The organism is Nocardioides sp. AN3, assembly GCF_054653495.1.
Genome location: NZ_BAAIGC010000013.1, coordinates 115,343 through 156,629, shown reverse-complemented (window position 1 = coordinate 156,629; position 41,287 = coordinate 115,343). Strand labels below are relative to the sequence as shown.

At 64.8% G+C, this 41,287-nt stretch carries 35 protein-coding genes and 1 pseudogene; 34 read left to right on the top strand and 2 right to left on the bottom strand.

Annotation, left to right across the window (positions count from 1 at the left end; translation table 11 throughout):
• The 4 genes from ACYQ1K_RS15990 to ACYQ1K_RS15975 all read left to right on the top strand — a co-directional run.
• Positions 1–1,393, top strand: a 1,393-nt coding sequence (locus ACYQ1K_RS15990) for an MFS transporter (protein WP_459984106.1), incomplete at its 5' end; no start/stop codon positions are given.
• A 145-nt stretch (positions 1,394–1,538) separates the two neighbouring features.
• The gene (locus ACYQ1K_RS15985) at positions 1,539–2,558 is read left to right on the top strand and encodes an acetylxylan esterase (protein WP_459984105.1); all 1,020 of its coding nucleotides are present in this window, start codon (positions 1,539–1,541) and stop codon (positions 2,556–2,558) included.
• 77 nt (positions 2,559–2,635) lie between these two features.
• Positions 2,636–3,157, top strand: coding sequence for a nuclear transport factor 2 family protein (locus ACYQ1K_RS15980; RefSeq protein ID WP_459984104.1), 522 nt, complete (start codon positions 2,636–2,638; stop codon positions 3,155–3,157).
• Between the two features lie 64 nt (positions 3,158–3,221).
• Positions 3,222–4,028 carry a hypothetical protein gene (locus ACYQ1K_RS15975; RefSeq protein ID WP_459984103.1) on the top strand — a complete coding sequence of 269 codons (807 nt, stop codon included), beginning with the start codon at positions 3,222–3,224 and terminating at the stop codon, positions 4,026–4,028.
• A gap of 987 nt (positions 4,029–5,015) precedes the next feature.
• Here the strand turns inward: ACYQ1K_RS15975 and ACYQ1K_RS15970 are convergent.
• Positions 5,016–6,410 (bottom strand): MFS transporter, encoded by a 1,395-nt coding sequence (locus ACYQ1K_RS15970; protein WP_459984102.1) that lies wholly within the window; start codon positions 6,408–6,410, stop codon positions 5,016–5,018.
• 410 nt (positions 6,411–6,820) lie between these two features.
• Here ACYQ1K_RS15970 and ACYQ1K_RS15965 point away from each other — a divergent pair, with 410 nt between their 5' ends.
• The 17 genes from ACYQ1K_RS15965 (at position 6,821) to ACYQ1K_RS15885 (ending at position 25,553) form a co-directional block, all read left to right on the top strand.
• Positions 6,821–7,288 carry a YbhB/YbcL family Raf kinase inhibitor-like protein gene (locus ACYQ1K_RS15965; protein ID WP_459984101.1) on the top strand — a complete coding sequence of 156 codons (468 nt, stop codon included), beginning with the start codon at positions 6,821–6,823 and terminating at the stop codon, positions 7,286–7,288.
• Between the two features lie 337 nt (positions 7,289–7,625).
• Positions 7,626–7,847, top strand: coding sequence for a ferredoxin (locus ACYQ1K_RS15960; protein ID WP_459984100.1), 222 nt, complete (start codon positions 7,626–7,628; stop codon positions 7,845–7,847).
• Positions 7,847–9,337 (top strand): aldehyde dehydrogenase family protein, encoded by a 1,491-nt coding sequence (locus ACYQ1K_RS15955; RefSeq protein ID WP_459984099.1) that lies wholly within the window; start codon positions 7,847–7,849, stop codon positions 9,335–9,337. The genes ACYQ1K_RS15960 and ACYQ1K_RS15955 overlap by 1 nt, the downstream gene beginning before the upstream one ends.
• An 89-nt stretch (positions 9,338–9,426) precedes the next feature.
• Positions 9,427–10,623 carry a cytochrome P450 gene (locus ACYQ1K_RS15950; RefSeq protein ID WP_459984098.1) on the top strand — a complete coding sequence of 399 codons (1,197 nt, stop codon included), beginning with the start codon at positions 9,427–9,429 and terminating at the stop codon, positions 10,621–10,623.
• Positions 10,624–10,680: 57 nt separating this feature from the next.
• A complete protein-coding gene (locus tag ACYQ1K_RS15945) occupies positions 10,681–11,850 on the top strand; it encodes an NAD(P)/FAD-dependent oxidoreductase (RefSeq protein WP_459984097.1) in 1,170 nt (389 codons plus the stop codon).
• A gap of 27 nt (positions 11,851–11,877) precedes the next feature.
• A complete protein-coding gene (locus ACYQ1K_RS15940; protein WP_459984096.1) occupies positions 11,878–12,918 on the top strand; it encodes an NHL repeat-containing protein in 1,041 nt (346 codons plus the stop codon).
• A gap of 225 nt (positions 12,919–13,143) precedes the next feature.
• Positions 13,144–14,406, top strand: coding sequence for a cytochrome P450 (locus ACYQ1K_RS15935; RefSeq protein ID WP_459984095.1), 1,263 nt, complete (start codon positions 13,144–13,146; stop codon positions 14,404–14,406).
• 322 nt (positions 14,407–14,728) lie between these two features.
• A complete protein-coding gene (locus tag ACYQ1K_RS15930; protein ID WP_459984094.1) occupies positions 14,729–14,959 on the top strand; it encodes a ferredoxin in 231 nt (76 codons plus the stop codon).
• 107 nt (positions 14,960–15,066) lie between these two features.
• A complete protein-coding gene (locus tag ACYQ1K_RS15925) occupies positions 15,067–16,992 on the top strand; it encodes a flavin-containing monooxygenase (protein WP_459984093.1) in 1,926 nt (641 codons plus the stop codon).
• A 161-nt stretch (positions 16,993–17,153) separates the two neighbouring features.
• Complete coding sequence (locus tag ACYQ1K_RS15920; RefSeq protein WP_459984092.1) at positions 17,154–18,818, top strand: FAD-dependent oxidoreductase; 1,665 nt, start codon at positions 17,154–17,156, stop codon at positions 18,816–18,818.
• A gap of 390 nt (positions 18,819–19,208) precedes the next feature.
• A complete protein-coding gene (locus ACYQ1K_RS15915) occupies positions 19,209–20,597 on the top strand; it encodes an NAD-dependent succinate-semialdehyde dehydrogenase (RefSeq protein WP_459984091.1) in 1,389 nt (462 codons plus the stop codon).
• Positions 20,594–20,968 (top strand): hypothetical protein, encoded by a 375-nt coding sequence (locus ACYQ1K_RS15910; RefSeq protein WP_459984090.1) that lies wholly within the window; start codon positions 20,594–20,596, stop codon positions 20,966–20,968. The genes ACYQ1K_RS15915 and ACYQ1K_RS15910 overlap by 4 nt, the downstream gene beginning before the upstream one ends.
• A gap of 621 nt (positions 20,969–21,589) precedes the next feature.
• Positions 21,590–22,183, top strand: coding sequence for a VOC family protein (locus tag ACYQ1K_RS15905; protein WP_459984089.1), 594 nt, complete (start codon positions 21,590–21,592; stop codon positions 22,181–22,183).
• Entirely contained in the window at positions 22,180–23,139 is a 960-nt protein-coding gene (locus ACYQ1K_RS15900) for a fumarylacetoacetate hydrolase family protein (RefSeq protein ID WP_459984088.1), read from the top strand. The genes ACYQ1K_RS15905 and ACYQ1K_RS15900 overlap by 4 nt, the downstream gene beginning before the upstream one ends.
• Position 23,140: 1 nt before the next feature.
• Complete coding sequence (locus ACYQ1K_RS15895) at positions 23,141–23,530, top strand: carboxymuconolactone decarboxylase family protein (protein ID WP_459984087.1); 390 nt, start codon at positions 23,141–23,143, stop codon at positions 23,528–23,530.
• A gap of 33 nt (positions 23,531–23,563) precedes the next feature.
• Positions 23,564–25,057, top strand: coding sequence for an aldehyde dehydrogenase family protein (locus ACYQ1K_RS15890; RefSeq protein ID WP_459984086.1), 1,494 nt, complete (start codon positions 23,564–23,566; stop codon positions 25,055–25,057).
• Entirely contained in the window at positions 24,987–25,553 is a 567-nt protein-coding gene (locus ACYQ1K_RS15885) for a flavin reductase family protein (RefSeq protein ID WP_459984085.1), read from the top strand. The genes ACYQ1K_RS15890 and ACYQ1K_RS15885 overlap by 71 nt, the downstream gene beginning before the upstream one ends.
• A gap of 104 nt (positions 25,554–25,657) precedes the next feature.
• Here the strand turns inward: ACYQ1K_RS15885 and ACYQ1K_RS15880 are convergent, their stop codons facing one another.
• The gene (locus tag ACYQ1K_RS15880; protein ID WP_459984084.1) at positions 25,658–25,942 is read right to left on the bottom strand and encodes a hypothetical protein; all 285 of its coding nucleotides are present in this window, start codon (positions 25,940–25,942) and stop codon (positions 25,658–25,660) included.
• A gap of 552 nt (positions 25,943–26,494) precedes the next feature.
• Here ACYQ1K_RS15880 and ACYQ1K_RS15875 point away from each other — a divergent pair.
• From ACYQ1K_RS15875 to ACYQ1K_RS15815, 13 genes and pseudogenes are all read left to right on the top strand, one after another.
• On the top strand, positions 26,495–27,832 hold the full coding sequence (locus ACYQ1K_RS15875) for an NAD(P)/FAD-dependent oxidoreductase (protein WP_459984083.1): 1,338 nt from the start codon (positions 26,495–26,497) through the stop codon (positions 27,830–27,832).
• 43 nt (positions 27,833–27,875) lie between these two features.
• Positions 27,876–29,750: a hydantoinase B/oxoprolinase family protein gene (locus ACYQ1K_RS15870; protein WP_459984082.1), complete on the top strand. Its 1,875-nt coding sequence runs from the start codon at positions 27,876–27,878 to the stop codon at positions 29,748–29,750.
• 34 nt (positions 29,751–29,784) lie between these two features.
• The gene (locus ACYQ1K_RS15865) at positions 29,785–31,902 is read left to right on the top strand and encodes a hydantoinase/oxoprolinase family protein (protein WP_459984081.1); all 2,118 of its coding nucleotides are present in this window, start codon (positions 29,785–29,787) and stop codon (positions 31,900–31,902) included.
• Complete coding sequence (locus tag ACYQ1K_RS15860) at positions 31,902–32,360, top strand: ester cyclase (RefSeq protein ID WP_459984080.1); 459 nt, start codon at positions 31,902–31,904, stop codon at positions 32,358–32,360. Before ACYQ1K_RS15865 ends, ACYQ1K_RS15860 begins: the two co-directional genes overlap by 1 nt.
• Before the next feature lie 71 nt (positions 32,361–32,431).
• Positions 32,432–33,277: an alpha/beta fold hydrolase gene (locus ACYQ1K_RS15855; RefSeq protein ID WP_459984079.1), complete on the top strand. Its 846-nt coding sequence runs from the start codon at positions 32,432–32,434 to the stop codon at positions 33,275–33,277.
• Positions 33,274–34,548, top strand: coding sequence for an LLM class flavin-dependent oxidoreductase (locus ACYQ1K_RS15850; RefSeq protein ID WP_459984078.1), 1,275 nt, complete (start codon positions 33,274–33,276; stop codon positions 34,546–34,548). The genes ACYQ1K_RS15855 and ACYQ1K_RS15850 overlap by 4 nt, the downstream gene beginning before the upstream one ends.
• 99 nt (positions 34,549–34,647) lie before the next feature.
• The gene (locus tag ACYQ1K_RS15845) at positions 34,648–34,899 is read left to right on the top strand and encodes a hypothetical protein (protein WP_459984077.1); all 252 of its coding nucleotides are present in this window, start codon (positions 34,648–34,650) and stop codon (positions 34,897–34,899) included.
• 224 nt (positions 34,900–35,123) lie between these two features.
• Positions 35,124–35,879, top strand: coding sequence for an IclR family transcriptional regulator (locus ACYQ1K_RS15840; RefSeq protein WP_459984076.1), 756 nt, complete (start codon positions 35,124–35,126; stop codon positions 35,877–35,879).
• Positions 35,872–36,573: an IclR family transcriptional regulator gene (locus ACYQ1K_RS15835; protein ID WP_459984075.1), complete on the top strand. Its 702-nt coding sequence runs from the start codon at positions 35,872–35,874 to the stop codon at positions 36,571–36,573. Before ACYQ1K_RS15840 ends, ACYQ1K_RS15835 begins: the two co-directional genes overlap by 8 nt.
• 142 nt (positions 36,574–36,715) lie before the next feature.
• The gene (locus ACYQ1K_RS15830) at positions 36,716–36,940 is read left to right on the top strand and encodes a hypothetical protein (protein ID WP_459984074.1); all 225 of its coding nucleotides are present in this window, start codon (positions 36,716–36,718) and stop codon (positions 36,938–36,940) included.
• Between the two features lie 770 nt (positions 36,941–37,710).
• Positions 37,711–37,860, top strand: coding sequence for a DUF1059 domain-containing protein (locus ACYQ1K_RS15825; RefSeq protein WP_459984073.1), 150 nt, complete (start codon positions 37,711–37,713; stop codon positions 37,858–37,860).
• Positions 37,861–37,952: 92 nt separating this feature from the next.
• Positions 37,953–38,621: pseudogene (locus ACYQ1K_RS15820) on the top strand (NAD(P)(+) transhydrogenase (Re/Si-specific) subunit beta); the annotation flags it as partial.
• A 184-nt stretch (positions 38,622–38,805) separates the two neighbouring features.
• Positions 38,806–41,118, top strand: coding sequence for an ATP-binding protein (locus ACYQ1K_RS15815; RefSeq protein ID WP_459984072.1), 2,313 nt, complete (start codon positions 38,806–38,808; stop codon positions 41,116–41,118).
• Positions 41,119–41,287: the final 169 nt, after the last annotated feature.

Below are 41,287 nucleotides of genomic sequence, written 5' to 3'. Positions count from 1 at the left end.
AACGTCCGCCCACCGCCGCCAAGGGTTGGGACGTCGCTTCACACTCCCACTCCTCTTGGCGTGCTCTCTGAACCCAATCAACAGTTCGCTCATCGCCACAGCGTTGGTCCCAGCTTCTGCTGCGGTGGGTGTGACTCCGGGCAGTGGTGCGATCCTGATCTCCTCGTTGTACGTGACAACGGCCATCGCTCTGCCTGCCGCCGGCAGGGTCGCTGAGATCATCGGTCCGCGCCGTGTCTTCCTGTCGGGCTTTCCGCTGGTCATCTGCGGGGGCATCGTCGGCGCAACTGCGAGTTCATTGGCGGCCCTGATCGTGGCGCGGGTGATCATTGGCCTCGGTACGTCGACCGCGTTTCCGAGCGCGATGATGCTCGTGGCACGTCGCGCGGAGGCGCTGAGCTTGACCGGACCTCCCTCGCGGACGGTGGGCGCGCTGCAGGTGGCAGCCTTTGCGACGGCTGCTCTCGGACTTCCCCTGGGTGGCGTCTTGACTCACTACGCAGGTTGGCGGTCGGTGTTCGTGATCAACGTGCCCCTTGGAACGCTGGCGTTGCTCGCGGCGATCCGTTGGATCCCGCAATACGATCGATGCACGCCATTGCTCCGCGTACCCAAGATCGCCTCCAAGATCGGCGGGAGCGGACTGGCACTGTTCGCTGGCGCCTTGGCGTCGATGCTCATCTTCGCCCAGTCGCTTCCCGAGCCAGACTGGCGGTGGTTGGCCGCGGGTTCTTTGCTTGCCGTGCTGCACGTCCGTCGCGAACTGCGGTCGTCACGTCCTTTCATCGACATCAGGCTCCTCGTGGCCAACGCCGCGCTCACGCGAACCTACCTGCGCTTTGGGCTAGTGACTCTCGGAGGCTCACTCCTGACGATTGGACTCCCGATGTGGCTCCAAGCGGGGCACGGGTACACCGCATCAACGGCTGGGATCTTGTTGCTGCCGGTGATGGTCCTCTCGGGGATGGCAATAATGGGCGTTTCGGCAGGTGGGGCGGTCCGCGGGTCTGCCGTGATCGCGGGGTTGGCGATGTTGGCATCGGGCGCCCTGATGTGGGTCTTGCCGGCTCACCCCACCGCTGCGGTGGTGCTCGGAGCGACGGTCCTCGGGGGCCTATCGCTGGGAGCGGGTATCGGTGGGAACCAGATTGCGCTCTATGCCCAGGCCAGCAGCGACGCGCTCGGGTCTGCCTCGGGCCTCTTCAGATCGTTCGGTGCCGTCGCCTCCATCACTGCTGCGGCGGTCGTGGGCGTGGTGAACCGGCATGAAGTGACGGACAAGGGACTGCGTGCCACGTCCGTCTTGGTGACCGTCCTGAGCCTCTGTTTGGCCGCCCTGACGGTCCTGGACTGGGCAAAGCTCGGACAGGTGAGTCGCTCTAGGACCGCTTGAGCATCCCCAAGTTGCTTACGGAAGCTCGTTCGAGCCGGCATGCACTCGGGTTTGACAGTGAGTCGGGCACGGAGGCCCGAATTTCAACTACCACATTGAGATTGGAGATGGGCTGGCCGCGCGGCCGCCTGCGATCACTATGACCATGTTTGACCTTCCGCTCGAGGAACTACAGACCTATCGCGGGCGGGCTCCAGAGCCGCAGGACTTCCTGCAGTTCTGGAAGGACGAGATCGCAGCCTCGCGTGCGTTCGTCGATGCACCAGAGTTCGTCCCGACTACCAACGGGTTGAGCCTCGTCGACACTTACGACGTGACCTTCTCGGGAGCAGACGGGACTGCGGTCAAGGGTTGGCTCAACGTTCCGGCGGGCGCCGCTGCCCCCCTGCCTGTCGTTATCCAGTACCGCGGGTACACAAGCGGACGCGGGTTCCCCTTGGACAACACCCTGTGGGCTCAGGCCGGCTACGCCCATTTCATCATGGATACGCGGAGCCAAGGACATGCATCTGGTGGTCCCGATGGGACCGTGGATGACAGTCCCCACACAGCGTTGAACCGTCTCCCCGGACTGATGACGTCCGGTATCGGTGACCCAGAGACCTACTACTTCCGCCGCCTCTACATCGACGCGTTCCGTGCGGTAGAGGCGATGCGGTCGTCGCCGTTGGTCGACCCGGCGCGGGTGATCGTGACGGGCATCAGCCAGGGGGGCGGCCTGGCGATTGCTGCGAGTGCGCTTTCTGCGCTTGCCGGCGCGGGTGTGCTCGGTTGTGCGCCGGACGTGCCATTGCTGTCGGACTTCGGCCGCGCACTCGCCATCACCGACACCGGGCCGTACGGAGAGATCGTGAAGTTCCTCAACGGGTACCGCGACATGGTGGAGCAGGTGCATCGCACACTCTCCTACTTCGACGTGGTCAACCTGGGCCGATTCGCTCAGGCTCCTAGCCTCTTCTCGGTCGGGCTTATGGACCGGACCTGCCCGCCGTCGACTGTCTTCGCTGCTTACAACAACTACGGGGCTCGATCCGGTCTTCAAGACCAGACAGAGAAGGACATCAACGTCTACGCCTACAACGCCCACGAAGGTGGACAGTCGTACCAGGTCATGGCACAGCTGAAGTGGGCGGCGGAAATCCTTCAGGGCGACCCCGCGAAATGACACATTCCAAACAGGCCACTTGTACCGAAAGGCGAACCGCGAGGTCCGTTAGTTGACCATCTTGGTAGACTGTTCTGGTGCTGCGGAGCGCCGTAGGCATCTGGTACTCGATCGTAGGATTACGGCAGGAGGATCTTGTGGGACAGGCACTAGACGCAGTCGAACGGATGTTCAGCGCGTTCACCTCGGGTGACGAGCAGGCAACCTTGGCGAGCTTTACCGATGACACGCTGCTGAATGCTCCTGGTGTTCTTCTCAGGGGCCCCGCGGCAGTCACCGAGTACATGATCGGCTGGGCTGCGGCGTTTCCGGGCCGGACAATCGAGAAGCACCTGACGCTGGAGAACGACACGCTTGTTGCCCAGCGGATCACGTTTTCGGGGATTCAGTCCAAGGACCTGGTGTACGCGGGTGTCTCGATCCCTGCCACGAACCGGCTCTACGTGGGTGGCGCAGCCGAGGTGTTCAGAGTCGAGGACGGCAAGGTCGCCGAGCAGCACCTGTACTTCGACCAGGTGGAGCTTCTTGGTCACCTGGGGTTGCTTGGCGACGTGGAGGGCGTGCTCGGCGCGCCACAGCTTCCGACGCGAGGCAATTGATCAGGTCGGTATCAGCCGTCCGCCGATGACGTCCGGGTGGCTCTGCGTCTGAAAGGGACGAACAATGCACACAGCTCGTCAGCTCGCTGCGGACCAGTTCACGGTCGAGATCGCCGGAGCGCCGGCAACGCGCGAGGAACTCTTCGTCGAGATGGGTCCCCTTCACCGGCTCGGCGTCGTGATCCACGATCCGTTCGGTATCGTCGGCGCCTCCTACATCCTGCAACTGGCCATCAGCGCGTATTACGATGCACGCCCGACTCGACGATCGCGCGAGCACCCGACCTATCCTGATGTCTACGCTTTCCATGTTGGTGGCCGCCATGGGGACCTGTCTGCCTACGACGTCTTCCCGTCGCGGAAAGAGGTTTTCGTCGAGAACGACCCGGTCCAGATACTGGGGGCGCTCAATGATCGCGGGATCACCCACCTCGTGGTCCCAGATCGGCCCGTGGGCGAGGTTCAGCACCTCTTCAAGGAGCCTGAGCAAGCAAGGGACCGCATGGTCGCTGCTTGGGCCTACTCGCCGGACGGGCGGACCGCCGACGCTGACGTCGCCATCACGGGCCTTGACCGGCTGGTCGAGGTCAACACCAAGATGTGCCTTCAGCACGACGACGCCGGGGCTGAGCGGCTCGAGGCGCAGGCGATGCGCGGCGAGCTCTACGTGCCGGAAGGTGAGGTCGCGCATTTTCCTCCGCTCCGGCTTGAGGAGGTCCCTGAGGCCGATCGCAACCGCATCTGGAAGGGCCGAGAGAACCTTCGTACGGCAACAGGATGGACGGAGACGTATCGCCGAATCGACGTCAGCGACGCGATCAGAATGCTGCACCGTGGCAACGCGCCCGCATTGGCGGAGTCATCCGTCTGACGGCGCGCCTTTGTGATGTGCCCGGATCAGACGGCGTCCATATGACCGATAGGGGGTCGTAGGCCCACCTCCCGATGACCCCGGGCGGTGCACCGACGATCACGCGGTGACCCTCCCTCTCGCCGGACAGTCAGCCTGTCCCGGTTGCGGCGCTCATCCCGCTCAAGACGTGGGCGGAGCGACAACCGCTGAAGTCGGCTAGTGCCCGCGACAGTGCCAGCATGACCCTTGGCATCGGTAGAATCGCAGCTATCCGGGGCGAGCCGAAGGCCTGAGCCGGGACGACTGCCACGCGGGCCGGGTCGAGGATGTGCTCGGCCAGCTCAGGAGACGTTGCGATGAGTCGGCGCCGTGCTCGCGGCCGAGAGGTCGCTTGACGAACGGATGGGCGTTGACGTGTCCGCCCTGCGTCGCGCACGCACTCGATCCGTCCATCATCGAGCATCGGCCCGATGCGGCGTCGCCGCCTCCGAAGGGCGGTCTGCATCTGCGTCGCCGCGGTGAGTTCCCTCGTCAGCCCGGCCAGTGGCGCACGCTGAGGGACATGGGCGACATTCGACGTGGTGTGTGACTGGAGGTTCGTGGCGGAGCGATGAGATCCGCCGGGCCGATCGTCCAGCCCAACGGCCATCCTGGCAAAGGGCTTCGCGACGCCGCTGACAACCACTGTTGGATGGGTGAACTCAGGGCAGACTTCCGGCAGGGAACGAGTGTCGAGGCCGCTGTAGACCAGGGGCTTGTAGGTCTCGTCGGTGACCACCTGGGAGCCCTTCGCGTGGATCCACTCGTCGAGCTGGCGGGTTCGTCAGTCGCTTAGACAGCGCCCGTGACGTTGGAGGACGACAGGAAGAGCACGACCTTCGTGCGGGGCCCACGCCGCATGGCGCTGATCGACCGCGACCTTGAAGCCGTTGGTCTCGTACGTGTGGACGACCGTCGGCTCCGAAGCCGATCACCGCTCGCACCAGTGCGAGGCACGTCGCCCTGTCAGGGGCGGGGAAGGGTGCGGTCCAACAGTGAGAGGACGAGGACAGCGCCAGCGACCACAACCATCGCCGCGGCGATCGTCATCATTCCCGCGTTCGTCACGTCGTCGGTGTAAGCGATGCTGGCGACCGCCGAGGACGAGATCGCACCCAGGGCAGCAAACGACCGCAGAAGGCCTGAAGCCGTTCCGAAATTCGCGGTGGCCGCTTGGTGGTAGAGAGCCAGTTGGTTACCGGTGCCGCCCGCACCCAGCGCCAGTCCGGTCAGAACCGCGATGATCGGCGTGAGCCACGGCCATGCGGAGCTGGGAAGCGCCAGTGCCAGGGCCCCGGCCGCCAGGCTCGAGTACGCCGCCCAGACGAGTGGCCCGCGAACCATGTTGGCCCGAGATAGTGGGACAGTGGCGACGATGGACACCAGCATGGTGGGCATGAGGAACATACTCGCCTCCAGCGCACTCAGGTCACGAACTACTTGGAGCCATTGAGGCAGGCCGAGGAACACCACATAGCCGCTGAAGTTGATGAGCGCATACCTGACGTATGTCCTGGTGAGTGCGAGTTCGCGGATCATCAGACGTAGGTCCAGAAACGGTCTGCGGGCGCGCAACTCCCACCAAGCCTCAACAACCCACAGGGTGAGACTGAGCCAGAGCAGTGGCCATCGGGGCGAGGGAAAGGTGTCGACGAAGATCATTAGTGCTGTCATCGCGCCGGCAAAGCCAATCAGACCCGGCAAGTCCAGGTCCGACATGAACTCGCGGACTCCCCGGCGATCGGCTTCGGAGGCCGCATCGCGGGGCAGCCATCGCAGCGCGGCCAGAAGCGAGATGAGACCCAGTGGCATGTTGACGAGGAACACCCATCGCCATCCGCCCCACTCGACAAGCAGCCCGCCGAGCGGGAGGCCGATGGATGCGCTGGCGAAGCCAGCGACCTGGAGCATTCCCAGGACCCCTCCAGGCGGGCGCTCCAGCCCGGCGACCCTCGCTCGACGTCTGACGATGAGCATCGCCGAGGGAAAGGCGCAGGAGGTGCCGATCCCGATCAGCACGCGACTGAGCATCAGTCCCACCAAAGTTGCCGAGAATCCTCCGAGCAGTCCGCCGGTGATCACGAGGGCTGTGCCGGAGGTGAACACCCGCCGCGGCCCGAGGAGCTCTGCAACCTTGCCAGCCGCGGGCTGGGCGATGGAGGTGGTGATGTAGAGGGCTGACACCAGTACGGCGGTTCGCCCCACAGAAACCTGCATGTCGACTGAGATTGGCACCAACGCGACGGCGATCATCGAGTTGTTGATCGGATTGAGCGTTGAGGCGAGGAACAGCGGAAGCTGAAACCGCCATCCGAATTGTTGGTCGATCAGGGGCTCGGACTTCGCGGGGATCTGCTGCATGGCTCCTTCCATTGGGCGGGCAGCGTCGTGTACGCGGCAATCCACGTACGCGCAATCCACGTACCCGGGTGGTGCGAGGGCGATCGAGCGCTCTGACCGAAGTGGGACGAAGGTGCTCAATAGCGGTCCGAGGTTCGCTGCGACCGGCGACGCGCGGGTGCGGTGTCGGTAATCGAGTCCAATCATTCGCAATACGGAACCCTAGTGCATTGACCCCCGCCTGGGAAGGATCGTGGACTCGCGGCTGGCGCACTGCCGCATAGTGCGCCGCGGCGCCGGGTGACGGCGCGTCCCGTGGTGGTAGACGATGAACGATGTAAGACGCCATCGATTCGATAACGGGTAACCTGGGACGATAATCGGCCATCTCGGCTGCCCGTGTGGGCCGCCCCGAACAGGAAGGCATCGACATGAAGGTCAACCTCGGAGAACTGTCCCTGGAGAGTCCCGACTTCCTGCATGGCGGCCGGCTGCCGGCGACCACCTCGGGCGAGGCCGGCGTCCTGCCGACGCTGAGGTGGAGCGGCGTTCCGGGCGACATCACGTCGTTCGCGGTCATCGTCGAAGACAGAGATGCGCCACTGATTGACGGCTTCGTGCACTGGGTTGCGTACGGCGTGCCGGCCTCGGCTCGGGGATTGGGCGCGACAGAGCAGGACGCCTATGGCCTGGGTGTCACTGACATGGGAACCCGTGCGTTCGTTCCTGTAGGTCCGCCGCCGGGACACGGCGACCACTACTACCACTTCCACCTGTATGCCATCGCCGGCGAACCGCCCGTGCGACCGGGTATGAGCGCGGCCGAGCTCCGAGCTGTCATCTCCGAATACGTGGTGGCGCAGGCCCGCATCGTCGGCGTCTTCGGTGGCGAGGCCTGAGTGCATCGGGTCCGAGCACCTGGCGCTGGCTGGCGCAGGGGCCTCCGCCCTCGGCGGCCGTTCTGACAGTTCGGCGACGCCGGGCTGACGTATTCTGAAACCTTTGACTACCTATTGACGCACCGTGGACCTCGGCCTAATCTCGTCTCACCAACTTTCGCACCCACTAGGTCGATTATCGGACCTGGGATGGGAATGGGGGAGTAGTCTCGATCACAACACCGCTCGCTGTGAGGCGGTGGCTGTTGGCCGAATCCCTACCGGCAAGCCGACTAGTGGAGCTTCGGCCAGAGTGGCCGCACCGGTGGGGCACCCAGGACATATCAGGATGGATTCAATGGCAATGCACATCAGCGTGGATCTGGGCTCATGCCAGGGGCACGGACTCTGCTACTTCGAATCAGAGGAACTCTTCGCCCTCCGTGACCCCGACGGCAAGTCGATCGTCCAGGTCGACCCGGTGCCCGAGCGGCTGGCGCCGGTTGCTCGTCGCTCGGTGGATGTGTGCCCCGAACGAGCCATCCGGTTGCTCGACGATGCAGAAGGAAGCCGATCCTGATGACGGAGAAGAACACCAACCTGCGACAGGCCGCGATGGACATGCTCCAGGCTACGAAGTTCCGCCTGACCATCCACGGCGACCAAGTCGACGCGGCCGACGGCGCGACGTACGACCTCATCGACCCCGCGACCGAGGCCTATCTCGCCTCAGCGCCAGCTGCCAGCGTCGCCGATGTCGACCGCGCGGTCGAGTCCGCAGCGAAGGCCTTCGAGCCGTGGCGACACCTGCCCCTGCAGACCAGGGTCAAATACGTCCGCGACGCCATCGATGCCATCCAGGAGCACAGCGAGGAGCTGGCACTCTTGGACGCTCTCGACTCAGGCAACCCCATCGCCTCGATGCGCATCGACGCCGCGATCGTGCGGGAGAAGATCGTCGCGGCCCTCGACTGGGCAACGGCCCTCCGCGGCGAGGTCGTTCCCGGCATTCCGGACCACCTCCACTACACCGAATACGAGCCCTACGGCGTCGTCGCCCGAATCACCCCCTTCAACCACCCCCTCCTGGTCACCGCCCATTCGCTGATCCCGCTGATCGTCGGGAACACCGTGGTGGTGAAGACGCCGGACCAGGCTCCGCTGTCGGGCCTGCGCATCGGAGAGATTCTCTCGGACATCCTGCCCCCGGGCGTCTTCAATGTGCTGAGCGGGATCGGCCCCGTCGCGGGAGATGCTTTGGTGAGGCACAGGAAGGTCCGCCGCATCGCCTTCACTGGCAGCGTGGCGATCGGCCAGACCATCCTGCGCTCGGCGGCGGAGACCGGTGTCAAGCGGGTCTCGCTCGAACTGGGTGGAAAGAACGCCCTCATTATTTTCCCCGACGCAGACATCCCGGCTGCGGCTGCGGCCGCCGTGCGCGGCATGAGCTTCCGCACCGCCGGTCAGTCCTGTGCGTCGACCTCCCGCCTCCTCGTGCACGAGTCCGTGGTCGAGGAGGTCATTGCGCGGGTCAAGGCGGACGCAGAGTCCTATCAGATCGGTGATCCCCTGGATGAGGAGACCCAGATGGGCACCGTGATCTCGCAGGCGCAGTACGAGAAGGTGCTCCGCTACATCGAGCTCGGGCAGTCGCAAGGTGGGCAGCTCGTCACGGGTGGCGGCCGGCCCAACGACGCGCCTGAGAAGGGTTACTACGTCTCGCCGACCGTCCTTCGGAACATCGAGCCGGACAACCAGCTCGCTCGTGAAGAGGTGTTCGGACCGGTGCTGTCGGTGATGACCTTCCGCGACGAGGAAGAAGCGATCAAGATCGCCAACGACTCCGACCTCGGGCTCACTTCGAGCCTGTGGAGCGGCGATCTGGCGCGGGCGCAGCGTATGGCCCGCAAGATCGAGGCGGGCTACGTCTGGATCAACACCGGACCGGCCCTGTACGCGGGCATGCCATTCGGCGGCTTCAAGAACTCGGGCCTTGAGCGCGCTGAGGATATCGAGGAGCTGTATTCCTACATGCAGGTCAAGTCGATCAACGTCCGCCTGGGTTCGTGACCGGCTGCAGACCCTCGGGGTTTGCGAGTGGCGTGGGCGGATCAGGGCTCAGTTGGCTTTTAGATTCTTGGACAAAGGAGTGGCAGTAGATGAAGACGTTCGAGTTTGACCACCACAGCGAGGGCTTCCAGGACTCGCGCTGGGAGACGTATCGCGAGATGCGCGACAAGTGTCCCGTGGCCCATTCGTCCACCTACGACGATGGCTTCTGGACGGTTGCGCGGTACGACGACGTGTTCGAGGTCTTCCGTGACAACAGCACGTTCTCGTCCAACCAGCAGGTGATCATCCCCAAGGTGCCGGGGTATCCGAAGCTGGTGCCGATGGAGAGCGACTCCCCGGACCTCGAGCGTTACCGGGGAGCGCTGTATCCCCACTACTCGCCCAAGGCGGTCAAGGCCCTCGAGCCGATCATCGAGGCTTACGTCAAGGAGTTGCTGACGGCGATCCTGCCGACAGGAGAGTGCGAGATGGTCGAGGCGTTCTGCGAGCCGCTTCCCTGTCGTGTCACGCTCGCGATGCTGGGCCTGGACATCGACTATCACCTGCTTGCTGAGCCGCTGCATGCCGTCTCCTACGCGGAGCCCGGCACCGAGGAGCACGCGAAGGGTGCACTTGGAGTCGCCGAGGCGTACAAGTCCATCGAAGCCGAGATCGACGCGCGGATCGAGAATCCCGGGGACGACATGATCTCGCAGCTCCTTACCTACAAGGACGACGAGGGATGGTCCCCTAGCCGTGATGAGGTCCTGAGCATGACGCGGATGACCCTCAGCGGGGGATTTGACACGGTCTTTGCTGCCCTCAGTTCGATCCTCGTTCTTCTGGACGAGCGCCGGGACCTCCGGGCCCAGCTGATCGACGAGCCCGAGCTCATTCCGACCGCGATCGAGGAGTTCCTTCGGTTCAACTCCCCGGTCCAGGGACTGGCGCGTACGGTCACGAAGGCCTGCACGGTCGGCGACCAGCCGCTCGAGCCCGGCCAGGTCGTCTTCGCCCTGGGAGCCAGTGCCAACCGTGACGAGCGGGTGTTCGAGAACCCCGACGAGCTGGTCCTGGACCGCACCCCGAACCGGCACATGTCGTTCGGAATCGGTCCCCACCGGTGCCTCGGCGCTGCCATCGCCAGGGCCGAGCTCCGCATCGCGCTGTCGGCGATCCTCACGAACATGCCTGACTACGAGGTTGTCAAGGAGGGCGTTGAGTACCCGCGATCCATCGGCATCATCGCTGGTGTGACGCGAGTCCCGATCCGATTCACGCCGCGTGACCACATGGTGGGCTGAGGTGCACCTGGCACATCCGATTTGGTCAGACCAGGAGCAGTCATGACGGAACCGTTGGTGGTCGTCGGTGGGTCCGTTGCCGGCGTGAATGCGGCGGAGGGCGCGCGTCGAGCCGGTTGGACGGGAGACATCTGCCTTCTCGAGGCGCAGGCAGCCGCGCCGTATGACCGGCCGCCGCTGTCCAAGCAGCTACTGGCAGGCGAGTGGCAGCCGGAGCAGATCCATCTCAGGCCAGAGGCCTTCTGGAAGGAGATGGAAATCTACGTCCGCGCTGGCGTTCACGTGGACCGGCTGGAACAAGATGAGGACCTCCTAGTGACGCGTGAGGGGGAGCGCATCCCCTTCTCGGGTTTGGTCGTTGCAACCGGCTGTTCCGCGAGAACACTGGGCACCATCCCTCTGGGGCCACGAGTCTTCAGCCTCCGAACGCTTGAGGACTCGCTTCGCCTTCAGGACGCGCTGCAAGCAGCGCGTTCTGTGGTGATCGTCGGCGGAGGCTTCATCGGTCTGGAGGTGGCGGCGCACTGCGCCAAAGGCGGGCTCACCGTCGCTGTCGTCGACGTCGATCCGCTTCCGCTGCAGAGCCGCATCGGGGAGGTCGGTGCCTCGAAGCTCCTCGACGTCCATGCCGGAGCAGGGGTCGAGTTCTACAGCGGCCGGACGGTAGCGGCGTCAGCGGAGACCGACGAGGGCTTGCGAGTCGAGCTCAGCGACGGCGCAGTGATCGATGCGGATATCGCACTTGTCTGCGTGGGGGTCGTGCCGGATGTGGCCTGGCTTAACGGGTCGGGGATTGCCGTTGATCGCGGAGTCGTGTGCGACGAGATGCTGGGTACGACTCGGGAACGGGTGTACGCAGCGGGTGATCTCGCATCGTGGCTGAATCCGACGTTCGCGGGTGAGCGGATGCGAGTGGAGCACTGGACGACGGCTCGCGAGCAGGGCATCGCGGCCGGCGCGAATGTCTCCCTCGATCTTCTGGCCAGGACTGGGGACCGTGAGGCTTTCGCTCACGTTCCCTACGTGTGGTCGGACCAGTATCAGCACAAGATCCAGATCGTCGGCTCTTTCACTGGAAGCGATGAGATCCATGTGGAGGAGAGCGATGGCGACGCACTCGTCCTGAGCTACCACCGTGCGGGTGAGCTTCGTGGGGCTTTCTGCCTCAACAGTGTGCGCCAAGCCATGCGCTTCAGGCGGACGGTCCGCGCAGCGGTCGTGTCCTGAGATGCGTCGCGAAGTGCAGCGTGTGTCGTGACCATCTCCGCCGTCCCCCGGATCGAGGATCTGCGGTCCGATGAGATCTGGGCCGAAGGGCACCGCAGTCCCGGATGGTCCCATTCGGGAATCGCTGTGTCGGCCGAGGGGAGCATCGTCTTCGCCCACCCGGAAGGCTGCCGTCTCGTTGTGGTCGACCGTGCGGGCAGCACGACGTTCGCCAGTACGCCACTTCTGGAGATGCACTGCATCCGTTCCGCTCTGCTGGACGACGCCGAGGTTCTCTGGATCGCTGACCCGGGCGAGAAGCTCCTCCCCGGGGACTTCGCCAGCTACCGCGGACCTCATTACGAGTCGTTCGAGCGCCTGGCCGCGCCGAACTATCGACCGGTCACGTCGCCGGGGCGCGTGGTGGCGCTGTCGTCGACGGGCGCGATCGCTGCCGAACTGCACCTGCCCGCTGGTGACGGCCCCGAACCGCAGAGCCATTGGAGCCCCACCGCAGTCGCAGTCGACCCGCAGAACCGATCGGTATGGGTGGCCGACGGGTACGGGTCCTCGCTGGTCCACCAGTTCAGTCCCCACGGACAGTTGCTCCAGACTCTTGACGGCGCCGAGAGCGGCATCGCCTTCAAGGTCCCTCACGACGTCCAGGTCCATGACTCCGGAGACGGTCCCGAGGTCCTCGTCGCGGACAGGCGTAACCAGCGAGTCGTGGCCCTTTCGGCAGACGGCGCATATCGCCGGAGCATTGGCGAGGGCTTCCTCAACAGCCCGTCGGGCCTCGCCTGGTCGGGCGACCTGATGTTCGTCACCGAGTTGTCGGGCGACATCGTGGTCTTGCGGAGTGAGCGTGTGATCGGCCGGATCGGTCGTGCTCCTCGTCCCAGGGAATCGGACGGCTGGCCAAACGTCCGCGGTGTGCGCGGTCAGCTCCGGCGCCCCTCGATCTCCAGCGGTTGTTTCAACAGCCCCCACGGCATCGCCACCTCTGCTGACAACCTATATGTCACGGAGTGGATGATCGGGGGCCGAGTCTCCCGGCTGAGCATCGACGACGTCCGGTCCGCCTTCTGAGGCACCAGCTGCTCGGTTGGCGGGCGAGAGTGTCACCCATCCTTGGCAGCCGCGGGGTGCGAACAGTCAGGCCATGCGAACGGACGGTGTGCTCGCCTTTTGCTACAGGGGCCGATAGACTCCGAATAACGGAGGCGTGCGGTCGTATAACGAAAGTGGAGTGCGATGATTGGATCGTATGATTGGCCGAAGGACTTCCGCAGTTGGCCACCGTCGGACGAGACCGTGAGGTGCCCGTTCGGCTACTTCGACACCCTGCGGGAGAAGGCGCCAGTCCATCGTTTCGCAGAGGAAAGTCAGTTCGGTGTCCCGCTGTACGTGGTCTCCCGGTGGGAGGACTGTGTCGACGTGCTGATGCGGCCCGGAGTGTTCTCGAACGACGTGGGCTTCGAGGGCGATTCCAGTGGTGGAGGTTCCGGTCACAGCCAGTTCCTGGGCTTCGACGACGTCCGCAAGCCGCCGGTCGATCCCGAGGCGGTGTCGAACTACGAGCCGACCGATATCTTCTTCTCTGACGGAGCTGACCACCGTGTCAAGCGATCTTGGCTATGGCCATTCGTCTCGAAGGAGTCCTTGGAGGCTGCGCGGCCGCTGATCGAGCTCGAGGTGTCGCGCCTTATCGACACCTTCGCCGACGACGGTTTCTGCGACTTCCGTCCTCAGTTCTCTGACGTGATGTCGATGAAGGTGGTTCGCGAGGTCCTTGGACTACCGGCTGCTGCCGACAAGCTCGTCAAGCGCCTGTCAGAGGCCTTTGAGGAGAACGACAACAACCCCCACCGCACCGAGGAGATGATCGAGGAGCTCCGGGAGGCGTGGATGGACGTCCAGGAGTTGGTCGCGGATGTGATTCGCGACAGGGCTGCCTCGCCGGTCGAGTCCGACTACGTCTCGAGGCTGGTCGACATGCAGGTGGCTCGCGATGGCCGGCTTGATGTGAACGTCCTGAGCAAGCAGTTGTCCATGACCCTGTTCGGCGCTGAGCATGCGATGGGTGGACACCTCGCCGACATCGTCGGGCGGCTGGCTCGCGACCCTGATCTGCAGGACCGCGTCCGGCGAGACCGATCGCTGGTCAGGGCGGTGTCGCTGGAGTGCCTGCGCATCGAGACTCCGGTTCCATGGATGTTCCGGAGGTGCGTTCAGGACACGACTGTCGGAGGTGTCGAGGTCCCGGCCGGCTCAGCGGTCCTCGTCGCGATGGTTGCTGGGAACCACGATCCGTCCGTCTTCCCGAGCCCTGCCATGTTCGACGTCGATCGGCCGAATGTCGCTTCCGATCACCTGAGCCTCGGGCGCGGTGTGCACCGCTGCGTCGGTGCGGGGATGGCGGCCTTGCAGGTCGAGGTAACGATCAACGCGCTGCTCGACCGTCTGAGCAACATTCGTCTGGTCGAGGCGGAGAGCGATCTGGTGCCAGTCCTGAGCTTCGGGTTCCGCGTACCGCGGAGGGTCTGTATCGCCTTTGACGGTCGATCTGACATGTGACCAGCGGCGTCGACGGACGAGGCGGGGGTCGGCGCTGGCCGACTCCCGCCTCGTCCGTCGACGCCGTGTTGCCCGGGCTGCCGATCGTCGGCGCTGGGCTGCCACTCCGTGGCGCCTGGTTCGCACATCCGCATGGATGCCCCTTTACGGCGCCTCGCCTTTCGACTAGAATCCGAATATCGGGTTCAAGTGTTCAGATAAAGGCCACCGCCGAGAGGTTGACCCGGAGCGGTGGTGGGAGATCTGGATGACATGCCTGAGGGCAAGGGTGTGTCAGGCAAGGGAGACCGCCCGCAAGTGACGACGTGGAAGGCTCGCGACCATGAGTGAGTTGAAGAAGATCGAGGCGACTGTCGACAAGATCGCGTGTGTGGGGACAGCGATGTGCCGGTCGGTCGCTCCCGAGGCATTCCTTCAGGACCCTGACGGCCTCACCAGCGTAGGGGACGTGTCGCTTCATGACCTCGAGACACTTCTCGACGCGGCAGAGTCCTGCCCTGTCTCGGCGATCAAGCTCTTCGACGCTGCCACCGGTGACGTGATCGCCTACTAGCGGTCCCGCGACCTCGTGTCTCGGCGAACTTGAACGCTGGCCACCGCTGGGCCGCGTGAGCGTCGACAAATTCTATTGAAATTGCACAGACCAGGAGATTTACCCACATGAAGCAGACTGTTGATGAAGGCAACCCCGCCGTGGCCACCGACGACCGGATTGCCCGAGCGGTCGAGGCTGCCGACCCCGCGGTTCTGCGGGTGACCCTGATGCACCTCTTGCCCGATGACGAGCGGCTTCACAACATCAAGACATCTGCTGCGCACGCGAAGTCCGACCGCGTGCTTCCTCCGGAGATCACGGACCCTGACGACCTGAAGGTGTTGCGCGAGACGGCAACGCAGTACCTCATCGCGGCGAGGGACAGCGGCGAGGCCGACTTGCCGATTCCGTCGCGGGCGCAGTTCAAGGAGCTCTTGGAGACGTTCTTCGGGCACGATATCCAGGAGAACATGATGCAGTACTGGTGGGAGGAGTTCGGAGTAGCGCCACTTCCGCGCTCGTTCGACCTTTCTCCTGCTGCTCAGGCGAAGGTGGACGATTTCGAGGTCCTCGTCATCGGGGCCGGCATGAACGGTATCGCCGCGGCGGTCCACTTCAAGGACGCGGGCATCAAGTACACCGTGGTTGAGCGCAACGATCGAGTCGGCGGCACTTGGTACGTCAACCGTTACCCGGGGGCCCGCGTCGACGTCGCGAGCCGCGCCTACTCCTACACGTTCGAGCCCGACTTCCCCTGGAAGCACCACTACGCCGTCCAGCCTGAGCTGCTGGACTACTTCGAGCACGTTGTCGACAAGTACGACATCCGTGACTCGATCGAGTTCAACACCGACGCGACCTCGGCCACGTGGTCCGAGGACGAGCAGATGTGGACGGTCGTGCTGACGTCGGGCGGCGTCAGCCGGACAGTGAAGGTCAACGCCATCGTCAGCGCAGTCGGCCTCTTCAACCAGCCGCTCAAGCCGGCGATCCCAGGAATCGATTCGTTCAAGGGACGGCTCATCCACACGGCCCAGTGGCCTGACGAGATCGACCTCTCGGGTCAGCGGGTCGGTGTCCTGGGCACGGGCGCGAGTGGTGTCCAGGTGGTCGCGCCGCTGAGCGAGATCGCCTCGAAGGTGACCGTCTTCCAACGGGCCGGCACGTGGCTGGCCTACGTCGCTGACTACGCAGACCCCGTCAGCGATGACCAGCAGTGGATGCTGGACAACATGCCCGGTTACGTCAACTGGCTGCGGCTCGCCCAGGTGCACGCCATCAGCGACACCGGCCGCAACATGCTTCACATCGATCCGGACTGGCAGGACGAGAACACTGTCAGCGCCGTCAATTTCCGGTTCAGGGAGACCCTGCTCGACTACGTGACGTCCAAGCTCGGTCACCGTCCGGATCTCATGGAGAAGGTCATCCCCAACTACCCGCCGCTCGCGCGACGTCTCCCCAAGGACAACGGCTGGTACGACTCGCTCCTGAAGGACAATGTCGAGCTCGTCGACAGTCCTGTCGCTGAGTTCACCGAGACCGGGGTCAGGACGGAGAACGGGGAGGAGCAGGTGCTGGACGCCGTTGTCCTGGCCACTGGCTTCAACGCCAGCAACTACTTGGCGACGATCCAGTTGAAGGGCCGTGACGGCGCCACGCTGACCGAGGCATGGGCGCGGGACGGCGCTCGTGCGCACCTTGGCATGACGATTCCGGGCTTCCCGAACTTCTTCTGCCTGTACGGCCCCAACACCAACGGCCCGAGCACGCCGTGCGCCATGGGTGAGATGCAGATCCGTTACGTCATCCAGTGCATCGAGAAGATGGCCGTCGACGACAAGAAGTCGATCGAGGTGACGCCGGAGGCCTACGAGAAATCCAACGCCCTGATGGACCAGAAGCTTGCCGGTATGATCTGGATGGACAATCGTCAAAAGTCGTACTACCTCAACGAGTTCAATCGAGTCGCCACCAACGGCCCTTGGTATCAGTGGGAGTACTTCAACTGGACTCTCCAGCCCGATTTTTCTGAATATCGAATGAAGTGACGTGTCGCCGCGGCAAGGTCGCTGCGGCGTCATGTCTGTAGGCGCCCCTGGAGTGGAGTGCGGAGGACCGAGTAGTACGCGGCCCGAGCGCTCGTGGGCACTCCACCTGGGGCCCTGCCGCTGACTTGTTTGGTCACGTTTGAGTCGCCGGAGGATTTCCTATGACGTTTGTCATTACCCGCTCGTGCTGCAACGACGCATCATGTGTCGCGGTCTGTCCCGTCAACTGCATCCACCCAACGCCGGATGAGCCTGGCTACGGCAAGGCCGAGATGCTCTACATCGATCCGGTGGGTTGCATCGATTGCGGGGCGTGCGTTCCAGAATGTCCCGTTGACGCGATCGTCTCGGACATGGAACTGACCCCCGAGACGACGCCCTTCGCGGATCTGAACCGTGAGTACTACACGGTACCTGCGCACCGGGACTACCCCCCGCCGAGCAACGTGCGGCCGAAGCCGGCTGTGCCGGTCGAGGAGCGGCGCAAGTTGCGGGTGGCCATCGTCGGTTCCGGTCCGGCCGCATGCTACGCCGCGGACTGCCTTGTCAAGAACCGAGACGTGGCTGCCGAGGTTACGATGTTCGAGAAGCTGCCCACGCCGTGGGGGCTGGTCCGTTATGGCGTCGCGCCGGACCACCAGGACACGAAGGGCGTTATCAGCCAGTTCAAGCGGACGGTCGCGAATCCAGCCGTCGAGTTGCACCTGAACGTCGAGGTGGGCAAGCACGTGAGCCACCAGGACCTGCTGGACAGCCACCACGCCGTGATCTACGCCGTGGGTGCGTCGGTTGACCGGCGACTCGGCGTGCCCGGCGAGGACCTGCCCGGCAGCCACTCGGCGACTGACTTCGTGGCCTGGTACAACGGCCATCCGAGTCAGGTAGATCGTGAGTTCGACCTCAGCCATGAGCGTGCCGTCATCATCGGCAACGGCAACGTGGCGCTGGATGTGGCCCGAGTGCTGACGATGAGCGCGGCGGAGCTGACGAAGTCCGACATCGCGCCCCATGCCCTGGAAGCGCTCAAGAAGAGCGCTGTCCGGGAAGTAGTGGTGGTAGCCCGTCGCGGTCTGGCTGAGGCGGCGTTCTCCACGCCGGAGTTGCTGTCCCTCCTCGATCGCAGCGACGTGGATCTGGTGGTCGAAGACCGCGAGGTGGCGGCATCGGCCCAGGGACTTCCGGTCATGACCGCAAAGAAGCTTGAGGTCCTGACGAAGGCTGCGGCTCGTCCGGCAGGAGAGAGCCAGCGGCGAATCCGACTCGAGTTTCTCCGTACCCCGTCGGAGATCGTTGGTGCGGAGAAGGTCGAGGGCGTCCGGTTCTTCGTGAACGAGCCCGACCTCGAGGGCGGCTATCGGACCACGGACGAGGTCGAGCTGCTTGACTGCGGCTTGGTGTTCCGCGCCGTCGGTTATCGGGGTCAGCCGATCGAGGCCCTGCCGTTCGACGACCGTGCCGGCATCCTTCCCAATGACAGTGGACGCGTCGTGGACCCGGTAGATGGGCAGCCAGTGCGGGGTTCATACACGACTGGCTGGATCAAGCGCGGACCGTCCGGGGTGATCGGAACCAACAAGAAGTGCGCCTCGGAGACCGTCGCATCGCTGATCGCGGACTTCGACGAGGGCCTGCTCGATGATCCCAAGGGAGACGCAGACACCATCAAGACCGCCGTGGCTGCTGGCCAGCCGGACGCGATCACCTACCGTGACTGGCAACAGATCGACAAGTACGAGCTGGCCCAGGGTCGCGAGATCGGTCGCCCTCGTGTGAAGGTGCTGGGTGTCGAGCGCATGCTCGAGATCGTCCGAGAGTCCGCCCAGTAGGCCGACAGCGTCGTTAGGTGAACGCCCGCAGGCGGCGGGAGAGCTCGCTGAGCATGCGCTTGGCTGGTTAGCCGTTGGCCACCCGATCGGAACCGTGAAGGAATCGGTGTCGTCGGTGGCGAGCGCCATGCCCCGGCGCACGACTGTCTGGGCGACGTGCCGCTGTCCGCCTCGAGGTAGCGAAGCGGCCTGATCTCGGTGTGGTGCACGGCAGGCTCCGGCACGGGTCCGGGGTTACCGACGTCGAATCCTGTTCGGTTGCGCGGATGGAAGCGCCTGGGAACAAGCCGTCGCTGAACCCGAACGGTGGCAGGTGACGCCGCCCGCCGGCGCGATAAGCCCCCGCCGTCCAACCAGTTGCTAGTCAAAACGTGAGAGAGGCCTCTACCCATGACAGACAAGACGTTCGCCGTCCAGGATCCGGCGACCCTGGAGGACATCGCTCGCGTTCGTGACCACGATATGTCGGATGCGATCCGGGCTGTCGATCTCGCATCTCGCGCCTTCCCCGCGTGGGCGGCGACGTCGCCCCGCGAGCGCTCCGACATCCTGCGGCGCACCTTTGACCTCATGCTTCGCGACAAGGAGCAACTTGCCCGCCTGATCGCTCGGGAGAACGGGAAGTCGCTGGCGGACGCGGCAGCGGAGGTCACCTACGCCGCTGAGTTCTTCCGCTGGTTCTCCGAGGAAGCTGTTCGACCTGGGGGTGAGTTCGGAGAGACACCCGGGGGAGGAGCCCGAACGATCGTGCACCACCGTCCCGTGGGTGTGGCCGCCTTGGTGACGCCTTGGAACTTCCCGGCCGCGATGGCGACGCGCAAGATCGCGCCGGCGCTCGCAGCAGGCTGCACCGCTGTGCTGAAGCCCGCACGGGAGACCCCGCTCACCGCGATTGCCATCGGTGCCCTCCTTCATGAGGCCGGCCTGCCTGATGGAGCCATCGAGATCGTGCCGAGCACGGATGCCCGTGGTGTGGTGTCGGCGTGGCTCAAGGACGACCGCGTTCGAAAAGTCTCCTTCACCGGATCCACCGGCGTCGGCCGCAACCTCCTCAGCCTGGCCGCCGACCGTGTCATCAACGCGTCGATGGAGCTCGGGGGCAATGCGCCGCTCATCGTCACCGACGACGCGGACCTCGACGTCGCGGTTGCCGGCGCCATGACGGCAAAGTTCCGCGGTGGTGGTCAGGCGTGCACGGCAGCGAACCGGCTCTATGTGCATGAGGCAGTGGCCGAAGAGTTCATCGCACGATTCGGCGCCGAGGTGGAGAAGCTGACCGTCGGTGTGGCTGCCGAGGGCGCGGCAATCGGTCCGCTGATCTCCAGGCGTGCGGTCGTCAGCATCACGGCCACTGTTGAGGCTGCAGTGGCCCAAGGGGCTCGAATCTCCCACCGCGCGGCACTGCCAAGCGCACCCGGCCACTTCTTTCCGCCGATGGTCCTCGTCGACCTGGCGCCCGACAACGGCATCCTCAGCGAGGAGCTGTTCGGCCCCGTGGCGCCGATCGTGGTTTGGTCCGACGAGGAGGACATGCTCCAGCAGGCCAACGCGACGGAGTACGGGCTTGCCTCCTACGTCTTCGCCGGCGACCTCGGGCGGGCCCTGCGCATCGCCGAGCGAATCGAGGCTGGCATGGTCGGCGTCAACCGGGGTGTGGTCTCGGATCCCTCCGCACCGTTTGGCGGTGTGAAGCAGAGTGGGCTCGGCCGCGAAGGTGCGCGTGAGGGGATGCTGGAGTTCCAGGAGCCCCAGTACTTCTCGGTGGCGTGGGACGCATGACTCGCCTGGCCGGGGCGGAGTGCAGCGTCATCATCGAGTCGCGCCTGCTCGAAGCCCGTCCGGTGATGGATCAGACCCTGGACCAAGCAGCCGTGCTGCGGGCTTTCGACGATCTTCGCCGGGGCGTTGCAAGGCGGGTAGCAGGTGAGGAGGGCATCTTCGTCGGGTTCAATCAGCTCGACTTCGACTCCCGGCCCGAGGCTGCGGGCGAGATTGCGGTGACAGCCGTGTTGGTTGACCACTCACCGACGTGGCACTCGGCTTACTACCAGGCGTTCATGACGCGGGACCGTTTCATGAAGTCGGTCCGGACCGCTTCGGTGGCCCGTGGCTCGGGAACCACCGTGACTCCCCGGACGTCCTGTCTCTGATGCGACGCGGGTCCGTCGTAGACAGCGTTCATGGTCCTCCGGAAGGAATCCAGGTCAATTCCGGCCCTGGCCCGTAGGGTCCTGGGGTTCCCACGGGGCGTCTGCCCGCGACGTGCGCATGGAACGGACCGCCGGTGTCGAAGCACCCTCGCAGCACCAGGGCAACGCCATGGCGGTTAGCGCCAGTGAGGGGCGCGCGTTCGTCCGCGTCCGCAGTGTGGAGCCGTCCAAGGACCGCGCCGTCCACGTCCCGTTGTTCTGCGGGTCCGGGAGGCTCGCCCGTCAGCCTGCCTTGTGCGGGGCTGATGATCCACCGTCGGGCCTCCCGTGCCGATCATGGTCGATCCGGCGAGCATCATGAAGGGACCGCTGCACCGCGGCCCGTCCGCCTCCACTCGAGCTGCCTTCTGGGTAGCGCGGTGCATCTCGGCCAGATCCGCGCATGAGCCCGGGAGTCGACGAGGTGGGGAGTACGCGCTCCTGCCCTCGGGCAGGAGCAGTCGAGTGTGGCTGGTGAGCCCGTGAACCAAGTGTTGCGAGCGTGTTGCCACGGACGAATCTCGCGACTATGATTACCGGGCATAACAACTCGATTATCGAACAAGAAATGAGGCATGCTCCATGGCGCATGGGAAGGTGGCCCGCCTGGGCCATGTTGGAATCGCGGTCGCAGACATCGATCGCTCTGTCGACTTCTACACTGGCGTGCTCGGTATGCGACTGACCGAGATGTTCCGCTACGGCGCGGATGAGGTCGGACACGGTGTGGCCGTGTTGGCTGGCGCCTTCGTGCGCGGCGACGCGGACACGATTCACCACCGACTGTCGATCTTCACGCTGCGCAACCCGAATGCGCAGCAGCCTCACGCCCAGGCGCTGGGCCTGCACCACATCGCCTTCGAGATGGACAGCAGCGGCGACCTTGTGGAGCTGTACCGCCGGTTCAAGGAGCGGGAGGTCCCGATCATCAACGCACGCATCGGTGGCCCCGGCAACCAGCCGCGGTTCTACGGTCTCGACCCCGATGGCAACCTGCTGGAGTTCTACTGGAACATCGATCAGGTCGGCTGGGACGGCATCCCGCGAGCCTACCCGTCGATCCAGGAGATCGAGCTCGAGGACTTCGACTTCGATGCTTACGAGGTTGAGCGGGAGCGTCAAGCTGAAGCCGAGCAGGCTCGCCGCGCGGCGCTCCTGACTGGGAGCAGGGCGTGACGAAGATCGCCCGCTTCCGGTTCGCTGGGGAGGACCGCCTCGGTGCAGTGCGTGGGGATGACTACGTTGACCTGAACAAGGCCTATGCGCAGGCACTTGGCTCGCGCGGCGTGGTCGGCGCCGTCCTGGTGGCCGAGGCGACGCTGCCGACCGATGCGCTTCGGTTCTTCCAGAACGGAGAAGCGGCTCTCAAGGCCGTGAGCGAGGCTGTCGCCTACGTCGGATCGATTTCCGATGCGGACGCGCGTCGTGACGGACTGCTGGTCGCGCGCGAATTCACCAAGACCCTGGTCCCGATCCCCAACCCTCCGAAGATCATCTGCGTCGCGCGGAACTATGGCAAGCACGCAGAGGAGGCTGGGCTGCAGGTGTCGGAGATCCCGATCCTGTTCGCCCGTTTTGCCGCCACGCAGGTTGCGGATGGCGATCCCATCGTCGTGCCTGCGGTGTCGGACCAGGTGGACTGGGAGGGCGAGTTGGCGATCGTAATAGGCCAGGGCGGTCGCCATATCACCAAGGACCGTGCCATGGAGCACGTCGCTGGCTACACGATCTTCAACGACGTGTCCGTTCGTGACTACCAGTTCCGGGTGACTCAATACACCGAGGGCAAGAACTTCCATGCATCCGGGCCGGTTGGTCCGAGCATCGCTCTGGTGGACGAGGGGCTTGACCCCCATGCGCTCCCGATCGTGACCACGATCAACGGCGTGGTGAAGCAGGATGCGTCGACCGACGAGCTGATTTTCGATATCCCCACCATTATCGAACACATCTCCACCTTCATCGAGTTGGAGCCCGGCGACGTGATCCCCACCGGCACGCCTGCGGGCGTGGGCTTCAAGCGGACGCCTCCTGAGTTCCTGCGGGAGGGCGACGTCATCGATGTCGCCATCGAGGGCATCGGAGTGCTGACCAACCCCGTGATCAACGAAGTACGAACGAAGGAGGCCTGAGATGGCTGAGTCCGGATTCGCGCGCGGACTTCGCATCCGCAAGGAGGTCGTCGGCGAGGTCTACGTCGACCGCGCCTTCGCCAATGCCGGTGAGTTCGGCCGTGAGTTCCAGGAACTGGTGACAGAGTTCTGCTGGGGCGCCTCATGGGGCCGCGAGACTCTCAGTCGTCGCGATCGCAGCCTGCTGAACCTTGCGATCATCGGCACGCTCGGTCGAACTGCGGAGTTCAAGCTCCACACCGAGGGCGCTCTCCGCAACGGCGTCACGCCGGATGAGATCAAGGACGCGTTGATTCACCTTGCGGTCTACGCGGGGATCCCGGCTGGCGTCGAGGCTTTCCGCGTCGCCGGCGAGGTGATGCGGGACCATGAAGAGGCGCAGCGCGACTAGATCGCGAAGCCACCCTGACCTGACGGAGATGCAATGATCACCTCAGATGTGCGCTTTCCACCGACATCGCTCCTCATCAACGGGGAGTGGCGGCCAGCGAGCGACAACCGCACGATCGACGCGATATCGCCCGCCACGGGCGAGAAGATCGCTGACCTAGCAGCCGCGACCAAGGCCGACGTCGACGCAGCGGTGCAGGCGGCGCATGCCGAGTTCACGAGCGGTGCCTGGCGGTCGACGTCAGGCGCCGAGCGTGGGCGCCTCCTCTGGCGGTTCGCCGATCTCGTGGAGGCCGATCGGGAGAACCTCGGGCGGCTGGAGGCGTTGGATGTAGGGCGTCCCTTCGGCGAGGCTGCCTTCGCCGAAATCCCTGTCGTGGTGGAGACGTTGCGTCATTTCGCCGGGTGGGCCGACAAGATCTCTGGATCGACGTACAACCTGCCGCCGTTCTTGGGGGCGGACCGCTTCTCCTACACGTTGCGTCAGCCCTTGGGTGTCGTCGCCGCGATCACACCGTGGAACGCACCGACCATGATCGCGTCGTGGAAGATCGCCCCTGCGCTGGCGAGTGGGAACACCCTCGTCGTCAAGCCAGCCCTCGAAGCTTCGTTGACGACGTTGCGTTTGGGGGAGCTCGCGCTCGAGGCCGGCATTCCTCCAGGTGTGCTGAACATCCTGACCGGACGTGGCTCTGAGATCGGCACCGCCCTCATCGCCCACCCGTTGGTGTCGAAGGTCTCGTTCACGGGGTCGACCGAGGTTGGCATCGGAATCGCATCGAATGCCGGGGCGGCCTTGAAGAAGGTGACGCTGGAACTGGGTGGCAAGTCGCCGCAGATCGTGTGGCCGGACGCGAACCTGGATGAGGTCGTTCCTGTCGCCGCACTGTCGATCTTCGCCAACCAGGGCCAGACTTGTGCCTCCGGATCGCGGATCTACGTGCATCGATCCGTACTGAATGACTTCGTGGCGCGCATCAAGGTTCATGCCGAGTCGATCACGGTGGGTGATCCGTTGGCCGACGGCACTGACATGGGCTCGCTCATCAGCGAGAAGCAGATGCGTCGCGTGCTGGGCTACATTGCCTCGGCGCGTGAGGAAGGGGCCACTCTGGTTACTGGTGGCTCGCGGATCGGTGATCGCGGCTACTTCGTCGAACCTACTGTCTTCGTGGGCAACAACGACCTGACGATCGCCCAGGAGGAGATCTTTGGGCCGGTCGGAACCATCGTTCCGTTCGACGACGACGACGAGGTTCTCGACTTCGCCAACGGCACCGACTACGGACTGACCGCGGTGCTGTGGACCAACGATGTTCGGCGTATCAACCGATTCACGCGTGATCTTCGGGTTGGGGTGGTGTGGGTCAATGCCTGGGGCACGCCTCATCCCTCGCTGCCGTGGCTCGGTGTCAAGAACAGCGGTATCGGCGAGGAGCTGGGGCTTGCTGGACTGCATGCGAACACGCAGCTCAAGACGGTCAATGTACTGTCGCCTGCGGCCGGGGAGGGGGAACGGCATGAGTGAGAGTAGTGAACTCGCCGACAAGGTGCGGGCGGTCCATCGGCGCTACCCCACAGGGGTCACGATCGTGTCAGTGGCGGATGAGGATGGGGCGCCCGGGGGCCTGGCTGTCAATGCCTTCTCCTCGGTGTCCCTCGAACCGCCGCTCATCCTCGTAGCGATCAACGCGACATCGTCGACCTACCCGAAGTTGTTCGGTGCCGACCACATCGCGGTTAACGTCGTCGCGGAAAGCCAAGAGGCTGTTGTCCAGACCTTTGCCAAGTCTGGACCGGACAAGTTCGCGAACATCGCTTGGCACCCAGGAGTCACGGGTGCCCCGCTGATCGATGGTGCGAGCGGCTACTTCGAGCTAGCAGTCCGCTACCGGATTCCGGCCTACACGCACACGATCTTCATCGGGGAGGTCATCGCGGCGTCCTTCACCGACGAGCCGGCTCTCATCTACGTCGATGGGAGTTTCCATCCCGGCTCAGTGATCCTCGGCAACGCCGACTGAGGAGTCCGAACCTGACTCCGAACATGACAACGTCCGCGTGGATAACCACGCGGACGTTGTCCGTCTTCGGCTCGATGCGGGCTTCGTTCCGGGATTGTTGAACGTCAACCCTCGCACCGGTTCCACAGAGTTTCCGCGGGCTCGACACCGAGAAGATCGTAGTACTGGCGAAGCAGATCACGGGCCTGCGCTGAGAAGTCCTCGTAGGCCTGGCCGTCCGTGAACTCGTCGACGTCCATGGTGTAACCGGTTCGCTCGAAGCGCTCGTGGCGGATCATCCGCCCCTCCGCCGCGGCCAGGATGCCGTCGAGGAGGACCGAGTTGTCCCGCTCGACGCGTGCCATGTCGGTCGGTGTCGCTCTGAGAACGACGACGGAGAGATAACTCATCAGATTTCTGACTGCCTTTCGGGCGCGTGGGGATCTGTCCTGGGTGCGGCGTTGGGCCGCGCGGGTTGGCCAGGGGACGAAGGCGCGGTCATCGCGCAACCCGAGTCAGGCTTAGGCTCGTCCCGACCAGAACACGGGTTACGATAACCGGTTTCGCGATGCATAATTATCGTACAATGCGAGCAGGTGGGTCAACGCCACTCCCTCGGCGCACTCGGCAACCAGTCGGCCCCATCCGGTGGTGCCGTCGGGTGTGGCCTGACCGTTCGACTTCGCGGGCGGTTCTCCGCTCGGGCGTTCGCCAGCCTGGCGTCCCGGAGTCGCACGAACCTAAGACGGCCTAATACTGGTGTCCCATAACCCGATAATCGGTGCTAAGGTTGTCGGGTTGAGGACCGAGGAACATGGACGACCCTGGTGAGTGCCAGGTCGTCGCCCCATTGGAGGAGTGGCCGCAGAGTGATGGATCCAGAACAGCCTGCCTCTGAAACGGTGCCGACGGAGTTCCCTTCGCACTGGCTGGCGCAGTTCGCCCGCAACAATCCTCGGCGGATGGCTGCGTTGTCGGCGCTGCCGGGCGACACCGAGGCTGATGTCTGCATCGTCGGTGGGGGCTACACCGGCCTGTGGGTGGCGATTGAACTGAAGCGGGCCGATCCGGAGATGGACGTCGTCGTCCTCGAGGCCAAGTTCTGTGGATTCGGGGCATCCGGCCGCAATGGTGGCACGTTCGTGCCGCAGATCATGGGTTCGCGCGAGCACTGGGCCAAGCGGGTCGGTCGCGACGCGGTCATCGGCTTCGAGCGGCATCTCCGCGAGTCGGTGTCGGCCGTGGAGGAGGCCTTGGCAAGGGAATCCGTGTCCTGTGACTTCGTCCGTTCGGGGAGCATCCGATTCGCCCGGAACCCGCTCGAGCAAGAGTGGCTCGAGTCGCAGATCCGATCCGACCGGGAGTGGGGCGTCTCCGAGGACGACACGTTCCTGCTCGGTGCGGAGGAGAGTGCCGCCATTGTCGGCGTCGCGTCAGCCACCGGTGCCCGCTTCAACCGGAATGCGGCCAATGTGGACCCGGCAGCCCTGGTCGTTGGGCTTCGAGAAGCCGCCGTTCGCCGCGGCGTTCGGGTATACGAGAACACCCGCGTAACCAGCATCGAACCGCGTCTCGCCTCGACGGTCCTCGGCGACGTCAGGGCCAAGTACATCGTGCGCGCCACGGAGGCCTACTCGCCGACCGTCGGCGCCAAGGACATCGTTCCCGTGCATTCGTCGATGCTCGTCACCGAGCGGCTACCGGAAGCGGTCTGGGACGAGATCAACTGGTCCGGGCGTCAGAGCGTCAGTGCCGAGCACCCGTTCCTCCACCTCCAGCGCACGTCGGACGACCGGATCACTATTGGCGGCGACGACGCCCGGATCCCATACAAGTGGGCATCGTCGACTTCGGCCGAGGCGACCGCGACAGAGAACGTCCACCGTGTCTATCGCGAGGAGCTCGATCGGCTGTTCCCGGTGCTGCGTGACCACCGGATCGAAACTTCGTGGCAGGGCATCTTCGGGGCCCCCCGGAACTGGGCGCCAGCCATCCAGTTCGACAGGTCGAGCGGTGTTGTCGTGGCGGGAGGCTATGTCGGCGAAGGCCTTACGGCGTCGTACCTCGCGGCCAAGACGGTGCGCGACCTGCTGATGGGCCAAGACACGGTGTACGCGCGGCTGCCCTGGGTCGTGGACCGCCTCCGGTCGTGGGAACCGGAACCACTGCGCGCGGTCGGAAGCGCCGCTATCTGGAGCATGCGGTATCTGGGTGGCAAGCGAGAGCTGCGCAGTCAGAGGGCATCCAAGATCGCCAACTTCGCCAACCGGCTCGCCGGGCACACCGGAAACCTCGGCTAATCACCGACACGTGTAGAGCAAATGCAGGGATGAGGACATAGCAATGGCATCAAGTATCGACCCGATCACCTTCAGCGTCGTGCTCAACCGCTTCAACAGCATTGCCAGCGAGATGACTCTGGTGCTCGAGCGCGCGGCGATGACCGCAATCCTAGCGCTCAGTCGGGACTACTCGTGCTGCATCTACGATGCGCGAGGGCGCCAGGTGGCAATGGTGGATGCCATCCCGGTGCACACCAGCTCGATGAGCATGTTGCTGAATGAAGTCACGAAGGCCTTCGGTGACAACATCTTCGAGGGTGACGTCATCGTGGTGAACTCGGCGTATCACGGCAACACCCATATTGGAGACCTGGTCGCCCTGGTGCCGGTCTTCATCGAGGGTGAGCACCGGTTCTGGGCCGCCGCGAAGGGACATCAGCTCGACGTGGGTGCGTCCGTGCCGTCTAGCGTCAACGAGTGGGCCGACAACATCTGGCAGGAGGGGCTGCAGCTGCCTCCCATCAAGTTCTACGAGCGAGGCGTGCCTCGCACTGACGTGATCGCGATGTACTTGGCCAACGTTCGCTACGCCGACTTGCTCCGCGGGGACCTCATGGCACAGTTCGGATCCGTCTGGACGGCCGAGCGCCGCCTGCATCAGCTCTGCGAGGAGTTCGGCGGAGCCCTGGTGGTCCGATATGCCGACGAGATCATCGACTACACCAACAGGCGCGCCAGGGCAGCCATCCGTGAGATTCCCAATGGAATCTACATCGGCGAGAGCTGGATGGACTCGGACGCCAAGGAGCAGCAGAATCTGCTCGTTCGAGCGACCGTGACGGTCGAGGACGAGACCATCCACGTCGACTTCGCCGGGACAGCACCCCAGGTGCCGTCTGGGCACAACGCCTCGCTGGGTGTGTGCGTCGCCCAGGCGACCGCCGCCATCGCTATGATGTTCGACGCTGACATCCCGCGGAACGAGGGGTGTTTCGACCTCATCACGGTTACCGCTCCAGAAGGCTCCATGGTGAACCCGATCTGGCCCGCTTCCACGGCATCGGCGACTACCCAGCCGGGGGATGTGATTGCCGAGGCAGTCACCAAGGCGCTCACGCCGGTCATTCCATCGCGGGTCCGCGCTGGGACCGCTCACTGGTCCAACGTGCCGAACCTGTCTGGCACGGACCCCGACACCGGAGTGGCGTGGGGTCACCTCATGCTCAACGGCGGCGGTGGTGGCGGAGCCGCCGACGGAGCGGACGGGTGGCCGTTGTGGGTGTGCGTGGCAGCGTCGGGCGGACTCAAGATCCCGGGCATCGAACACAGTGAACTCCTCTACCCGCTGCATTTCGAGCGGTGGGAGGTTGCGGCTGACTCGATGGGACTGGGGGAGTACATCGGAGGCCCCGGTGTCCGCGTCACGGTGTCTCCGACGGCGGACGAGATCGAATGGATCCAGGTCAACGACTCGCTCATCAACCAGCCACACGGTGCGAACGGCGGCACCCCGGGCGCCGGCGGCGGTCACTACCTCGAGCCGACGGTCGACTCGCCGCGACGATTCCTGCCGCCAGCAGTCTTCGCGACGCTGGGATCTGGCGACCGGTGGACCGGCGTCTCCTCCGGAGGCGGAGGATGGGGTGATCCCCTGCGACGGAGCGCCGAGCAGGTGCAGAGCGATGTCCGTGACGGCATGTACGGCATCGACGCTGCCCGCGATGTCTTCGGTGTGGTCCTAATGGGGGCGGCGGACAGTCCGACGATCGCGGCCACGGAAACCGAAGCGCTCCGAGCATCGCTTCGTGCCGCGAGAGCCAGCAATCCACTGGTGGCCATTACTCCGACGGCGCCGGGAACGGGTTCCTGGGTGGCCACCCACACACAGACCGATGACCTGTTCATCGCGTCAGCGATCGACGCCCGCAAACTCTGACCGACCGACACCACCAGACAAGGAGACGATCACGATGGGATGGAACATCGGCGTCGACATCGGCGGCACCTTCACTGACCTCGTCGCCGTGCGCGGTGATGGCACCGCACGGCTGTGGAAGACAGACTCGACCCCGGAACGGCTCGGCGATGGCGTCAAGAACGGCCTGACCGACCTCGCCCGCGAGCTCGGACTCACGGTCCGGGAGCTGCTCGCGGACACCGACTACTTCGTGCACGGATCGACCGTGGCAACGAACACGCTCATCGAGCGGAACGGACCCAAGGTGGGGCTTCTCGCCACCGAGGGCTTCCGGGACTCGCTCTACTTCCGTGACGGATTCAAGTGGGACCGGTTCAACATCAAGTTGCCACGTCCCCAGGACTTCGTCCCGCGCCACCTCCGGCTGGGGGTGAGGGAGCGCATCGACAAGAACGGCGGCGTGAAGGTCCCCCTCGACTGGTCCTCGCTGGCTCGGGCGATCAACACGTTTCGGGCGAGTGACGTCGAGAGCATCGCCGTCTGCCTGCTTTGGGCCCACGTCAACCCTGTCCACGAGCAGCAGATCAAGGAGCACCTAGCCGAGGAGCTGCCGGGCGTCCCGGTCATGTTGTCGTCGGAGGTGTTGCCCGAGATCGGCGAGTGGGTCCGGACATCTTCGACCGTCCTATCGGCCTATGTGTTTCCTCGAACCAACACCTACCTCCGTGAGCTGGAGTCCTGGTTGGCCACGAACGGGCTTCGGACGTCCCTACAGATCATGCAGCTCAACGGTGGATGCGCCGCCGTAGACCACGTCCTACGCGCGCCGGTGAGCATCGTCCACTCCGGACCGGCTGCGGCACCGGCAGCCTCGCGGTGGATCGTCGAGCAGATCGGGCTCGAGGATGCGATGACCATCGATATGGGGGGCACCTCCTTCGAGGCAGGCATCATCCGCCGTGGCGAGATCCCACTGTCGCGCGACGAGATGATCGCTCATCAGCCGATCGGCCTGCCAGCCGTGGAGATCGCGTCCATCGGTGCAGGCGGTGGATCCATCGCCTGGGTCGACAACGGCGGTGCGCTGAGGGTGGGGCCGCAGTCGGCCGGTTCGATGCCCGGGCCAGCGGCCTATGCCCGGGGTGGGCGGTTCCCGACCGTGACCGATGCGAACATCGTGCTTGGCTACCTGTCACCGGAGACGTTCCTGGGTGGTCGGCGCCCGCTGCGTCCTGACCTGGCTCTCAAGGCGATCGAGGAGCATGTTGCGGGTCCTCTCGGTATCTCCGATCCCCATGAAGCCGCAGCGGGGATTCTCCGTGTCGTCAATGACAACATGGTCAATGCCATCCGGGCAGTGACGGTCGAGCGCGGGATCGATCCTCGCGGGTTCGTCATGGTCACCGGAGGTGGCGGTGGCGCCCTGCACGGTGCGCGGATGGCTGACGCGCTGGAGATCGCCTCGATCGTCGTGCCCTTCCAGTCTGGCCTTCTCTCGGCCTTCGGCATGACTGTGTCGGACGTCCGCCACGACTACTCGGCAACGCTCTATGCACAGACGTCTGACATGCCGTGGGATGAGTTGAACGCCATCTACCGCAAGCTGGAGGCAGATGCGGAGGAGGACCTTCGCCTCGCGGGCTTCCGGGCCGATTCGTCGGAGATCGCTCGGACTGTTGACGCCCGGTACGCCGGACAGGTCCACGAGTTGATCGTTCCGGTGCCTGCGGGAGTTCTCGACCAGACCTCCCTGGAGGACATGCGCCGGTTCTTCGATGACGCCCACCGGGAGCGATTCTCATACGACCTCCCTGAGGCACCCATCGAGTTCCTTCACTGGCGTGCCACCGGAATCGGTGTCCGACCGCGGCCGGCCTCGGCCAACGCCCGCGTTGAGTCGGCTCGCGATGACGCTGGGTCGGAAGTGCCTCACGGCGTGCGGCGCGCGTACTTCGAAGAGGCAGGCGGATTCGTCGAGGTGCCGGCCCTGAACGCGCTGATTCTCGAGGACGGTGCAGTGGTCGCGGGCCCGGCCCTTCTCGATTCACCGACGACCACTGTCCTGGTGCCCCCGGGCTACCGGGCGACGGCGGAACCCGGTGGCTTCCGCCTTGTACGAAGCGATGCCGTCGAACATCCAGAGTCGATCGAGATCAGGGAGGCGAACTGATGAGCCAACAGCAGGCCGCACGGGGCCACGCCGACGATCCGGAGTCCATGTCCGTGAATGAGCGCACCGTGCGCACGGTTGTCGAGATCCTCGGAGACGGCAGCCGAATCGACGAGCTCGACGACTACCTGACCGAGGACTATGTGCGTCACGGCCATTCACGCGACATGGGCCGCGAGGAGTTCAAGGAGGTCATCCGGGAGCTGCACCGCGGGATCCCGGCCATGACGACGAGCGAGATCGAGCTCATCGAGCAGGGTTCGACGGTGGCCTACCGCTGGCAGTCGACCGGCGTCCATGCCGGGCAGTACATGGGCGTGATCGCGACTGGCAAATGCGTGCGGGCCAAGGGCATCACCATGAGTCGCCTTCGCGACGGAAGGATCTGCGAGGAATGGGCCTCCTGGAACGAGGTCAGCCTCCTCCACGAACTCGGGATCATCCCGCTCGGACAGTGAGTCGAACGCGACTTTCCTGACCGGGGCCGCGTGAAAATCAAAACCAGAGTCGAAATTCAGAGGGTGACGCAATGACCGACGATCATTCCGACCGATTCGCCAATCGGTCGTGGAAGTACTGGACGGAGCCGTCGTTCGTCGAAGTCGACGGACGACAGACCGCCTACCGGCGCAAAGGTGAAGGCGAGACCGTCGTCTACCTGCACGGCGGTGGCAATACCCGCGCATGGCTTCCCTTCCACGAGGAGCTCTCGCAGCACTTCGACGTCATCGCCCCGGAGCACCCCGGATACGGCGACACCGAGCGCGGAGACCTCCAGAGCTGGGAGGACATGGTGCTGCACTACGACGCCTTCTTCCGAGCCTTGGGGCTGACTGACTTCCACCTGATCGGTCACTCCCTCGGGGGCTGGCTCGCCTCGAACATCGCGGTGTACTACCCCGAGCGGTTCCAGACCTTCACCCTCTTCACGCCGACCGGACTGCTGCTCCCGGACAAGCCGACCATCGACACATTCCGCTGGAGCGACGACGTTGCCTTCGACGCGATCTTGAACGGTCGCGGCGAGGACTACCTGGACCAGTTGGTCCAGGAAGGAGACGCGAACGAGGCGATCCAGGCGTACGAAGAAGCCATCACCGAGGCGACCCTCGCCTGGAACCCGCGGTACGACAGGCGCCTGGACAGGCGCCTCAGCCGGGTGAAGGCACCCACCATGATCATCGGTGTCGACGACGACCGAGTCGTGCACACCGAGATGGCGGAGCGGTTCGCCTCCCTCATCCCCGGGGCGGAGTTCGTGCGTCTGAGCGACCCGAACGCCCCGACAAGCCACCTCGTGCATCTGGAGAAGCCACAAGAACTGGCGGGTCTCATCGCGCAGCACATCTCGTCCAACCTGGAGGCACACGCATGAGCAACGACCTCAAGTTCAACGTCATTCTCGATGGTGCTTACCCGTACGTGCCGCATGCCAGTGAGCGGGCGTCCAACTACATCGATCTGCCGAACAAGCACTACGACCCCGTTCTCGGTCAGCACATCCTCGAGGACCAACTCGAGACGCTCGCTCAGCTGGAGCGGTTCGGATTCGACGGTGCAGTGGTCAGTGAGCAGCACAACGGGCCGATCGGCCTTCACGGCAACCCAATGCTCGCCGGTGCCTGGCTGGCTGCGCGGACGACGAAGATCAACGTGGTCATCAACGGCCCGATCATGAACCGCTACTCGAGCCCGGTGCGCCTGGCCGAGGAGATCGCGGTGCTGGACACGATGTCGCGTGGGCGGCTCGTCCTCGGCCTGCCCATGGGCCACGGCATGCAGTACCACTCGATGGGCGACGTCAGTCCGGCCACCGCCCGTGCGCGGTACCGCGAGGCGCACGACCTCCTGGTGAAGGCTCTCACCGAGGACGGACCCTTCGAGTGGCGAGGCGAGTTCTACAACATCCCCTACGTCAACCTCTGGCCCAAGCCGCTCCACATGCCGGAAATCATCATCCCCGGTGGCGGTTCGGTCGAGACGCTCGAACTCGTGGCCAAACACCGGTACGGATACCAGGGCATCCTGACGCCGCGTGCCTCGGCCCTCAAGAACCTGCAGAAGCTGCGCGACCTCTGCGAGGCAGAGGGGTACGAGCTCGAGCGCCGACAGGTGTCGCAGTACGTCAGCATCCACGTCGCCGAGACCGACGAGCAGGCTCGTCGGGAGATCGAGACACATGAGCTGTGGTCCTACCAAAACTTCTTCCGCTCGCCGAACTACGACAACTTCCCCCCGGGGTATGTCACGGTCAACTCGATGCGGGGCATGCTCAGTGGCGGCGGCTACCGGTCAACGCCGATGGAGGAGATGTCGCTGAACCAGATCGAGGAGAACCACTGGGCGATCTTCGGTTCGCCCGCGACCGTCGCGGACAAGCTCCGTGCCTCCGTTGACGAGCTGGGCGCTGGCGCGATCACGCTCGTCGGCAACTTCGGGACGAAGCCGCGATGGCTGACGGAGAAGTCGCTCAGCATGTTCGCTGAGGAAGTGATTCCGAAGTTCCGCTCCGAGGAGGGCAAGGGGTCGGCGCCGGGCTACTCGACCCTCGCCGAGTATGGCGCTCGCCGGCCTCGAGAGTTCACACGGCCGACGATCGTCGTCAACGGTGAGCGTCGCGCGGTCCAGGACGGCCTGCCGGCCTGAGTCACACACCGGGCTCGCCTCAGACCGAGGCCTTTGGGCGAGCCCGGTAGTCGGAGCTCCGGGCGGACGGAGCTCACCCCACGAACGGAGGATCAAGGAATGTACATCCATATCGACGTGACTCGGATTCCTCCGACCGTCGAACTACGGGCGCCCGATGACTTCTCTGACTTTCGCGTCGACGTCGTGAGCAGTTCTCATGTCTGGGTCGATCCCTCAGTGTTGCAGGTTCTCGCCGCCAGGGACTCCGACGCCCAGTGGCAAGAACGACTCACTGCGATGGCCGCCTTTGCCGAGAGCCGTGGGTGGACCGACGACCAAGGGAGGATCCGGGCGCACGTCGCGAGGTGAGCTTCGGACGAGCGCGAACGAGCCATTGGCAGGATCTTGTGCGGTGTAGACCTGTCGGTCGAGGCGGACAGGCCCGTCGTGGCATGGCGCTCGCGCCAGGGCCAACACGAGGACAAATTCCTCAGAAGATGAACCACCCGATGCTCCACTTGAGGCGATGCCTGTGGTAGATAGGACCGATAGTCGAACTCTCGCCGCCCGTAATGTATAGCCGTGGAGGACATATGGAAACCGCTCAGACTGCGGACTACGCCCTGAGGGTGCTGCTCGAACTTGAGCGTCATCAGGGCGAGCTGGGCGATGAGAGCAATGTTGGCCTCTCAGTCACGGAGTTGGCGCGGGGGCTAGAGCTCAATCGGGCCGTCGTCCAGCGAGTCGTCGCCACGCTGCACCGCCGGGCCCTGCTGACCCGCTGCTTCGACGGGAAGTACGTGCTCGGTCCCGGTCTCCTCAACCTCGGGCGCGGAATTCCCCACGAGCTTGCCCACATCGCGAAGCTCGCGCTCGTTGATCTCGCGGAGTCGGCCGAGGAGATGGTCGTGCTGTCCGTTCCCGAGGGTGACGAGAGCGTCGTGGTGGCCCGTCAGAACGGCAACCACGGACCGCTCCGCATCGAGTACGCCGTCGGCTTCCGCCATTCAATGGCTAGGGGTGCGAGTGGCTTGGCAATGCTCGCGTTCATGAGGCCGGCAGTAGCGGCTCGGCTGATGCCGGCTGACGACTTGCCCAAGCTCGAGCGAATCCGACAGGCCGGGTATGCACTCACCCACGGCGAGATCGCTGCGGCCATGGTTGGCGTGGCCGTACCGATCCGGTTAGAGGACGGCAAGATTTTGGGTTCCGTCGCAGCCGTCCTCCCCAACGAGCGCGCCGAAGGGGCCGAGCGTCTCGTTCCGCAACTCGTCAAGGCGGCCGAAGCCATCCAGGACGAGTACGTCCGCCAGGTTGTCCGCGCTGGAAAGGGGCATGACCATGAGTGAGATCTCGAAGACTGCCGACAAGGCCATCTCGATCCTCTTCCAGTTGGCACGCCTCGATGCGGCCACACCTCAGCAGTTGGCGCTGACCACCGGAGTCAATCGGACGGTCTCCCAACGGTTGCTGTCGACGCTGCTGGCGCGGGACTTCGTGGCCCGCGCTGACCGCGAGTACGCCCGTTCGTACCGCTTGCGTCAACTTGCCCAACTGGTTCAGCCCCGTCTCCGGCGAGCGGTGGAGCCGCAGGCCCATCTGCTTTCGGAGCAGACCGGCGAAACCGTCGTCTTCCAGATCCCTGATGGGGGAGATCTGGTGGTGTTGGTGGAGGCTACCCAACCGCGGGAAGTCTCGTTGCATGTGAGGCACGAGGTTGGATCCCGCAGCCCGATCACCCAAAGTGCCTCGGGGTTGGCGATACTGGCTGCGCTGTCCCCGGCCGAGGTCACAGCCTTCCTTCGGCGGGGTCCCAGTCCTGAGTTGGCCGCACGGCTCGACTCAATCCGGGCGGACGGCTACGCGAGAACGTCCAACGAGCTCCAGCAGGGAGTCAGCGGACTGGCTACGGCGGTGCGAGACGGCGATGAGGTCGTGGGCAGTCTGGCCATCTTGGTGCCAACCTCGCGGTCGACTGAGTTGGACGGCTATCGGCGGGACATGGACAGGGCGGTGGCGCGCATCGAGCGTGCACTGGCCTGACACCGCGAAGCCTCCGTCGGGGCTCCGCGCCGAACGACGAACGTGAAGGACTGTTCGTCCGGTCCCACGTGCGGATGGGACGCACGTCGCACCCTAGGATGCAGACGACCTGCTTGACGGACACGAAGGCAAGTGAATGGCGATGACCGCAGCAGAGACGACCGGCGGCACGACCCTAGCCATCCAGATGCGTGCGGTCTTCCTCGAGTTGGCGCGCCAGGAGGACGAGTGTGCGGCCGTTGAGGCGGCGGCGCAGCCCTACTGGGTCGCCTGCCCCTCCTCCGTACAGGAGCATCGCGCGGCTGCCGCCGTGCTCCGCAACCGAGCCGACCACCTGGCGACCCTCATCGGTCGCGAGATCGCATGATCGGGAGGCGAGGGCGATGAACTGCCACGTCACCACCGTTCCGAGGAGCGAGCTCGGTCTGGCGCTATGCGCGATCAGCCTCGGCGGTGGGACTGTCACCGCGACCTACTTGTCCGCGGACACGGTAGAGATCACGTATGTCACCCGGGGCGATCGGTCTCGATGCGTGATCGCTGATGGTCCGCCCGGAGGGAGTCGGCGCCCGATTGCATCGGGCACCTTTCAGAGGGTCTCGGTCACACCAAGACCGCAGTCCTTCGCGATCGGATCAACAAAGCCGCGGCACTGCCGCTCGGCGGAGCCCGCGGCGCTCGCGTGCTGGTCAACGCGGCGGTCGAGGCGTCTGCGCCATGGTTCCTACGAGCGGATCGCTGCCCTCAGGACCGCTGCCGTTTCCAGATCACCGGCGACCTCCCCCTTCGCGGCCGTACAACCTCCGAAGCCCAACGCGCGGACAGGAATTGCGCCCTCCGTGCGGCACACAGGTCCGCCGCGATCGCGATCAATGCCAATCCGAGTGTCCGCGCAGCCCAAGCCCGCTGCCACATCGCCGTAGCCAAACTCCAGCTCGCAGGCGTCGTCTCATGGGACGTGATGTAGTTCAGCACACCGAGCATTCACACCGCTGCGCGGACACCTAGTCATCGCAGGTGGATCGTCCGCCTCGGAAGCGTGAAACACTGGACCGTACAGGCATGACCATGCGGCGCAGGGCCTTCCGCGCACGGTGGGGTTTCCAGCTGACATGGCTGAGTGCTGAAATGTGTGTCATGACAAAGACCAGGCTCAATTGCCCGTGCGGAGTGCAGATCTCGGCTGAGGACGAGGACGGCCTGGTCGAACAGGTGCAGGAGCACCTCAAGACTGCGCACCCAGGGATGGAATACAGCCGAGAGGAAATCCTCCTCGTCGCCTTCTGACCGTCGGGTATCACCGCCGTTGCGTGCTCCTGCTGGACTTCGTGGACCCTCGACAAGCCGACGTCCTCCTACGCCACGATCGGCAGGTGTGTATGCCGGTCGTGGTCTCGATGCTGAACAGCTACTCCGGCTGCGCCGCGGCCGCCTCGGGGTTCCTGCTGAACAACGACCTGCTCATCGTCACCGGCGCGCTGGTCGGCTCCTCGGGTGCCTACCTGTGCTACGTCATGTGCCAGGCGATGAACCGCTCCTTCATCTCAGTCATCGCCCGCGGCTTCGGCATCGAGGCCAAGACCGACTCCGACACCGACTACGGCGAGCACCGTGAGATCGACGCCGAGGGTGTCGCCGACCTCCTCTCCAGCGCGACGTCGGTGGTGATCACGCCCGGCTACGGCATGGCGGTCGCCCAGGCCCAGTACCCCGTCGCCGACCTGACCCGCCGGCTGCGCGAGCGCGGGATCGAGGTCCGCTTCGGCATCCACCCGGTCGCCGGCCGGCTGCCCGGCCACATGAACGTCCTGCTCGCCGAGGCCAAGGTCCCCTACGACATCGTCCTGGAGATGGACGAGATCAACGACGACCTCGCCGAGACCGACGTCGTGCTCGTCATCGGCGCCAACGACACCGTCAACCCCGCCGCCGCCGAGGACCCCACCAGCCCGATTGCCGGCATGCCCGTGCCGCGGGTCTGGGAGGGCGATGCCAAGGCCCGCGTCACCGATATCCTCAACGCGCTCACCCGCGTTCCGGTCCGATGAGAAACAGCCCCATGCGTTGGCCGCAGGTGCCAATAGACTGAAATGTCATCCGGTGCCGTCCCGTCGAGGCCGCGGGCTGGAGCAGCTGCGGACACTGTTGAGGAGGGAGCCTATGGAAGCTCAGCGTCACGCTGGCACCGCGGTTGCGACCGACGAGCTAGCCGAACCGCGAGGAAGGCTGCCCTTGGAGCAGACCAGCCTCGTCGGCCGTCGCCGTGAGTTGACCGAGATCAAACGGCTGCTCGGCGAGTTCCGGCTGGTGACCCTGATCGGTACAGGTGGGGTGGGCAAGACCAGGCTGGCGCAGCGCGTAGCAGGTCAGAAGCGACGTGCCTTCGCTCACGGTGTGTGGTTCGTCGACTTGACTAGCGTGCGGGACCCGGCGCTCAGCCCGCTTGCAGTAGAACCAGAGTTGCTCGCGCACGTGGTGACTGTCGAGATGGGGCTGCGGCAACAGTCGACGCGGGGATCCCTGGAACTTCTGACGGACTATCTCCAGGCGCGCTCAGCGCTGTTGGTGCTAGATGACTGCGAGTACCTCATCCCCGCGTGTGCCGAGCTAGCCGACCAACTCCTGGTGGCCTGTCCAGAACTACGGATCTTGGCCACTAGCCGCGAACCCCTCGGTATCGCAGGCGAGGGCCTGTTCATCGTACCGCCGCTGCCAGTCCCCACACCCGGGCAGGGCGGCTCAAAGCTTCTCGGCTACGAGTCGGTTGCGCTGTTCGTGGCTCGTGGTGAGACGTCGAATCGAGGATTTCGCCTTGACCAAGACAACCAGGCCGCTGTCTCCGGTATCTGCCGCCGGTTAGACGGTCTGCCGCTGGCGATTGAACTGGCCGCATCCTGGTTGCCTGTCCTGGCGCCTCAACAGATCCTCGACCGCTTTGCAGACGGGCTCCTTCTGCAGGCTCGCCGCGCTCGCTCGGCTCCGAAGCGTCAGCAGACACTGCGCGCCTGCATCGATTGGTCGTATGAGCTCTGCAGCGAAAGTGAGCGCCTACTATGGTCGCGGCTGTCGGTGTTTGTCACGGCTTGTGAGCTCGACTCAGTCGAGGGCGTTTGCACGGATGATCGACTACTGCGGGGAGAGCTGCTCGAGGTACTCGCGGGGCTGGTTGAGAGGTCCGTCCTCATTCGTGATACCGACGGCCAGGTATCGCGGTACAGAATGCTCGAAACGCTGAAGCAGTACGGGCGCGAGAAACTCGAGGCTTCCGGCGAAGACGCTGAGTTTCGCCGCCGTCACCGCGACTGGTTCGCACAAACTGTCGAGCAGGCCCAAGCTGAATGGATGAGCGACCGTCAGGCCTCTTGGTCGGGCCGTTTGGGCCGCGTGCACTCGGATCTCCGCGCCGCGGTCGAGTCCGGCCTGGCCGAACCAGGTGAGGCCGGATCGGCTCTGCGCATGACAGTAAACCTACCTGCAATGTACTGGCGGAGGCGCGGTCTGTTCAGCGAGGGTCGCCGCTGGCTGGCGCTTGGCTTGGCCAAGACAGGGCCTCCCGCCGATCTGCGGGCTCGCGCGCTGATCCTGGATAGCGAACTCGCATTCATCCAGGGCGACATGCAGGCTGGTCGCGCATCATTAGCGCAGGGGACCCAACTTGCCGAGCAAGTCGGGGACTCGGGCGCGCTGGCTAACGCATTGCTCGCTCGCGGTCTGGGAGCCATGTATACCAACGAGCTGTCGACTGCCGTCCACGTCCTTGAGCAAGGCCTCGAGATCCTGCCGCACGTGCCGGATCCGGATCTGGGTTTGCGGGCGCAGATGCTTTACAGGTTAGGGCGGGCAACCGCGCTCGTAGGGGACTACGATCGCGCGCTTGCTTGCGCACAGGAGGTCGTGACAATCACAGAGGCAGTTGGAGAGATCTTCCTGCGGTCCCATGCGATGCGGCTCAAGGCGTTCGCAACTTGGCGTCAAGGCAACCTCGACCGAGCCAGCGAGTACGAGCGGAGTAGCATGCATCTTAGCCGGGCGATAGACGATCGGTTCAGCGTCGCCTTGGAACTAGACGAACTGGCTTGGATCAGTGTCGACCAGCACAAGGATCGACAGGCCGCCACGTTGCTGGGCCTGGCGGACAAGCTCAGCGGCGAGCTCGCCGCACCCATTTCGACTTATCAGCACAGAGCCGGCTTCCACGACAAATGCCTTGAGGACGTCCGCACCGCGTTGGGTGACGCCGCGTTCCGCCAGGCATTCACAGATGCCAGCGAACTTACGTACGAGGCTGCCCTGGCATTCGCTCTCGAGCAGCCCGATCCGCAGCGGCCAGCACCACGAGCTGCGACTCTTCTGACATCCCGCGAACGCGAAGTCGCAGATCTGGTCGCCGAAGGCCTGAGCAATAAGGAGATCGCTACCCGGCTCGTCATCTCCCAACGCACGGCGGAGACCCACGTCCAGAACGTTCTCATCAAACTGGGCTTCACCTCCCGCACTCAAGTCGCCGCGTGGATTGCCGCTGACAAAGGATCCGTTGGCCCGTAGAGCGCCCTCCTCGATGCCGGGCCTGTGTTCGGGCGTGGCTTGGCTTGGCTTGGCTGGGGCGCCCGGGCCGAGCAGGGGCGTCACCCGGCCGCGTGTCCCCTGGCGCCGCGGAGGCTGCGGCCAGCCCAGCGATCCGAACGTGGCGAGCGACGTGAGCCGTTGCCCAGTG

Coding starts and splice junctions, on each gene's coding strand:
- ACYQ1K_RS15985 (WP_459984105.1), top strand. CDS start 1,539: ATGTTTGACCTTCCGCTCGAGGAACTACAGACCTATCGCGGGCGGGCT.
- ACYQ1K_RS15975 (WP_459984103.1), top strand. CDS start 3,222: ATGCACACAGCTCGTCAGCTCGCTGCGGACCAGTTCACGGTCGAGATC.
- ACYQ1K_RS15970 (WP_459984102.1), bottom strand. CDS start 6,410: ATGCAGCAGATCCCCGCGAAGTCCGAGCCCCTGATCGACCAACAATTC.
- ACYQ1K_RS15965 (WP_459984101.1), top strand. CDS start 6,821: ATGAAGGTCAACCTCGGAGAACTGTCCCTGGAGAGTCCCGACTTCCTG.
- ACYQ1K_RS15960 (WP_459984100.1), top strand. CDS start 7,626: ATGGCAATGCACATCAGCGTGGATCTGGGCTCATGCCAGGGGCACGGA.
- ACYQ1K_RS15955 (WP_459984099.1), top strand. CDS start 7,847: ATGACGGAGAAGAACACCAACCTGCGACAGGCCGCGATGGACATGCTC.
- ACYQ1K_RS15950 (WP_459984098.1), top strand. CDS start 9,427: ATGAAGACGTTCGAGTTTGACCACCACAGCGAGGGCTTCCAGGACTCG.
- ACYQ1K_RS15930 (WP_459984094.1), top strand. CDS start 14,729: ATGAGTGAGTTGAAGAAGATCGAGGCGACTGTCGACAAGATCGCGTGT.
- ACYQ1K_RS15925 (WP_459984093.1), top strand. CDS start 15,067: ATGAAGCAGACTGTTGATGAAGGCAACCCCGCCGTGGCCACCGACGAC.
- ACYQ1K_RS15920 (WP_459984092.1), top strand. CDS start 17,154: ATGACGTTTGTCATTACCCGCTCGTGCTGCAACGACGCATCATGTGTC.
- ACYQ1K_RS15915 (WP_459984091.1), top strand. CDS start 19,209: ATGACAGACAAGACGTTCGCCGTCCAGGATCCGGCGACCCTGGAGGAC.
- ACYQ1K_RS15910 (WP_459984090.1), top strand. CDS start 20,594: ATGACTCGCCTGGCCGGGGCGGAGTGCAGCGTCATCATCGAGTCGCGC.
- ACYQ1K_RS15905 (WP_459984089.1), top strand. CDS start 21,590: ATGGCGCATGGGAAGGTGGCCCGCCTGGGCCATGTTGGAATCGCGGTC.
- ACYQ1K_RS15895 (WP_459984087.1), top strand. CDS start 23,141: ATGGCTGAGTCCGGATTCGCGCGCGGACTTCGCATCCGCAAGGAGGTC.
- ACYQ1K_RS15890 (WP_459984086.1), top strand. CDS start 23,564: ATGATCACCTCAGATGTGCGCTTTCCACCGACATCGCTCCTCATCAAC.
- ACYQ1K_RS15885 (WP_459984085.1), top strand. CDS start 24,987: ATGCGAACACGCAGCTCAAGACGGTCAATGTACTGTCGCCTGCGGCCG.
- ACYQ1K_RS15880 (WP_459984084.1), bottom strand. CDS start 25,942: ATGAGTTATCTCTCCGTCGTCGTTCTCAGAGCGACACCGACCGACATG.
- ACYQ1K_RS15875 (WP_459984083.1), top strand. CDS start 26,495: ATGGCTGCGTTGTCGGCGCTGCCGGGCGACACCGAGGCTGATGTCTGC.
- ACYQ1K_RS15870 (WP_459984082.1), top strand. CDS start 27,876: ATGGCATCAAGTATCGACCCGATCACCTTCAGCGTCGTGCTCAACCGC.
- ACYQ1K_RS15865 (WP_459984081.1), top strand. CDS start 29,785: ATGGGATGGAACATCGGCGTCGACATCGGCGGCACCTTCACTGACCTC.
- ACYQ1K_RS15860 (WP_459984080.1), top strand. CDS start 31,902: ATGAGCCAACAGCAGGCCGCACGGGGCCACGCCGACGATCCGGAGTCC.
- ACYQ1K_RS15855 (WP_459984079.1), top strand. CDS start 32,432: ATGACCGACGATCATTCCGACCGATTCGCCAATCGGTCGTGGAAGTAC.
- ACYQ1K_RS15850 (WP_459984078.1), top strand. CDS start 33,274: ATGAGCAACGACCTCAAGTTCAACGTCATTCTCGATGGTGCTTACCCG.
- ACYQ1K_RS15845 (WP_459984077.1), top strand. CDS start 34,648: ATGTACATCCATATCGACGTGACTCGGATTCCTCCGACCGTCGAACTA.
- ACYQ1K_RS15840 (WP_459984076.1), top strand. CDS start 35,124: ATGGAAACCGCTCAGACTGCGGACTACGCCCTGAGGGTGCTGCTCGAA.
- ACYQ1K_RS15835 (WP_459984075.1), top strand. CDS start 35,872: ATGAGTGAGATCTCGAAGACTGCCGACAAGGCCATCTCGATCCTCTTC.
- ACYQ1K_RS15830 (WP_459984074.1), top strand. CDS start 36,716: ATGACCGCAGCAGAGACGACCGGCGGCACGACCCTAGCCATCCAGATG.
- ACYQ1K_RS15825 (WP_459984073.1), top strand. CDS start 37,711: ATGACAAAGACCAGGCTCAATTGCCCGTGCGGAGTGCAGATCTCGGCT.